The sequence below is a fragment of the Mariniphaga sp. genome (genome assembly GCF_041687215.1).
In the GTDB taxonomy this organism is placed as follows: domain Bacteria; phylum Bacteroidota; class Bacteroidia; order Bacteroidales; family Prolixibacteraceae; genus Mariniphaga.
The window spans coordinates 1-55,658 of the sequence record NZ_JAWLCI010000032.1 but is presented as its reverse complement, the minus strand read 5'-3'; the positions used below and the strand labels follow the sequence as shown (position 1 = coordinate 55,658).

The following is a 55,658-nucleotide window of genomic DNA, read 5'->3' as shown; positions in this document are numbered from 1 at the left end:
TCAAAAATATAAATAATGGAAAATCAATTCAATATCAAAGAAGATTTAAAGAAACTGGGAATCGAAAATGTGAACTCCGGCGTTTGCACCGGAACAATCTGGCGAGAAACTTCCGGGAAAGTGGTGGAATCTTTTTCGCCTTCGGATGGAGAGAAAATTGCGGAGGTGCGGCAGGCCGGGCTGGAAGATTACCATGAGGTAATTGAAACAGCTAAAAAAGCGTTTAAAAACTGGCGTATGTGGCCGGCGCCCAAACGGGGCGAAGTCGTTCGGCAAATCGGGCTGGAACTACGGAAGTACAAGGAACCGCTGGGCAAACTGGTATCGTACGAAATGGGAAAAATTTACCAGGAAGGCCTGGGCGAAGTGCAGGAAATGATTGATATCTGTGATTTTGCCGTGGGACAGTCAAGACAGTTGTATGGTTTTACCATGCACTCCGAACGCCCGAAACACCGCATGTACGACCAGTACCATCCGCTGGGAATTGTGGGTGTGGTTTCGGCGTTTAACTTTCCGGTGGCGGTTTGGGCATGGAATGCCATGCTGGCGCTGGTTTGCGGCGATGTGCTGGTGTGGAAACCGTCGTCGAAAGTGTATTTGTGCGCCGTAGCTGTTCACAAAATTGTTGCAAAGGTATTAAAGGAAAACCATGTTCCCGAAGGTGTGCTTAACCTGATGGCTGCCGATTCCAAAATGCTGGGCGACGAGATGTTCGCTGACAAAAACATTCCGCTGGTTTCGTTTACCGGCTCCACCCGAATTGGCAAAAAAGTAGGCCGTTTAGTAGGCGAGAGGCTTGGGAAATCCATCCTTGAACTGGGCGGAAACAACGCCATTATAATCACGCCCAACGCCGATTTGGAGATGGCGCTGCGGGCTGTGGTTTTTGGCGCCGTGGGCACCTGTGGTCAGCGCTGCACTTCTACGCGAAGGATAATCGTACACGATTCGGTGTACGACCAGTTCAAACAAAAATTGCTTTCGGTGTATGAACAACTTCCCATTGGACATGCCCTCGACCCGAAAACGCTGGTGGGGCCGCTGGTGGACAAATGGGCAGTACAGGATTTTGTGAACGCAATTGAAAAAATAAAAACTGAAGGCGGAAAAATCATTACCGGTGGCAAAGTGCTGGAAGGTGAAAAATACAAAACCGGAACCTTTGTTTCGCCCTGCATTGCCGAAGTGGAGAATCATTTCGAAATCGTTCAGGAAGAGACTTTTGCGCCTATTTTGTATATGATTCGCTATAAAGATTTGGAGGAAGCCATCCGGTTGCACAACGATGTGCCACAGGGGTTGTCGTCGGCCATGTTTTCGACCAACATGCTGGAAACCGAAAAATTTCTTTCGCACGAAGGGTCTGATTGCGGCATTGCCAACATCAACATTGGCACTTCGGGTGCAGAAATCAGCGGTGCTTTTGGCGGCGAAAAGGAAACCGGCGGTGGTCGTGAGTCGGGCTCCGATGCCTGGAAAGCCTACATGCGGAGGCAAACCAATACCATTAATTTTGGAACGGAACTGCCGCTGGCGCAGGGGATTGAGTTCACCCTGTGAAATAATGCGAAGCAGTAAATCGAAGATTTATTTCACAGGGTATAGTTTAAAGTTTCGGGTTTAAAGTTCAAGGTTTTGGAGTTGTTATGTTGATTTTTTCGCTTTTTGCACCGGACTTCAGTCCGGTGAATTAAAAAGAATCTCAAAATCAGGCTTTAGCATTTAACGAGTCGTTCGTATTTATTTTTTAGGAGAGGTTAAAATAGATGAAAAACATTTTAGTATTTGGTGCCGGCCGGTCAAGCTGCACGCTTATTCAATATCTTACAGAGCATGCCCGACAGTTTGGATGGAAAATTACGGTGGCCGATTCCGGTGAAAAATACGCAGGGGAGAATGCGAAAATGCATTACCGAAAGGTAGATGTTACCGACGAACCGGCGCGGGACAGGGAAGTCAGGATGGCCGACCTGGTGATTTCCATGCTTCCCGCCCGGTTTCATCCGCTGGTGGCGCAGTCGTGCGTAAAGTTTTCCAAAAACCTGTTTACCGCTTCCTATGAATCCAAAGAGCTAAAAGCGTTTGAGGATGAGGTGAACAAAAAAGGATTGTTTTTCCTGAATGAGTGTGGCCTCGACCCCGGCCTCGACCACATGTCGGCTATGAAACTGATTGATCGCATAAAAACCGAAGGTCACGACCTGCAAAGTTTTGAATCGTTTACCGGTGGGCTTGTTGCGCCTGAATCGGACAACAATCCGTGGCACTACAAATTTAGCTGGAACCCGCGTAATGTGGTGCTGGCCGGGCAGGACGGGCCGGCAAAATTCATCCAGAACGGCAAATACAAATACATTCCCTACAACCGGCTTTTTCGCCGAACGGAGCTCATTGAAATTGAAAACTACGGGCTTTTCGAGGGGTACGCCAACCGCGACTCGCTGAAGTACATCGAAAAATACAACCTGCAGGGAATTCCCACCATTTACCGCGGAACCTTTCGCCGGCCGGGGTTTTGCAGGGCGTGGAATGTATTCGTGCAACTGGGCGCCACCGACGATTCCTACATCATGGAAAACTCCGAAAACATGACAAACCGCGAGTTCATCAATTCGTTTTTGTACTACCATCCTACCGATTCAGTGGAGCTGAAATTGTATCACTACATGCACATCGACCAGGATTCGGACATCATTCAGAAACTGAAATGGCTGGGGATTTTCAGTAACACTAAAATCGGATTGAAACAGGCAACGCCTGCGCAAATTATGGAGCATATTCTGAAGCCGAAATGGCAGTTGCAACCCGGCGACAAGGACATGGTGGTGATGTGGCACAAGTTTGTTTACCGCGATAAAGATTCGGGAATTCCAATGAACCTGACCAGCTCTCTGGCAGTCACCGGCGATAACGACATCCATACAGCCATGGCCAAAACGGTGGGGTTGCCGCTGGCGGTCGCTGTTAAATTGTTCCTGACAGGAAAAATGAATTTGACAGGAATGCATATTCCCACCGACCGGCTGATTTACGAACCGGTATTGGCAGAACTGGAGAAGCACGGGATTGGGTTTAGGGAAAAGTTGGAGGAGGATGTGCCGGAGGAGTAATGGAATTACTTTGCAAGCTCCAATACCGACAACAACGCACAATGGTCTGATGCTATGGAGTCGCATATAACCTGATAATCCAGTACTTTCCATTGGTTCTCGGGCCGGAAGAGAATGTAGTCGATTCTGATTCGCGGATTATCTGACGGGTAGGTGAAAGCAGAATTGTCTCCTGCGCTGTCCTTCCAAAACCTTTTCAGAATGGAAATGGCTTCACTTTCGGGTGTGTCGTTTAGGTCGCCGGCCAGGATGGTTGGGTATTTGTTTGAAAGGAAAACCCGGTTGATTTCGTTTACCTGGTCGATACGGTCGGTGTTGTTCCGCTGATGTTCCAGGTGGGTGCCGATAAAGCAAATGGTATCTCCCGATTCCAGTTCAACCATCACTTCCAGGGCTGTACGCGGCTCATTTCCGGGTGAGTGGGGAAGAGGTACGTTCCGGCTGGTGATAATGGGCATTTTGGTAAGAATTCCTTCGCCGTATCCACCACCGTCGTAATCCATGGCTTTCCCGAAAAGCGGGGCCATTTTAGTACGCCAGCCCAGTTCGGTAGCCAAATCGTATTTTTTGGCACGGTTGGTTTTAAAATCTACCTCCTGAAGTGCTACCAAATCGGGATTGGTTTGTTGAATGACATCAGCAATTTTATCCAAATCGAAATCGCCCTGTGTGGTTGCGCCATGCAAAATGTTGATGGTGAGAATCCGGACATCAGGATTTTCTTTTTGGACTGGTTGTGCCTGAATATGAATTGAAATGATAAGGGTTAAACAAAATATAATCCGTTTATTATTCATTGATTTGTTGTTTCGTATTGTAAAAATATTCTTTATCGGTGTGTTCGACCTTTCAAATATTCATTAGGAGACAGTACCGGTATTTCAGCTATTTTAAAATCCTTTTCGTTTCTGGTAATTAAAATATTACAATTCGTTTGTATCGCACAAAAATATTGTAAAGCATCCTCAAAATCAGAAAACCCTGAATTAAGAGCTTTGTCTATCATTTTATCTGTTAAGTCTGATGTTTCAGCAACGACTTTGAATTTTCGTAGTTTTTCCCAAACTGCTTCTTGTTTTTCAAATTTTGAAAGCACGTAATATGCTGTTGAATAAGTCAATGCAGAAACAATCATTTGTATTTCCCCTTTGTCCGCAAGAGTTGCAATCTGCGCGGCATGATGGTAAAATGGTTCTCTTTCACCAAGTAAATCTATCACAACATTCGTGTCCAGAAACAATCTGTCCTTCATTTGTATTTCTCAGCTAAATAATCACTGTAATCTTTTTTGTAGTCATAGTCAGCCGGAATTTTTACACCAGTTTGCATGCTTTTCACAAAAGGTGAAATATCAGAATCAGCGTCAGAAGGTGATTTTTCATTATCAACTAAGGTCTTAAGATATGATTCAATCAATCGTGAAAGACTTTTTTTATGTGATGATGCATATTCTTTTGCCTTGTCAATCACATATTTATCCAGTTTTAATGTCAGTTTTACATCCATATCAATACCATTTTTAGTACGTGCAAATATAAATAAACAGTCCGTATATGGCAAATTAGTATTTGATGCAAAAAAATGCGAGTTATTTAAAGATGATTATATTTTCCCCAAAATATATCTTCCCCAGGCATTTACTAGCAATACAATTTTGGTGAAATCCGACACCCGGTAGCGTTTTTGCAGAATTTCACGGGGTGTGGTTTTGCGTATTTTTTCCAGCAGTTCCAGATAATAGGTGTAAGCTAAAAAAACTCCCAGACGAACATCAGGATTCAACTTCCTGATTCCTTTTTTGGCTTCGGCAAAGTCAAAAGTGATGTCGTTTTCAATGGCCTTTTTTTGTTCTTCGGTGAAATTTTCAAATTCTACTCCGGGGAAATAGATTCTGTTCTTACCAAAGTAATCGGCGCTGATGTCGCGCAGGAAATTGACCTTCTGGAAAGCCTCGCCCAGTTTCCGTGCCGGATAAACAAGTTCATCAAATTTTTTTTCGCTGCCTTTGTAAAAAACCCGGAGGCACATCAGTCCTACCACTTCGGCAGAACCGTAAATGTATTCCTTGATTTCTTCAGTATTGAAGGTCTTAAATGTCAGGTCCATTTCCATGCTGTGCAAAAAAGCTTCGATGTATTCGCGGTCGATGCGGTATTCATTTACCACTTTCTGAAAACTGTGCAAAATGGGATTTGAACTGAAACCCGTTTCAATGGCCTGCCAGGTGTCTTCGCGGAGTTTATCCAGCAACTTTTTTTTATTCTGGTCGTGAAAAGTGTCCACAATTTCGTCGGCAAAACGCACAAAACCGTAAATGGCATAAATGGCCGGCCGGTATTTCCGTTTAAACAACTTTATGCCAAACGAAAACGACGTGCTGTAGTTGTTGGCCGTAATCCGGCTGCAATCGAAAGCGTTATTGTCGTATAGTTTATCCATATTTTTCAATTCGTTCAACGGCAAGTTTTGAACTGATAATTACCATGGGCAACCCGGTTCCGGGCACGGTAGAGGCGCCGGCGTAAAAAACGTTTTTGAATTTCTCGTCGAAGTTTCTGGGCCTGAACCCGCCAATCTGGTTCATGTCGTGTGCCAGACCAAGCGCGCTGCCTTTGTGCAGATTAAACTGGTCGCGCCATTCTTCGGGCGTGTATATGGTTTTGGAAACAATTTTTTGCTGAACATCCATGCCCACGCGTTTGCTGAAATCGGCAATGATGCTGTTCACAATCTCCTCGCGGTCTTCCCAGTTGGGTTTATAGCGCAAATCGGGCACCGGGCAAACAAAAAAGAGGCTTTCGCAACCTTCGGGCGCACAGTCGGGATTGGAACGGGAAAGTACGTTTACGTAATAATACGGTTTTTCAAACGAATCCGGATTCGTGAAAATTTTGTTGGCATACTCCTTAAAATTGCTTCCCAGGTAATAATTGTGATGATGCACGTTGGGAATTTTTTCGCTCACCCCAAGGTAAAAGGTAAGCGTTCCCATCGTCCATTTCAGTTTGTCGAGCTTTTCTTCCGAGAATTCCGGGCGGTTGAAAATTTTTCCCCTGAACCAGGCCGCATCGGCATTGATGAGAAAAATATCGGCTTCCCATTTTTTTCCTTCTGCATCGGTCAGCGATTCCAGTTGTCCGTTTTTTTCAGTGAATCCGGTGATTTCGGTATTATAATGAATGTTGATGTTCTGTTTTTTCATTTCGTTACAAAGGCCTTCCACAATTTTATACATGCCGCCTTCCACGTTGAAATAACCGTTGTGCACAAATTCGGTATAGGAGAGGAGCGAGTAAACCGCCGGCGTGTCGAACGGTGTGCGGCCTACAAAAAATGCCACCAGCGAAAGGATTTGCCGCACTTCTTCCGAATCGAAATATTTGGAGACCTGCTGCCAGAAACTACGGAAAAGCACCGGCATCAGCGTTGGAGGAGCCTGCATGAGAGTGACAAAATAGTGCATCAGCGAGTTGTAATTCCTGCGCACCACCAAATCAACTGTTCCGTCGAAAATTTTTTTTCCGGTGTTCAGGTATTTTCTGATTTTTTCTTCGAGGTTGGGCTCCACATCTTTGAACTCTTCGGCCAGTTTCGAAAGGTCTTTGTACATGGTGTAAGTTTTACCTGTGGCCAGAAAATTCACGGTGTACAACGGGTCGAGCTCCACAAAATGGAAAGGCATTTTGATGCCGGCATCCTGAACAAACTCATCGAATTCGTAAGACATGCTGAAAAAACTTGGCCCTACATCAAAGGTGAAACCGTCTTTTTTCAACTGGTTTAACCGGCCACCGGCTTTGCTGTTTTTTTCAACCAGTTCCACTTCATATCCACGCTGCGACAAACGCAGTGCGGCTGCCAGTCCGGCCAGTCCGCTTCCCACTATCAGCACTTTTTTACTCATGTGCAAATGTTTTAATCTGTTTTTAAAGAAGGCAATAATTCCTCTTTTACCCAAACAAAATTGGGCTCAATTTTTAACGCTTGTTCAAAATATTTTTTAGCCTGATATGGGTTTCCCATTTCCTGTTGCATTTGCCCGACCAGCGTCAGTAGGTTCAGGTATATCCAGTTGTGTCGTTTAATTTCTTCTGATTTGGATTCCATTATTTTAAGCGCTTTTGAATAGTATGACAGCGCTTTTTCATCCGAGCCACCGAACATAGCCGGCATGTGATTCCAGATGTTGCCCATTTCCATGTTGGCCTGAAAATTAAGGCTGTCCTTTTTCATTGCTTTTTCGGCGTGATCCATACTTTTAGGGCCGAAAAACGGAGCGCGCCAGTTGCTCAACCCGATTTTAAAACCGTATGCTGCAGCAGTGTAGGAATGATATTCAGCCGATTCGCCAGAAAGTGATTTCAGTTTTTCCAGGTTATTATCCAAAAGTGAAAGGTAATGTTTGGCCTCATTTTTTTTGTCGTTGCCAAGGCACCAGGCCACGTATCCGTATTGGTAATTAATCAGTTCAAGTATATCGGTGGGTTGATTGCTTTTTTGTTTTTCCATGGCATCGATAGCGGTTTTCCAATTTTCCATTTTCCCGGAAATGTAGGCCTGATAGACTTGTTGTTTGAAGGGAGAATTGGATCTTTCTACTGAGATTTGTACAGAAAATGAGGAGTTAATTTGCCTGGATTCTTTTGCAGAATTTTCACCTGCCATTTGCTCAGGAAATGCGGAGTTAAAAACTCCACGTCCCAAAGAGGTAAGACTTAGCAGCACAAAAATGAGTATTAGCTGATATTTCGACCTTTCCATTTTGTTTTTTTCAATTTTTTATTTCTGAATGAAAGAAAAACAATAACTCCCAGCAAAAGTTGCCGGGGAATAGCCAGTAAAAGATTCTGCCAAAACGGTTGCCGGCTCGATACAGAAATAAACAGAATGATTCCGGTCATAAGTGCCAGAGTCACAAAAGTAAAAACCGTGGGTAACCCAAAAAGCATGGCAAAAACTCCAAAAGTGCCAAAAAGCCAGTAGAGAAAAGCCGCCAGATGACTTCCTCCAAAAAATTCGGCCACGCTGCGGGCGAAACCGTTTAGTGACTCATTCAGATTTTGGTACATGCGGCAGCGGATGGTTTCGTTGCCGGTCATGCACTGCATTTTTTGCTCCGATTTTTTGTAAAGCCGGGCAATGAGGATGTCTTCCACCAAAAGGGTTTTCACTTTTTCATGAGGTTGAAGTTTTTGGTATGTTTCTTTTTCAAACAGCATAAACTGACCATTGGCCGCAGCCAGCGATGGTCGGGAACTTTCGCGGGTAAGCACCATCGGAAGAAGCGAAAGCAGAATGGAGTTCATTACCGGAACCGTTATTTTTTCGGCTATGGTTATCATTTCCTGTTTCGGGAAAATGGAAAGAAGTTTTAATCCGTGATTTTGCATTTGGGCGAGTGCACTTTCAAACAATCCTGACTCCACGCGCACATCGGCATCAAGAAATAAAAAATATTCTCCCGTTGCCTTTGTTGCCAGTTGGAAACAGGCATTGCTTTTTCCCAGCCAACCTTCAGACAAACCCTTGGAATTTATCAGTTGAAAACGTTCGTCAGTTTTTGCAAATGCACCCACAATCTCAGTGGTTCGGTCGGTGGATTGGTCGTTGAAAACAATCACTTCAATGTGCTGATAACTTTGTTTTTGAAGGTCGTTGAGAATGTTGCCGATGTTGTGTTCTTCGTTTCGGGCCGGAATTAAAACCGAAACCAATGGTTCGCCATCCTGTTTTTGTGTTTTAAGCACCGGCGAAAACAACACATTGGAAAGCGCCACCAGAAAACGTATTCCAAAAAACACAAGGGTGATATAGGCGAGAATCATCAGCATTAAGTGTTTTTTAAATTGATGTTTTTCAATGAAGAAGTTCGGTAAAAAGAATTGAAATCATCTTCAATTTCCTGAAGATTTTTTCCCTTGAAATCGTAAGTTTCGAAATGTATAAAAAGATATGGGTTGGCTGATTCGAAATAATCTACCTGGTTGGCCACAAAAATCACCTCCACTTCGTTTTTCAGGTTTTTCAACAGCCATTCCACTCCTTTTTCAAATTGCAGTTTTTCCTGATTGATGGATTCAAACTGACCTTGCGGGAAATAGGTGACCAGATTGTCCGGATTCTGCAGCAATTCAGAAGCGTAAGTGAGCGATTGAATGATGCCTTTTGAGTTTTTTCGAACTGAAAATGCGCCGGTGTGCTGGAAAAACCAGTTCTTTTTCAACTGGTCTTCGAGCATCATCACATGAAATTTTTTATGAAAATTTTTGCGGTTCAGCGACGCAATGAAAAAGCCGTCCCACCAACTGAAATGGTTGGAAATGACCAAAATGGGTAATCCGGTTTCTGAAACCGTTCCTGACAGATGGATTTTTTTGAAATGCCGTTTCATCCGCATCCAGCCGTACCACACAAAAAACGGGTACAAAAACCAGTGGTGCCGGCCTTTAATCATGTTCTGAAAATTAAAAAGTAACCAACAATGACCACAAAAAACAGAAACTGGATGATGAAAACAGGTGTCGCCAGCTTATTGGAAAAACTGATTTTTGTTTTTTGCAGCAGCAAATGAAACAAAAAAGCCAGCAGATACCATGAAATGTAATTTTGCACCGGGATTTTTCCGCCGGCCCAGCTCCACATTCCCAGCAGCGGGGCGGCCTGTTCCAGAACCAAATCGTAAATAACCATCAGTAGCGGGGCAAAAAATAGCCTCACCGTTTGGTTACCGGAAATCCTTTCGGCCATAATTTTGGTGCAATACACCAGCATCAGCCAGTTGAGGCCAATCATTAACGGGGTTTCGAGAACCTTTAATCCGAGGCCTTTCCCGTAAATATATTCCCCGAAAATCACGCCGGTTTTTACCCCAATGGCTTCAACCAGAAAGGAAAAAATAAAAATGAAACCAAAAGCAAGCATCATTTTTAAACTGAATTTTGGCTGGTGAAACCAAACCAGAAAACCGGCACTCAGTAACAATGCAAGCGGCGTTAACCGGCTGAAAAACTCACGGGTTGAAGGATTTATAAATCCGGCAATTCCAACCAAATAAAATATGACCAGAAAGCCAAAAGCGTATGTATATTTTCGGTTTTTCAAATCTTCTTATTTTGGTTTAAAAATAAACCTTATTTTTAGCATTGAATGATTTTTACCGGAATTTTAAACCAAAAATTGACCATTATGACAACCAAAGTTGTTTTCGTTTTAAGTGTGATTTTTCTTTTTGCCGGTTGCACCGGTTCAGATAAAGCAGAAAACTGGACCCATTTCAGGGGTTCGCAAATGGACGGACATGCCCAAACGGAAACTGCACCATTGGAATGGAGTGAAAATTCCAACATTGTTTGGAAAACGGAGGTGAAAGGTAAGGGATATTCCTCGCCGGTTGTTTTTGGCAATCAAATCTGGATTACCTCGGCAACCGATGACGGCAAAGAATTTTATACGCTGTGCTTTGATTTTGAAACCGGTGAACTGCTCGACGAAAAAACGATTTTTACCAGTGACGACCCGCAACGGATTCACAGCACGAATTCGTATGCCACGCCAACGCCCTGCATTGAGGATGGATTCGTTTATGTTCATTTTGGAACATTCGGAACCGCCTGCATTGATACGCGCAATTTTGAAGTGGTATGGCAACGCGAGGATTTAAAAGCGGAACACATGCAGGGGCCGGCTTCGTCACCTGTCATTCATAAAAATATGCTGATTGTGCATTTGGAAGGAACCCATGACCCTTATGTGGTTGCGCTCAACAAAAAAACCGGCGAAATCATCTGGAAAAGCGTTCGGCCCAAAGAAATTTACGACCCATTGGAACCGGTTTACCGCAAGTCGTACCAAACACCCATTATTATTGAGGTTGACGAAAGGGAACTCATGATTAGCAACGCCGCCTACATGTGTTTTGCCCACGACGTGAATACAGGCGAAGTGGTGTGGACTATCGAATATGGTTACGATTCCACGGTCAGCCAGCCGCTTTACTGGAATGGTTTGGTGTTTGTCAACTCAGGCTGGATTTTCCTCGACAATATTCCTTTTTTTACCCGGCAATATGCCATTGATCCTGCCGGAAAAGGTGACGTAACCAAAACCCATGTGAAGTGGATGTACGAGGATGAAGTGCCGCAAATTCCAACGCCGATTATTGTGGATGGGAAAATGTACATGGTGCACGACCGCGGCATGGTGACCTGTTTGGATGCCATGACCGGCGAACCGGTGTGGAAAGAAAAACTGGTCGGGAATTTCAACTCTTCGCCAATTTACGCCGCCGGCAATATTTATTTTTTTAATGTAAAAGGCGACTGCACCATTATCAAACCTGGCGATTCCTTTCAAAAAATAGCCGAAAACAGCATCGGCGAAACGGTAAAGGCTGTTCCGGCATTTGTGCGTGGGAAAATGGTACTTAGGACTGAAAAAAATCTTTATTTGATAGAATAGTTGTTGAGAAAATACCAGCTGATATTCAACTTAAATTTTCAATCACGCGCTCCAGCCGGCGGGTAATCTCAGTGGCCACTTCTTGTACAACCGGATTGGAAACAGCCATCATTGATGCCAACGGATCTACCGCTGCTACTTCCACATCGCCGTTTTCATGTTCCTGAACCACCACACTGCAAGGCAACAAAACACCCAGGTTTTTTTCGCTTTCAACTGCTTTTCGGGCATATTCGGGGTTACAGGCTCCCAATATGTGATATTTTCTGAAATCGATACCCAGTTTCATTTTAAAGGTATTTTTCATATCTACTTCCGATGGGACTCCAAATCCCTCTTTGGAGAGTTCGGCCTTAACATCCTCAATTACTTCTTCGAAATTTTTGTTTTTCAACACGGTACTGAAAAAATAGCTCATATTTTTTTGTTTTTTTTGTTAAAGAATTATTTAAGGAACTATAACAAAGATAGTGGTATTTCGTTCAGAATATTTAACGAAATTATAAAAAATAGGTTATTATTTTTTTTGAATCAGGCAATGATGATTCATCGAATAGCATCTTTTTTTGACGAACAAAAGTTTTTCAGGGGGTAATATTTGGTGTACACAGGTTTTTAATGAATTTTAGCATAAAAATGAAGGTGACTGATAGAAATTATTGTGTATAAACTATTGTATAAATTTTCTATTTGTAAGATAAAAATTAAAAAATTTAGAATAATGTCAATAATTATTTTGATTTAATATCAAAATGTATATTTTTGGCGGTCAAAGACAGTATAAACTAAAAATGCAAAAAATATGTGTGGAATTGTATGTGCATTTGATTTAAAAACCGATAGCCAGCAACTACGGCCCCAGGTTTTGGAGATGTCGAAAAAGTTACGGCATCGCGGGCCGGATTGGTCAGGCATTTATTGTGGAGAAAAAGCGTTGATAGCGCATGAACGGCTTTCCATTGTTGACCCCGAATCGGGTGGTCAGCCGTTGTATAGCAAAGACCGGAAATTGATTCTGGGAGTGAATGGCGAAATTTATAATCATCGCGAAATCAGAAAACAGTTTGAAGGAAAATACGAGTTTTTAACCGGCTCAGATTGCGAAGTCATATTAGCATTATATCGTGAAAAGAAAGAAAAGTTTCTCGACGATATGAACGGTATTTTTGCTTTCGGTTTGTATGACGAGGAAGAAGATGCGTACCTGATTGCCCGCGACCACATCGGAATTATTCCGCTTTACCAGGGTTGGGATGAGTTTGGCAACTACTATGTGGCATCGGAATTGAAGGCACTGGAAGGCTTCTGCAAAAGAATTCAGGAATTTCCTCCCGGACATTATTTATACAGTAAAGATGGCGAATTGAAACGCTGGTATGAACGCGAATGGACAGAATTTGAAAATGTAAAGGACAATCCTGCCAATATTGAAGAATTGTCGCAGGCTTTGGAAGATGCCGTTCACCGTCAGTTGATGTCGGATGTACCTTACGGAGTGCTGCTTTCCGGCGGACTCGATTCTTCCATTACATCGGCTTTGGCTAAAAAATTTGCACCCAGACGCATCGAGGAAAACGACCAGAAAGACGCCTGGTGGCCGCAGTTGCATTCGTTTGTAATAGGTTTGGAAGGTTCACCCGATTTGGCTGCCGCCAGAAAAGTGGCCGACCACATTGGTACCATTCACCACGAAATTCATTACACCATACAAGAAGGACTGGATGCCATACGCGATGTGATTTACCACATCGAAACTTATGACGTTACAACAGTGCGTGCCTCAACGCCTATGTATATGATTGCGCGGGTTATAAAGTCGATGGGTATAAAAATGGTATTGACCGGCGAGGGTGCAGATGAAATTTTCGGTGGTTACCTTTATTTCCATAAAGCGCCCAATGCCGAAGAGTTCCACAAGGAAAGTGTGCGGAAAGTGAGCCGCCTCCATTTGTACGACTGCCTGCGTGCCAACAAGTCACTGGCCTCCTGGGGTGTAGAAGGTCGGGTTCCGTTCCTCGACAAGGAGTTCATAGATGTAGCTATGCGGTTCAATCCTGAAGAAAAAATGGCAAAAAACGGACGTATGGAGAAGTGGTGCCTGCGTAAAGGTTTTGAAAAATACCTTCCCGAAAGCGTGGCGTGGCGGCAAAAAGAACAATTTTCCGACGGCGTGGGCTACGGCTGGATTGACACTCTGAAACAGATTGCCCGCGAACAGGTAACCGACGAAATGATGGAAAATGCAAAATTTCGCTTCCCGGTAAATACGCCCATGAACAAAGAAGAGTACATGTACCGGACCATTTACAGCGAACATTTTCCATCGGATCAGGCGGCAGCATGTGTTCCTTCGGTGCCATCCATAGCATGTAGCACCGGCGAGGCATTGGCATGGGATGCATCGTTTCAGGGCAATGCCGATCCTTCTGGCAGGGCAGTAAATACAGTACATGAGAAAGGGGCTGTTTTTGAGGATATTAAGAGAAGTCATGCACAACCGTTAGTTGCAGGTTAAATTACTTTAAAATTATTTTTCAATCAATTTCTAAGGATTTGTGGATTACTATCTTCAAAAAATTCTGAATAAGCTTCTTATTATAAAATTCAGGATGAAACTGGCAGGAGTAAAGCGGTTTATTCCAGTGTTTCATAATTTGGTTGTGGCAGGTTTTTGAGGTGGCCAGCAGTTCGAACCCGGGCGGTAGCGAAATAGAATCGTTATGCATTTGTTTTACGGTAATTTTTTGTGGCAAGCCCGAAAACAGCGGATCATCTTCCAGAATTTTAACGGGAAAATCTCCCGATTCGGGTTCTTCACCGCGCAACAGTTCGGAACCGTAAAGGTAACCGGCAATATGATGCCCGGCACAAATTCCCAAAACCGGTTTTTCATAGGTTTTCAGCCATTGGAAGTATGGAAGATGGTGCTCCACAATATCATCCCCTTGTGGTGAGCCGGAAAGCAAAATGCCTTCTGTTTTTTCGAAATCAAAATGAAGGCAATCCCTGTAATCAATGGTTTCAGATGTGAACCCTGCATCTGAAACGATTTTTTCCAGTGATCTGGAAAATTCCGCAATGCCTTCCTCAGCATTGTTAACAATCAGAATATGAATTCTTTTTTCCGGTTTCATACTGTAAAATTAAGGTTTTTTGCTGAATAGTGAATCGCTGGTTTTTTCGTTGTTAAATGATTTTCTATCTTTCGGCCAAAATTCACAAACTGATTAATTTGAAGGAAATGAAGAAAGTATTGATTTTTATAGCAGCAGTTGCATTTTTTGCATGCAGCCAACAGGAAAAAGGATTTGAAATTACAGTTAACCTCGAAGGTGCTGAAGGACAAATATTATTGGAAAAAAGAGGAGCCTCAGAATGGATTCCCATTGACACAGCCGATATTGTGGATGGAGCAGCCGTTTTGAAAGGCGAAGTTGTTACACCGGAAGATCATTATTTATCTGTATTGGGACAACGGGCAAAAACCATCCTGTTTGTTGAAAACACGGAGATGACTGTTTCGGGAACTGCAGAAAATATGGAGCAGATTACAGTTACCGGTTCAAAAACCCACGATGAATACAATGAGGTAAACAGCCGGATTCAGGAAATAGGAGAAGAATACATGGCATTATATCAACAGGCACGCGAGGCGGCTGCAGCAGGTAATGAAGAACAAGCTGCACAATTGATGCAGCAGGTGGAAGCGATGTATGAAAATACCAACACCATGCAGGCCGATTTTGTCAGAAATAACCCTGGTTCGTTTGCAGCGCCTTATTTTCTTTCAAGAGTGCAATATGGAATGGAGGTGGATGAACTGGATAACCTTGTAAATGCACTCGATCCAAAATTAAAAGAAGTGCCTTCCATTGTAGCTTTAACGGAACGCATTGAAAAACTGAAAACCGTTGCGGTGGGCCAGATTGCTCCAGATTTTACCATGAATGATCAAGATGGAAACCCTGTGAAATTTTCTGATATTTACAAAAAAAACGAATACACACTGCTCGATTTCTGGGCTGCCTGGTGCGGACCCTGCCGTCAGGAAAACCCGAATATCGTAGCTGTTTACAACGATTATAAAGATAAAGGATTCAGCGTTTTTGGCGTTTCACTCGACCGCGACCGCGATGCCTGGCTGAAAGCCATTGACGACGATAAACTCACATGGCCCCATGTTTCCGATTTAGCTTACTGGAACAATTCAGCAGCACAATTGTATGCAGTGAATTCCATCCCATCCAGTTTAATCGTGGATAAAACCGGAAAAATCATAGCCAAAAACAAACGCGACGAAGAACTGCGTGAAACCGTTTCGGAGTTGTTGGATTAAAGCACTCTTCCTTCGTAATAAACCTCTTCCCGGGGCAGGGAATATTCTTTATAGGTGCTTTGGTTTGGAAAGATCATAAAATATTTATCGATTTCCATCCAGGGATCGTATTTGAATAACCCTGAAGCGCAAGGATAATAGCGCAGATAAATGGTTGAACCGGGACGAAAAATTTCTCTGTCCAAAAGTGAAAATTTGAATCTGATTATTGGATTGGGAATACCGGTTCTGCTAAAAGTGCCTGTTTGAACTGCCAGTTTATAATTTAAATCGTCAACTGGTTTACTGTCGTTAACAAATACGATGCAACCGAAATGGGGGGCATTTTCAACCTCCACTGCAATTTCAAAGTTTTCTCCAAATTTCCCCTGGTTGGGACCATAATCAATGGTGCCTTTGTAAGATGCTATAAATGGAGGTTTTATCATTTTGTAGTCTATTTGCTTAATTTCCATCAGGTAAACGGCTTTTGTTGCTCCGGTGTAGAAAAATTCAAGCGTGTCGGTTCCATTGTGCTGAATGTCATACAACTCATAAAAGGTGAATCCTTCCTTTTCAAAACGAATTTGGTATTCTCCTTCTTTCACATTATTTATTTCATATTCACCATTTTTGTCGGTTTCAACCGTTTTTCGGAATTTAGTCTTGTCATATAAAATAACTTTTATTTCACTGTGGTCGTCGTAACCTTCTGCTGGCCAACTGGATATATTCGTTGTGAGAAAAGCCGAACCTTTTATCACACCCGGTGAATCAAATTTATCTTTTGAACAGGAGTAACTAAATGAAACAATCAGAAAAAGTAAAATTGCACGGTTCATGATTTTTTTTCGCAAAATAACGAATCGTGTCTAAAAATAAAATGACTTGCATCAGTTTCATGTTTTTGAATTGCTACATTTGCGCCCTGAAAAATGCAAAATTACTTTGGCGAAATAGCAGGATTGCTCACTGCGGTTTTCTGGACTGTAACCAGCATGGCTTTTGAGTCGGCAGGAAAAAAAGTGGGCTCGCTGGCCGTAAATCTCATCCGGCTGGTTATGGCTTTCTTTTTTATTGGCGTTTACAGTTGGATTGCCCGCGGGTTTTTCTTTCCCACCGATGCCACTTTGTTTCAGTGGCAATGGCTGGCGCTTTCGGGTTTAGTGGGTTTTGTTATTGGCGACCTGCTTCTTTTTCAGGCGTTTGTGGTGATTGGCGCACGCATTTCAATGTTGATGATGGCGCTGGCCCCGCCGTTTGCTGCTTTTGTGGGATGGCTAATGTTGGGCGAGGTGCTTACTCCAATGAACTGGCTGGGCATGTCCATTACCATGGCCGGCATTATTATCGTTATTCTGAAACGGGAAAAAACCGAACTGAACGGTTCCATCGTCCGAAAGTTGAAGTCAAGTTACTCTGTTCCGGGAATTCTGATGGCACTTGGAGGGGCGCTGGGGCAGGCTGCCGGGCTGGTTCTCAGCAAAAAAGGAATGGGCAGTTACGATGCTTTTTCTGCATCGCAAATCAGGGTGCTGACCGGAATTGCAGGCTTTGCTATTCTTTTTATTTTTATGAAACGATGGCCACGGGTTTGGGCAGCACTTAAACACGGTTCTGCCATGAAACGAATTACACTTGGTGCTTTTTTTGGCCCGTTTTTAGGCGTTTCTTTTTCGCTGCTCGCGGTTCAACACACCGAAACAGGAATTGCCGCAACACTTATGGCTATTGTTCCGGTGCTTATTATTTTGCCGGCGGTAATTATTTTTAAAGAAAAAGTGAACTGGAAAGAAATTCTGGGTGCAATTGTAACTGTGGGCGGAGTTGCCATGTTTTTTCTTTAGAAATTGCGGAATTGTGAAATTGGTAAAATGCAAAACGGTTAAATTCATGGATTTTTTTTAACCTAAACGCATTCTCGCATTTATGCCATAATGCATTTCTTTCAGTTCAAATATTCCCGCAATTCTGCAAGTTTCATCTGCCGGTCCATGGAAAAGCTGGTGCTTTCGCGGTCAACTTTTTCCAGCAAAAAGAATGATTTTCTGAAAAAATCGAGTTTTTGTTCTGCCTTTTTAGCAAGTTCGCCCTGTTCCTTTAAAACAAATGCAATCATTTCGATATGGTTATTCGTGAACTTTTTTTCTGAAACCAGGAAATCAAGCAGTTCTTCAATGTTCTTATCCAGAATTTGTGTTTCAAGTTTCAGGAAATTATAAAAATAGCGAATCTGTTCTTCTGCTTCTTCTTTTTGTCCTTTCTTTCTGAAATTGAATATTTTCTGAATGACATCGAAAAGCATCATCAGTTGTCGCATTAAATAATCGCGTTCTATTCCCATCTTTTTCCAGTGTTTTTTGTTTAAATGTAATGTTAATTTGAGGAATTTCAATCCATGACCATATTTTCTAATTATTTTGACGATAATATTGATTTCAGCGATGACCTTTCGGAAGGAAAAGACTTTTATTTCGAAAATGGTTACCGGGTAATGACAGCAGATTATTTAATTCGCCGGGGATATTGTTGTGCCAACGGATGCAGGCACTGTCCTTACTGGCCAAAAGCACAAAAAGGGAATACCCGGCTTAAATAGAAGTTTAAAATTGGTTTGAGTTTTTTCAAAAAAGAGGTTTACCGCTGAAAAGCACTGTTAATTGCTGTGAATGTTTATTTTTGCTTCAAATTTATGGGAATGAGAGGAAAAGAGCTTCGGATTGTTTTTATGGGAACTCCCGGTTTTGCGGTGGCCAGTTTAAAAGCACTGGTTGAAAACGATTACAACGTGGTGGGCGTAATTACAGCGCCTGACAAACCCGCCGGAAGAGGTAAGAAATTAACCGAATCGGAAGTAAAAAAATATGCGGTTGAAAAAGGTTTGAAAGTTCTTCAACCTGAAAAGCTGAAAAATCCTGAATTTCAGGAAGAATTAAAATCACTTCAGGCCGATTTGCAGGTGGTGGTAGCTTTCAGAATGCTGCCCGAAACGGTTTGGAATATGCCCCGGCTTGGTACTTTCAATTTGCATGCTTCGCTGTTGCCACAATATCGGGGGGCAGCACCACTCAACTGGGCAATTATTAATGGTGAAACAAAAACCGGCGTAACCACCTTTTTGCTCGACCACGAAATTGATACCGGAAAAATTCTTTTTCGCAGGGAAGTTGAAATAAAAAATAACGACACGGTTGGCGATTTGCACGACCGGTTGATGGAAATTGGAGCAGAATTGGTGCGGGAAACGGTTGACGCATTAGCCAAAGGAAATGTAAAACCGGTACCACAATCTGAAATTCTGCCAGATAATAAAATAAAGCATGCTCCAAAAATTTTTAAGGAAGATTGCAAAATTGACTGGACCAAAAATGTGGAATCGGTTCGTAATTTGATTCGCGGATTGTCGCCCTACCCGGCAGCATGGGCAAATTTGGTGCATAAAGAAACCGGGCGAACGGTGCCGTGTAAAATATTTTTTGCACAACCTGTAATTGCTGTGGAAACTGCCCAGCCTGGAACGATTGATTCAGACGATGAGAATTACCTCAATGTTGCCTGCGCCAATGGTTGGCTTGAAATAACCAATTTGCAGCTTTCGGGGAAAAAACGTCTGAATACTTCTGATTTTTTGCGCGGATTCCGGCATATATTTGAATACCACTTCGAATAAATCCCGTTTTATTCTGTCAGCCTGTCAGAACATTTGACATTGGTTGTTTTCTTCTGATAATCAATTTGGTATTGACAGAATTCCTGACAATTCATTTCTTAAAAATGCAATTTTGTCCTTTTCTGTCTGAAAAAGTGAGCACATCTGCCTTTGGTACAGAATGTGCTTAGGCACTGTGTCGATTTTTGAAAAAAATGTTTAATAATAAAACGTAAAAAACAATGGCAGAGCTAAAAGGTAAAATTCTGGCAGGAAAAATCCTGGTTAAACCCATGGAAGCCGAAGAAAAAACACAAAGTGGGATTATCATTCCCGAATCAGCAAAAGAAAAACCACAGCAAGGAACAGTAGTTCTCGTTGGTGCAGACAAAAAAGACGAACCTATGGAAGTTAAAGTAGGTGACGTTGTTTCGTATGGTAAATACTCCGGCACAGAGTTGCATATCGATGGAGTAGATTATTTGCTCATGTCTCAAACCGACGTATTGTACATTGCTTAATTAAAAATTCAAAAAAAGTAAATAAAAATGGCAAAAGAGATTAAATTTAACATTGATGCCCGTGACAAACTGAAATCAGGAGTTGACCAACTGGCTGATACAGTTAAAGTTACATTAGGACCAAAAGGGCGTAATGTAGTTATCGAGAAAAAATTTGGTGCACCTCAAATTTCAAAAGATGGTGTAACAGTTGCAAAAGAAATTGAGCTTCCTAATGCTTACGAAAACCTGGGAGCACAAATGGTAAAAGAAGTGGCTTCAAAAACCGGCGACGATGCAGGTGACGGAACAACCACAGCTACCGTATTGGCACAGTCCATTATTGCTGTTGGATTGAAAAACGTTACTGCCGGTGCAAATCCAATGGATTTGAAACGCGGTATCGACAAAGCTGTTTTAAAAGTGGTTAGCAACCTGGCAGAACAGGCGCACACCATTGGTGATGACTACAAAAAAATTGAATCTGTAGCCAAAGTTTCTGCAAACAATGATGACACCATTGGTGCGTTAATTGCAGAAGCCATGCAGAAGGTTCACAAAGAAGGTGTTATTACCATTGAAGAATCAAAAGGTACCGAAACTTACGTTGACGTAGTGGAAGGTATGCAGTTCGACCGTGGTTACATTTCTCCCTACTTTGTAACCGACGCCGAAAAAATGGCTGCTGAACTTGAAAATCCTTACATTCTTATCCACGATAAGAAAATCAGCACCATGAAAGACCTGCTTCCTGTTTTGGAACAAACCGCACAGGCTGGTCGTCCGCTGATGATTATTTCTGAAGATGTGGATGGTGAAGCACTGGCAACTTTGGTAGTAAACCGTTTGCGTGGTTCTTTAAAAGTTTGCGCAGTAAAAGCTCCTGGCTTTGGCGACCGCAGAAAAGAAATGCTCGAAGACATAGCTGTTCTGACAGGTGGTTCAGTAATTACCGAAGAAAAAGGCATGAAGCTGGAACAAACTACCCTCGAAATGTTGGGTGAAGCTGAAAAAATTACTGTTGACAAAGAAAATACAACCATTGTTAATGGTTCAGGCGCACCAGATACCATTAAAGCACGCGTTTCCCAGATTAAAAAACAAATTGAAACCACTACATCTGATTACGACCGCGAAAAACTGCAGGAACGTTTGGCTAAACTGGCCGGTGGTGTTGCAGTAATTTATGTAGGTGCCGCTTCAGAAGTGGAAATGAAAGAGAAAAAAGACCGTGTTGACGACGCATTGAGTGCAACTCGTGCTGCCGTTGAAGAAGGAATTGTTCCTGGTGGAGGTGTTGCTTACCTGCGCGCTATTCCTGCACTGGAAGAATTAAAAGGTGAAAATGAAGACGAACAAACTGGTATCGAAATTGTAAAACGTGCCATTGAAGAACCATTGCGGCAGATTGTTGCAAATGCCGGCAAAGAAGGCGCTGTGGTAGTTCAGAAAGTTCGCGAAGGCAAGGGCGACTTTGGTTACAATGCCCGCACCGATAAATACGAAAATCTTTATGAAACAGGTGTTATTGATCCGGCTAAAGTGGCTCGTATTGCGCTGGAAAATGCATCATCCATTGCTGGTATGCTGCTTACTACTGAAGCAGTAATTGTTGAAGAAAAAGAAGACAATCCTCCAATGCCTGCCGGTGGACACGGTGGCATGGGCGGCATGGGCGGAATGATGTAAAAAACTGCTCAAAATATATTTTCAGAAAGCCTTTCCTCACGGGGAAAGGCTTTTTTTTGCCTTCCCAAATCCTGACGATTGTCAGACACTGTTATTTAACATCTTTTTTTTATAGATAAAATACTTAAAGTCAATGGTTTGAATTTTGACTGATTCTCTCAGGCACCCTTATTTTATACAGGTAAGTTGCCTAACTTTACTCAAACATTTTAATTCACTAATGAAATGAAAACAAGCATAAATGATTTTATTGCAGGTCTTGAACAAAGGACTCCCGGAGAAAAAGAATTTCACCAGGCAGTAGAGGAAGTAATAGGTTCAGTTTGGGATTTTTATCAGCAAAATCCACGCTACCAGAAAGCAAATATTCTGGAACGGATGGTAGAACCTGAAAGAGTGATCATGTTTCGGGTTCCCTGGGTTGATGACCAGGGAGAGGTTCGGGTTAACCGCGGTTACCGAATCGAATTCAATTCAGCACTTGGTCCCTACAAAGGAGGACTTCGGTTTCACGCCAGCGTAACCCTAAGTATTCTCAAATTTTTAGGGTTTGAACAAACTTTTAAAAACAGTCTGACAACCTTACCCATGGGTGGCGGAAAAGGCGGTTCTGATTTCAGTCCGAAAGGAAAATCAGACGGCGAAATTATGCGATTCTGCCAGTCGTTTATGAGTGAACTTTACCGGCATATTGGGCCAAATACCGATGTTCCTGCCGGTGATATTGGCGTGGGTGGCCGCGAAATCGGATATCTGTTTGGCCAGTACAAACGCCTGAAAAATGAGTTTACAGGTGTACTTACCGGCAAAGGTCTGGCTTGGGGAGGAAGTCTCATCAGACCCGAAGCAACCGGTTTTGGTGCTGTTTATTTTGCACAGCACATGCTTAAACGTTTGGGTTTGGACGTTGAAGGACTTACTTTCGGTGTTTCGGGTTTTGGAAACGTAGCATGGGGAGCAATAACTAAAATAAACGAACTTGGAGGAAAAGTAGTCACTCTTTCTGGTCCCGACGGCTATATTTACGATTCTGACGGGATAGCTGGCGAAAAAGTGGATTATCTTCTTGAATTGAGAGCAACCAACAATGATGTTGTTGAACCTTATGCACAGGAATTCAATGCTACATTCATTCCCGGAAAACACCCGTGGGAAGTGCCTGTAAATGTTGCCATGCCCTGTGCTACCGAAAATGAAGTGAATCTCAATGATGCCAAAGAATTGGTTAAAAATGGATGTTATTTGCTGACAGAGGCTTCAAATATGGGCTGTACCGCCGAGGCAGTGGATTATCTTGCCGAAAATATTGGGTATGCACCGGGTAAAGCAGTAAATGCCGGTGGGGTGGCAGTTTCCGGCCTCGAAATGTCTCAAAACAGCATGCGCATCAGTTGGCCCCGCGAGGAAGTGGATGCACGGCTCAAGTTAATTATGGAAAACATACATGAAGCCTGTGTTAATTATGGCAAAGTTTCCGGCGCCGGAAATAAAGTAAATTATGTGAAAGGTGCCAATATTGGCGGCTTTGTAAAAGTGGCAGATGCCATGCTGGCACAGGGAGTTGTTTAGTTTCGCGTTTCAGATAGCTGTTTTTCAAGTGTTTTATTCTGAAAAATTTAATCTATTGATAAAATAGAAAATTGTTTCAGGATGAAACACTTTTTTACATTTGTCGAAAATTGAATATTTTTACATGCTGATTGATACACATGCGCATATTTATTCGGAAGACTTTATACACGATGTTGATGAAGTTTTGCAAAGAGCATACGATAATGATGTTAAAAAGATAATTCTTCCGAATATAGACTCAGGATCGGTAAAGCGTTTACTTGACCTGACCGATGCTTATCCTCACTTGTGCTATCCGTTAATGGGATTGCATCCAACTTCTGTTGCGGCCGATTATCACGAAGAATTGGAGGCTGTGGAATACTGGCTTGAAAAACGTAAATTTTACGGTATTGGGGAAATTGGAATTGATTTGTATTGGGATCGGTCCTTTTTAAAGGAACAACAAGACGCTTTCAGGCACCAGATAAAACTGGCAAAATCTCGCCAATTGCCAATAGTTATTCACCTCCGCGATTCTTTCGATGAAACATATTCCATTGTAAAAGAGGAACAGGATGGAAATCTGAAGGGCATTTTTCATTGTTTTACAGGAAATGAAGAAGAGGCGCAAAAAATTACCGATTTGGGTTTTATGCTTGGAATTGGAGGAGTGGTTACCTTTAAAAACAGCAACCTGGCAGGGGTTCTGAAAAATATTCCCCTCAAAAATGTTGTTATAGAAACTGATGCACCTTATTTAACTCCCGTGCCAAAACGCGGAAAAAGAAACGAAAGTGCATACCTGGCTTATGTGGCACAAGCTGTAGCAAAAATTTATGATATTTCGGTAAATCAAGTTGCAGAAATTACAACTGAAAATGCAAGAAACTTATTCGGGATTTAGTTTTTAATACCCATTTTCTTATCAAAACCTATGATTAAAACAAACCAAGAAAAGGCCTCCATTTTAATTATTTATACCGGTGGAACCATTGGTATGGTTCAACGGCCGACTTCCGGAACATTGGCGCCTGTTAAATTTGATCAAATTAAAGAAGAGGTTCCTGAGCTAAATAAATTCAATTATAATATAAAAACCATAACTTTTACTCCGGCTCTTGATTCATCCAATGTTACGCCGGCTATATGGGTTAAAATTGCCAGAACCATCGAAAAAAATTACAATCAGTTCGATGGTTTTGTGGTATTGCATGGCACCGACACCATGGCTTATACCGCATCGGCACTGAGTTACATGTTTGAAAATCTTGATAAGCCAATAATTCTTACCGGGTCACAACTTCCCATTGGAACCCTGCGTACCGATGGTAAAGAAAACCTGATTACCTCTGTGGAAATTGCTGCCGCCAAAGAAAATGGGAAAAGTTTGGTGCCTGAAGTATGTGTTTATTTCGATTTTAAATTGTACCGTGGAAACCGCACAGTAAAACGCGATGCAGATCAGTTCAGTGCATTTCATTCGGTTAATTACCCTGAACTTGCTGTGGCAGGAGTAGATATCAGGTATCGCAAAGAATTTATTCATTACCCTGAAAACAAGGGTATTTTAAAAGTCAATACAAATTTCGATGATCATGTTGTCATTCTTAAAATGTTTCCGGGCATAAACCAAAAGGTATTTAATTCAATTTTATGTCTTTCCGGATTAAAAGGTATAGTGCTGGAAACTTTTGGAGCTGGCAATGTACCAACAACCCGCTGGCTGATAAATTGTGTGAAAAAGGCCATTAAAAACAACATTGTTATTTTAAACGTTACTCAATGCCAGGGAGGTCGCGTTTCCATGGGACAATACGAAACAAGTCTTGAACTGCTTAAAGCTGGTGTAGTTTCCGGTAAAGATTTAACAACCGAAGCAGCTATTACCAAACTAATGTTTTTGCTGGGCCAGGAGCTTCCACCAGAGCAGGTAAAATTCTATCTGAATAAAAATCTGCGCGGGGAAATAAGCGAATAGCCGCATTATTTTCGCAATTTTTTATTATTTTGCGGCACTTTAATTCTGGCATGCCGGAAAACCTGGAGAGATGCAGGAGTGGCTTAACTGGCACGCCTGGAAAGCGTGTGTACCGCAAAACGGTACCGGGGGTTCGAATCCCCCTCTCTCCGCTGAAGAAGAGAAAATGAGTTATTTCGCTTAGTTATATTGAAAAAAAGTTCTTAAAAATATTTGAACAACTAATTTTTTAAGTTATAATATTTGATTATTTCGAGGGAAAACGTGTTATTTGTTGTATAAAATAATGAAATTTACAAAAATTCAAATAAATCAAAAATTCAAGGAGATTATTAATTAAAAATTCAAATTAATTATGAAAAAACTATTCGCGTTAATGGCATTATCAGGAATGCTGTTTTTTATGGCTTCAAATGCTGTAGTTGCACAGGAAGAAGCAGCTGCACCAGCCCAGGAACAGGTTGATTTAACAGCCGACCCCGTTGAAGAAGCGGCAGCTGCTGCTGAAGCAGGACAATCTCTTCACAGCCAGTTGAAACAAAAATTTATTGAAGGTGGCCCCATGTTTATGTCATTTGTGTTAATTGCATTAATACTTGGTTTGGCATTTGCAATTGAAAGGGTTCTTTACCTGAATCTTGCAACAAGTAATACCAAAAAATTGCTTGCCAATGTTGAACAGGCTCTCGAAAGTGGTGGTGTTGAAGCTGCCAAAGATGTTTGCCGTAAAACTCGCGGTCCGGTTGCCAGTATTTTTTACCAGGGACTTGACCGTTTCGACCACGGAATTGAAGTTGTTGAGAAGTCAATTATTTCGTATGGCGGTGTTCAGGCAGGTTTGCTCGAAAAAGGATTAAGCTGGATTGCCCTGTTTATTGCTCTTGCACCTATGCTCGGGTTCTTGGGAACAGTAATTGGTATGATTGGCGCTTTCGACGCCATCGAAGTTGCAGGTGATATTTCTCCCTCACTGGTAGCCGGTGGTATTAAAGTGGCATTGATTACAACAGTTGGTGGTTTGATGGTGGCCATTATTCTGCAGTTTTTTTACAACTATTGTGTTGCCAAAATAGATAGTATCATCAATAATATGGAAGACGCATCTATTTCATTATTAGATTTATTGGTAAAACATCAGTTGAAAAAATAAGAAATTCATGGAAAAAGTAGGAAAAATTGTAACCATAACATTGTGGGGCCTGCTCATTGTTTCAGCGGTTCTTATTGTTTCAATGATGGTAAACATTAGTGAAAATGAGGCCGACCCAACAATGGGAAGTTGGATTAATTCCAACCTGGTATGGTCCTATGTGTTGCTTGGAATAGGTGCTGGAATCGCAGTTCTGGCTGGTTTGTTCCACATGGCAACCGATCTGAATGCAGCCAAAAAAGGGCTAATTTCCCTTGTTTTTTTGGCGGTAGTAGCAGTGGCTTCATACCTGCTTGCTTCGGATACAATTCCGCAGTTTGCAGGTGTGCAGAAATTTATTAATGACGGTACACTGACAACACAAGTGGCCAAAATGGTTGATACCGGATTGTATGCCACATACATTCTGCTGGCACTCGCCATTCTGTCTATTTTGTTCTCTTCAGTAACCCGGTTATTTAAGTAGTTAAAATTGTGGTAATAAAACAGGAAAATAATTATGTCTAGAAAAACACCTGAAGTACCGGCAGCATCTTTAGCTGACATTGCATTTATGCTGCTTATCTTTTTCCTGGTAACAACCACGATGGACGTTGACAGCGGTTTGGAAAGAAGGCTTCCGCAATGGGTTCCACCGGAACAAGTTGATGAAGATCAGCAAATCAAGGAACGAAATGTTTTTGTTGTGCTGGTTAACCGGAATAACGACCTTTTAGTAGAAGGAGAATATGCCAATATTGAAAACCTTCGTGAAAGGGCTAAGGAATTTATGGCAAACCCATACAATGATGAAACCTTGCCCGAGAAAGAGCCCAAACAGGTTCCTTATTTTGGTGAAATGATGATTACTAAGGGAGTAATTTCTTTGAGAAATGACCTGGATACCCAATATGGTACCTATATCGCTGTTCAAAACGAACTGGTTGCTGCCATTAATGAGCTGAGGGATGAATTGGCGCGACAGCAATTTGGAAAACCTTATAACGAATTGGATATGGATCAACAAAATGCTGTACGTGAAGTTTATCCGTCAAGAATCTCTGAAGCTGAACCCAAAAAGGTAGGAGGAAATTAATATGAGTAAATTCAGAAAAAAAGGAGAAAAAGAACTTCCACCCGTATCAACAGCTTCATTACCTGATATCGTTTTTATGTTGCTGTTCTTCTTCATGGTTAGTACAACCATGCGAGAAGTTACCTATATGGTAGATATTACCTTACCCACTGCTACAGAATTAAGCAAGCTGGAAAAGAAGTCACTCGTGAGTTACATTTATGTAGGAGAACCGAAACCCCAATATCAAAGAACTTTTGGGGTGGCTCCACGAATCCAGTTAAACGATCAGTTTGCGAATGTGGCTGATATTCAGGATTACATAATTGCTGAAAGAGAATCTCGTGCTGAGGAAGAAAGACCTCATATGATTACTTCTCTGAAAGTGGATGAAAATACCAAAATGGGTATTGTTAGCGATATTAAACAGGAATTACGCAAATCTGCTGCCTTGCATATTAACTATTCCTCGAGACAGAAGGTAGAAAGATAAAAAAAGTATTCAAAATTATATGAAAAGGGAGGCCATTTGCCTCCCTTTTTAATTTCGGTAATGTCTTACTTTAATTCTTTCTTTCCTCAATTCAGAAGAATTAATTTATTGAAATGCAGGTTGTAAATTAATTCCTTCGGTGAGTTCAAATTCTTTTTAAAACCATTAACCGAAAATCCATAACCTGCTTACCAGGAATTTCGGTTGCTTTCAGTGTTAAAATTCCTTTACCTTTTTTTAGGTGAATTGTACCTAATTTTAATGGTTTGAAATCTTTTACATACGATTCCATCCGCTCCACACGGTCGTTTTCCATCCCCTGCAACGTTGGATTGTGGGCTTCAGAAATTTGTCCTGTAAGTTTTTCGTCTGCAAAGTTCAATTCAAATAAAGCGCCCACATCTTCAGGCGGACAGGTATAATAAATTTCCACCTCGAAATCACCATCCGAAAGTACTTCGGCCTCCCAGGTAATGCTGTCGGAAGTACTTTCCCAGTTGGTGAAAAAGGAATCGTTTGGAAACCGGTTCGAACGCTGAATATTGCCGTGGGCAATTCCATCGCGGGCAGGAATGTGGGTAAACTTGAATTCCGGGTGTCCGATGGTAAAAGTGCGCTCATCGGTTTCAGGCAATTCGCTTAAAACCTCAGCTTCCCAATTTTTTTTAGCTTGCAAAAGTTGGGTTGTAATTTCGGGAAATTTTTCAGAAACATCCTCGTGTTGTCCGGAGTCGCTTTCCATATCAAAGAGTTTACCTTCGTTGTCGAGCCTGAATTGCTGATTGCGAACACTTGTCCTTCCGGCCCAGAAACTGTAAATTAACCGCTCATTCCAGGTTGGATTTGTTTCGGTTAGCAAAGGTTTCAGGCTAACGCCATCTAATGGTTTTTCAGGTTGAAAATCAATTCCGGCCAAATCGGCCAGGGTAGGTAATAAGTCGATGGCACCCGCAATTTCGTTTATTTTTTTTCCGGGCTGTAAAACGCCTTTCCATTTCATAAACATGGGTACCCGAACGCCCCCTTCGTCAGTTGAGCCTTTTCTGCCTTTCATGCCGCCATTCCAGCGCCAGCCATTGGGACCGTTATCTGAAAGGTAAATAATGATGGTATTTTCAGCCAGTTCCAGCTCCTCCACTTTTTCCATAATTCTGCCCACGTTCCAGTCGATGTTTTCGCACATGGCCAAAGCCGCACGGGTAAATGCAATATCTTCCTTTTCCGGTTCGCGGTGAAGCATTTCCAGATCCTTGTTTTCAAACTTGTTCCACCACCTTTCGGGCACCTGCATTGGGCTGTGCGGGGTATTATAAGGCAGATAAAGGAAGAACGGACGGTTTTTGTTTCCTTCAATAAAATCTATTCCCCGGTCGGTCAAATCGTCCACCAAAAATCCGTTTCCTTTTACTATTTCTCCGTTGTGCTCCAGCATCGGACTGAAATAATTTCCCCAGTGGCCGGAGCAAAATCCGTAAAAATCATCGAGTCCTCGGGAATTGGGGTGATAAGGTGGCTGCATTCCGTTATGCCATTTTCCGTAAGCTGCGGTAGCGTATCCTGCACTACTGAAATATTCGGCTATTGTGGATTCATCCAAATCCAACCGCTCGCCTCCGGCAGAAGTGGAGTAAACCCCGCCACGCGGATGGTATCTTCCTGTAAGCATTTCTGCACGCGTAGGAGAACAAACCGGGCTCACATAAAACCGGTCGAAAGTGATGCCTGTTTCTGCAAGACGATCGATGTTGGGCGTTTCGATGTTGGTGTTTCCCGAAATGCTTAAATCGCCCCATCCCTGGTCATCGGTGAGAATAAGGATGATGTTGGGATTCGCCGCTTTTTCAGATTGGTTGCAACTGCTGGTGATGGTTACTATACAAGCCAATAAAAAGAATAATCTTGTCATAATCATCAAAACTATTTTTCCAACTGATTCTCTACCGGTTCAATACCAGCCAGATGTTTCTCCAAAACTTTTCTGATTTCAGCAATTACCTCCGGATGTTCTTCGGCAATGTTGAATTTTTCTGAAGGATCGATATTCACATTATAAAGTAATGGCGTTTCATGAGCCGTTGGCGTATTTAAAATTTCTGTTGGCGGATTGGTAATCGGGTGGGCTGTTTGACTTCCGTATTCATTTTGCGTGATAAAATGAGCTTTGTAATCGCCTTTGCGAATGGCATATACTTTTTGACCCCGGTAATAGAAAATCACATCGCGTTCACTTTTTCCATTTCCAAACAACAGTGGAGAAACATCATAGCCATCGTAAACACGATCTTTAGGAAGTTCAGTGCCCGATAATTTACAGAAAGTGGGAAGCAAATCCATGGTTGTGGCCATGTCCATTACCACGCCCGGTTTTAATTTTCCCGGCCAACGGAAAACGGTGGGTTCGCGCATGCCACCCTCAAACGTTCCGCCTTTTGCACCACGAAGCAATCCGGCTGATCCGCCATGTGTTTTAAATGTGTGCCACGGACCGTTGTCGGAGGTAAAAACCACCAGCGTATTTTCATCAATCCCTTCCTCTTTTAATGTTTTCAGAATTTGACCCACTGACCAGTCGATTTCTTCAATCACATCTCCGTAAAAGCCTGCCAGTGAAACATCTTTGAATTCTTCGGAACGAAATAACGGAATATGTGGCAATGAGTGAGCCATGTAGATAAAGAACGGTTCGTCTTTCAGGTTCTTAATTTTGGCAACTGCTTCTTCGGTGTATCGTTTAGTAATTGTCCGCTGGTCTGCCGGTCGTTCAATGATTTCCTTGTTGCGCATCAGCGGCACATTGTAAGCCTGATAACGTTCATTTTCAGCCAGTGTGAAATGGTCGGTTTTTTCAACCTTATCCATATCGTTGGAGTAAGGAATTCCGAAATAACTGTCGAATCCGTGGTCGGTTGGAAGGTGCGGCGATTTATGCCCCAGGTGCCATTTTCCAATGGCGGCAGTCTGGTAACCGTTTCCTTTCAACGCCCGGGCAATGGTAATTTCGCTTTGCGGCAGCCCACCATTGGAATCGGGGAACAGCACCCGCCGTTTATCACTGCACATGCCCGAACGAATGGGTAACCGTCCTGTGAGTAATCCGGCACGGCTTGGTGTGCAAACCGGCGCTGCCACATAAAAACTGGTCCATTTTTGTCCTTCCACTGCCATTTTGTCCAGGTTGGGTGTTTTTATGGTAGGATGTCCGAAAATGCCCAAATCGCCGTAACCGAGGTCATCTGCAAAAATTACGATAAAGTTGGGTTTGGTAGCATTTTCATTTTTGATATCTGCTGCTGTTGCAGATTGCTGGCCTGCCAGCCCAAAAGAAAGCAGTCCGGCAAGTGCAATCGATTTGGTTTTGAATGATTTCATTTTATTTTAATTGTTAATTCAATTTTTCTCCGGTCCATCGGTCAAAAGTGTCGGGTGATGGATTTTCAGGGACTTTGTCGTCAAACTCAACAATCCAGTTATCGAGTAACTTACGCATTTCATCCAGAGCATTCGCATATTCCGGATTTCCGGCCAGGTTGCTATGTTGGAACGGATCGTTTACCAAATCAAACAATTCTTCCGCCTTACGTGGCGCTATAAAACAATCCAACTGGTTTTCGTTCAACTCACTGTCTTTGTGCATTTTAATCATTTCCTGGTAAGTGATGCTGCGCACTGCATCGGCAGGTGGCGAGGCATTCAATTCGGGAAATGCATTTCGTATGTAAAGATACTTGTGGTTTCTGATAGCCCTTTCGTGTGCCTGAAAATCATGCCAGTTGTGTTCAGCGGCGATGTAATCCCTGGTTTTGGCATCATTGTCTTCTAAAACAGGAACAAAAGAAAACCCCTGGAAAGTTTCTGAGATATCTGCTCGGGCCAGTTCGCAAAATGTTGGAGCAATGTCGATGGAGCTAACCAGTGCATCGGATGTTCCTTTTTTCAGTTTGTCCGGCCAGCGTACAATAAACGGCGTTTTAATCCCGCTGTCGTACATACGTGTTTTGGCCCGAGGAAAAGGTCGTCCATTATCGCTCATGTAAATGACCAGCGTGTTTTCGTCCACTCCCTGGTTTTTAAGCTCGGCCATTACTTCACCGATGTAGCTGTCCATCCGGGAGATTTCGTCGTAATAAAGCGCCAAATCTTTTCGTGTGGAATCATTGTCGGGCAAATAGGGCGGAACGATTACATCTTCCGGATGGTGCGGTTCTGGAATGGCGTTGGGGAAATAATTGCGGTGCGGATCGAGTGCCGCCAGCCATAAAAAGAAAGGTTTGTCTTTGGGCCTGTTTTGCAGCGCTTCTACCCAGTGTTCACAACCGCTGGGCGAACCGCCGTAAATGGAATCGAACTCCGCGCGTTTTGGACCGATGTGGTATTTACCGGCCACGGCGGTGAAATAACCTGCCTTTTGTAATTCGCCGGCAAATAAAAGCTGGTTGGCAGGCAACGGCATGTGCAGTTCGGGCGCTCCTGTACTGTGGGGGTATCTGCCTGTTAAGATACTGCATCTGCTTGGGCTGCATGAACTTGTGGTTAAAAATGCATTGTTGAAAACCACCCCTTCTTCTGCCAGTTTGTTGATATTCGGTGTTTTAATGTTATGATTTCCATAGGGACCGCAATCGTTCCAGGCGGCATCGTCTGCTATAAAAACGATGAAATTTGGTTGTTCGGGTTTTTCTTCTGCTTTTTGGCTGGAACAGGATGCAATCGTTAATAAACTTAATCCACTTATTAGAAGTTTGGTTTTGAATGCAGTCATGGTAATTTTTTTATTTTTTAATTATTTAAACCTTGAAGGTTTTCAAAACCTTCAAGGTTTAATCTGAAAAAATGGATTACCTGTTTGCCTGGTGATCCAGGTAGGCTTTCAGGAACTTATCATTCAACTCATCACTGTCGCCATAGTATTCACGTAATTCTCCCAGTCTTTTGTGCAGCATTTCACGAACATCAGCATACGCCGGATCGTCGTAGATATTTTGCATTTCCATGGGATCGGTTTCCAAATCGTACATTTCCCATTCGTCGATGTCGTAATAAAAATGCATCAGTTTGTAGCGATCGGTAGCTACTCCGTAGTGGCGTTTCACCATGTGCACCGACGGATATTCATAGTATGTGTAGTAAACTGCGTCGCGCCACTCACCGGTTTCACCTGCCACCAGTTTTCGAAATGATTCTCCCTGCATTTCTTCCGGCACATCAATTCCGGCATAATCGAGAAAAGTGGGTGCAAAATCGAGGTTTTGCACCAAATCAGCGATTACTGTTCCTGGTTTTATTTCTTTCGGAAAGCGCATTAAGAGGGGTGTTCTGAATGATTCCTCGTACATGAAACGTTTGTCGAACCAGCCGTGTTCACCCAAATAAAACCCCTGGTCGGAAGTATATACCACAATGGTATTTTCTGCTAACCCGGCTTCTTCGAGGTAATCGAGTACTTCTCCCACACCGTCATCAACTGATTTGATGGTGCGTAAGTAATCTTTAATATACCGGTTGAATTTCCATAGCGCAAGTTCCTTCCCTTCGGGCATATTATTTAAAAGCTCCTGATTTTCGCTCTCATAGGCAGCCATCCAGTTTGCGCGTTGTTCCTCGTTCATTCTTTTTATGTCGTTGTAGAAATTGGTGGTATCGCCATTGGGGTCAACAATCAGCTTAAAGTCGTGGCCCCACATGGCATGCCCGTCAATTTGCATCTCCTGCTCTTTGGCTGCTGTTCCGCGTCCTTCATAATCGTCGAAATAATTTGAAGGCGGATCAAAGGTCTTGTCGTCGTAAAGGTTCACATATTTTGGTGCCGGCAGCCAGTTTCTATGAGGCGCCTTCTGATGATAAAGCACACAAAAAGGTTTGTTAGGGTCACGTTTGTTTTTCAGCCAGTCCAGTGTAGTTTCCGTGATAATCTCGGTGCAATATCCTTCTTTTCTAACCCTTTCGCCATCAATTAAAAAATCAGGATTGTAGTATTGCCCCTGTCCAGGCAGTACCATAGAAAAATCGAATCCCTGCGGAATGCCGTCGAGGTGTATTTTTCCAATCATGGCGGTTTGATAACCATTGGCCTGCATCAGTTTCGGGAAGTTGTCCTGATCCCAGTTAAAGGGCTGCACGTTATCCACTTTTCCGTTTAAAAAACTGTGTTTGCCGGTAAGCAAAACCGCCCGGCTGGGTGCACAAATAGAATTGGTAACCGTGGCTCGTGTAAAAATGGCCCCCTCTTTGGCCAGCCGGTCAATTTGAGGCGTTTCGTTTAACCCGTGACCATAAGCGCTGACGGCCTGGTAGGCGTGGTCGTCGCTCATAATGAAAAGGATGTTCGGCTTTTGAGCTTCTTGTTTTTGAGGCGCACAACCAAAAATGCCGGCACCGACAGTTAACAAGGCAATTGAATTGGAAAAAAATCGGTTCATAATATTTATTATTTTGAAGATTGAATAACTACGTTAATTGCTGTACAAGTTTACAAAAAATGAAAGAGCTATAGAAAGCTGGCAGAAAAAGAATGGAGAATATTTTGTTTGAACGAATTAATTGTCACCTGTTTTTTCTTCAACTACATCTCCTTCAGGGTGGCCTTCTATTTGATTATTAATAAGTTCGGGTGCAAGGCCATTGGATTGGATGTAAATGGCTGCTTTTTGCGTTTTTTCACCTGAACTTCTGAATATATTCTCTTTCAGTATTAAATCGCGGGCAGGTGAGTTGATAGAAAATCCGTAACCTCCGTTTTTTGTGCCATTGTTTTCAATAACGTTTTTCACAAAAGTGTTGCGGTGCGGTGCATTCGATTCCCGCTCTCCGCGCAGATGAACGCCGTCACTTTCATTTTCGAAAATGTGGTTTCCGGTAAAAATGACATCAGAATCCTTATGTCCGGTGCAAATGCCAAACCGTCCGTTGTGGTGAAATTGGTTGTTGGTAACTGTACTTTGGTAAACCCGCCAGCAGATAAAAAGCCCGTCGTTATCGTTGTGGTGCACGTTGTTATTTTCGATTATGGTGAAGGGCGAACCCGTTCCCGGGTGCATCCCGGTGTTTCCACTTCCCGAAATCTCGCTGTTGCGGATGGTTACATTTTCAGTAATCTGCCAACTGATTCCTTCGCCATTAAAATCTTTCACATGCACATTATCCACGATTACTTTTTTCGATTTCAGGATAAGAATTCCCGCGCTGTTGCAGCCGTCGGCAAAAAAGTTTTCGGCCCGGTTGCCGTCGGCAGTGAGGTTGGAAATGAGCACATTTTCGGCTTCAATTACTTCAATGACTGACGAAGCATTGGAAACCAGTCCGTCGCGGTCGGAGCGGTAATCGCGAATGAGGTAGCTGTCAATGTAAATAGTATCATCCTGAATATCGGTGATGTATGCCGTGGAAACATTCCAGCAGGAACTGTTGTTCTGATCAGTTACCTGAATTTTCATACCCGGTTCGAAACCGTCGGAATTTTCCACAGTGAGTTTCAGTTCTGCGTAATCGGCATCCACCACAAATCGTGTTTGTATTCCTTTGCCGCGTTTCAGAATGGTTTCCCTTCCCGAACCAATCAATTTCACATTCGATTTCATTCTCACTGGAGCGGTAATTTCGAAAAGCCCTGGATTGAGTTTCACCGTTCCGCCGGTTTTGGAAACAGCGTCAATGGCATATTGAACAGACTGGTTATTGAAACCGCAAACATCGGCATCACGTCCGCCAACTGTTAATTCTTTTTCTGCCAATTTGGGAGAAACGAGTGCATCTACTTTTTTTTCAGTTGGTTGGGCAGATAAAAAATGAGTGCCTGCTAAAAGGAGGAAAATGAATATCAGATTTTTCATAATTAATGGTATTTGTTTTTCGAATGAATTATTCGTTGTCAAATCTTATAATGTAAACCTGCCGGCATCTGGTGTGGGTGGAGTTAAAACCAATCATGTCGCCGTTTGGGCTCCAACGGCAGTGAATGTCGCAGCGCCAGTGGCCGGTGAATTCCTCGGGCTGGGCAAACCGGCCCAAAGGAAGTACCGCTTCGGTTTCCATGTCCATCAGGTAGATTTTTTGTTCGCGCAATCCGCGGCTTGGATAGGTGTCGGTAATCATCCATTTTTCGTCAGGAGAAAAAGTTCCGTGGCCGTCGTAGTCGAGCAATCCGTTTCCGAGGCGTTTGTAATCCTGTTTTCCAACGGTAAAAAGCACATGCGCATATTGCTTGGCATCGTAGTTTGCTGTAACCATCAGTTCATTGTCATTCAACCAGTCGAAATGCGAGCCTTCCCATCCATCCGGAAAGCATCGTTGCAAATTAGTCCCGTCGCGGTTTACGGTCAGTGAAGTGGTATTTCGGTGTGGAATGGCCCGTGCCAGCCAGAAAATTTTACTTCCGCCCCGGCTGAACAAGGTGTGATTGAAGTATTCGATTCCCTCTTCCGGGATTTCAGGAACAAGATTTTTTACCTGTGCAATGGAAACAATCAATTTTGCTTCGCCGGTTTCCAGGTTAACAAGAAAAATACCGTCATCTTCAGGAAACTGAGCACCGGCTTTTGCATCCTGACCTTCTCCGCCGTAGCCGTAATCGGTGCGTGTGATTCGCAACCGCGCAAAGTTTATGCTTACTGCTTCCTTTCCGTTTGGTGAAACGGCGCTAACAGGGTAGGGGATTGTTTTAATTTCTTTTTTGGTGTGCACATTCAAAATTACCGAAACAAACCGGCCTTCGCGAAAATCGTTATAAATGATGAGTGAATCAGGCGAAGTGCCCAGCCAGTGGGCCATACAACCCTGCTGAAAGTTCCATGCCCGTGTTTGGGTAAGCGGAATGAATTCGTTTGTTTCCAAATCAACCAGACCGAGTGTTGCTGGATCGTTTTCATCCGGAAGGCGGTGTTTTACATCGGTTTGCAAAACAGCAATATACCGTTGGTTTGCACTCCACGAGTTGATGCCGTAATAGCTTGCGAGCAGGTGCTCTTTTCCGTTTTCGGTAATCTGAACCGGCTCCGAAGGTTTGGGAAATGCGACGGCGATTCCCGTTTCATCTGAATTTGTGCTGCAGGCGAAAAGTATGGTAAGCAGAAAAACAGAAATAGTTTTAAATACAAGTGAATGGTTTTGAAACAGTTTTAGGAAAATCTTCTTGGGAATAGTTTTGAAATTATTTGTCATCGCTGATTTTTTTTGTTGAATCAATCAAAGATAGTTTTTTCTTTATATTGCTCATGGACTTTTTCAAAGGATACAATTCAGAAACTCATTAAAAAGTAGATTCTTTTTTAGTTGATTAAATATTGCCGTTGTGCTTTAGCCAACGGTTAAAAAAAATGCAATGAAGATTGGCTTTAGCCGCATTGTTCGGAATATGCTAAAACCTGTTTTGCCTTGTTGTTATTCGGTCCGATGAATAAATCCAACGGCAAAATGAAAATTCTTAGCTTTCATCCAATTTCCCTGAAATATATGACCAACCATATTTTTTCATAAATTCTTCAACTTCTTCCGTAAAAGATTTTTTTCTATGATGTTGTTCTTGGTTTTCAATGTATTTTCTAACTGTTTGTACATGACTTTCACTTACACTAACAGCCCAGAAATCATCTTGCCATGCGAATTTTTGAGGTGTTGATTTATTTTTGTTTATCCAATAAGAAGACTCACCCTTGATTAGTTGTGAGATTTTACTGATAGTTTGTTCCCTTCCAAGAGAAATAAGGCAATGTATGTGTTCTTTGTGGCCGTTTACACTATCAAGCCAAATGCCTTTCTCTCTGGCGTTTTCACGAATGTGACTAAAAATTTCATTTCTTAATTCTTTTGTTGTTAAAAAGGGAGATTTGTTTTTTGTTGAAAATACCAGGTGTATCCAAATTCTGACCCAACTCATAGGATGCGTTTTAAGATAAAGTTGTATTGTTAAATGTGGCTAAAGCCGTCTCATTTTGTTATTAAACAGTCCGTTGGATAAATCCAACGGCAATAATGCTTCGTTGACTAAATTCAAAAGCAATTTAGCAATTTTTTTGTAATGGTTTTTAATATTGCCGTTGTGCTTCAGCCAACGGTTAAAAAAATGGTGGTGAGAACAGGCTTTAGCCGCATTGATATTTATGAAGCTAAAATCGGATTTAACTTGCTGTTATAGAATCTGCTGGATAAATCCACCGGCAATACATTTTTTTGAGTGAAATTGGTTTCACTTGTAATTAATTTTCCACTAAATATATCCTTCTATTCCAGCTTTTCCAATTCCACCCACAGCGGGAAAACAGTTCTTCCCTGGGTTGTGTAAAAAGGAATCAGGTCGCATTCCATTTCAGAAAAATAAACATCTTTCATTTCAATCTCGTCAGCCGGAGTGTTTTTGTTTTCCTGTCGGAATATCAGCGAATTTGTTTCCAGGAACATTGTCCCTTCAGATTCAAGAGGTTGAATAAATTTGAACCGGATGTTGTATTTTCCTTCCTGAATTTTCACCTTCCAGAAACCAAATACTTCCTCCTGAGTCCAGATTCCACGGGATCCACCGGCATCGTTTCGGTTCAGGTAAACCGGGTTTTCGTGTTCACTTCCAATAACAATCCGTAGTGAATTTTGCAGATGAGGGGAGTTGGAAATTTCCTGAATCATTTGGTCGAGTTCGGTTTTCATTTCCGAAGCGAGTTTTTTGTTTTCGGGTAAAATGTTTTTTAATTCAAATTCATCTTTTTGAATATTGAAGAGCTCAAAATTTTCCAAAGGTGCATCAAAATTAGTGTGTCCTACCAGCTTGTACGGGCCTTTTTGCAGGGCGATATTTTGGTACAACTCAGGCAGCCTGCGGGTCCAGTAAAAAAAGAGGGGTCGATTATCAAAATCAGCTATATTTTCTTCTTTGAGCAAAGGCAACAGGCTTTTTCCATCAATTTTTCTGTCAATTGGCATTTTGGCGTTACATATTTCTGCCAGCGTGGGAAGGATGTCAATATGTGCTGTGGTGGTTTCAATATCTCGGTTTCCATGAAACAACGCAGGAAATTTTAAAAAGAACGGTACCCGAACTCCGCCTCGATAAACACTGCCTTTCCGTCCTCTCATTCCTGCCACATAGCGGGGCTGTTGCGGTCCGTTGTCAGTCATGAAAATAACAAGTGTATTGTCTGCAATCTTTAGTTCTTCCAGCTTATTCAGGAGTTTGCCCACATTGTCATCGATGTTGGTGACCATGGCATATACTTTCCGGGCATCTTCCTTGTCTTTTTCGCTCATCTGTGGGAATGGCTTGCCATCATTGGGAAAACCTGATGTCGGATCGATGTTTTTGTACAAGTTGTAATATTCTTCCGGAACCTGCAGCGGCGTGTGCGGTGCATTAAACGCGAGGTAACAGAAAAACGGTTCTTCTTGGTTTTTTTCGATAAAAGCAACCGCCTCACTGGTAAAAATATCGGAGCAATAGCCTTTATACCCTTTTTGTTCACCGTTATACCAAAGTACCGGATCGAAATAGCTGCTGTCGCGTTTAAAAAAAGTTGTAAAGTCACCCGGTTGTCCCATGCCGCCGGAAAGGTGAATGAGCGACTCGTCGAAACCCTGGTCGTTGGGTCGGGAAGGATAATTATCGCCCAAGTGCCACTTGCCAAAAGCCCCGGTGGTATATCCGGTATTTTTCAACATTTCGGCAATGGTAACTTCCTCGGGTGCCATAATGGCTCCGCCGTTGTAGGTGTCACGAACGCCGGTGCGCAGCGAGAATCTGCCCGTCATGAGGCTGGCGCGGGTTGGTGCACATACCGGCGAAACATAAAACTGGTTAAACCGGATGCTTTCGCGTGCAAAGTTGTCGAGTACCGGCGTTTTTACGTGAGGGTTTCCAGTATAGCCCAAATCGCCGTAACCCTGGTCGTCGGTGATAATGAGCACTACGTTGGGCTGCCGGGTTTTCTGCGCTGAGGACAGCATTGACGCTGCAATTGTGAAGGCGGAGAGGGCAAGAATAGTTTTCATGGTTTGAAACATGGTAATTTGATTTATAGTAAAAACTGCACTTCAGATAATTCCCTGCCAATTTGCTGAACCCCGTTCAGAATTCGTTTGGTTTGAGATGCGGATGGTTTTTTGATCCCTTTGATATACTGGGAAAGAAGACTTTGATTCATCCCAATACGTTCAGAAAGTGCTTTTGCATTTATGACCTTGTAAAAATCAAAGAAACTCTCCAATTCAAATTCATACTGTATTTCATCTTCTGTATAAATAAATGATTGATCTTCAAATGTAAGATTGACAGCTTCCAAAATCATTTTTTTGAGTTCTTCAAATGTTTCTCCCTGCGTGGCAATCAAAATTTCACCCAATTGGCTGTATGCACTGTATCCGGTATCTTCTTTAATAATTTTTACTTTTATTTTTGGTTTCCTCATCTTTTTGTGATTTTAATTTTTGCCTGTTTTAGAATGGCAGATAATAATCCTTTTTTACTTCCCTACCTGAATGATAAGGAACTGTTAGCTGTTCCTTTTTCGTTGGATGTTGCATTATTACATGGCTACCCCGCTGCCTTACCTCAAACCAACCGTCATTTCTCAATATTTTGAATAGTTCATCGAACTTCACAATTCAAAAGTAATAAATTTATTACTCGTGGATACAAAATGTTGTTTAAAATTTTGTGATTGCCATGCAGGAATATGCCTGATTCCGTTTCGGTTTCCTAATGAAATATCATCCAGCGAAACGACTATTTTTTCGTAATTATCATTGATATTTTCAAGGTTCCCAATATACTTGAAAAGGGTATTGAAATTGGTGGCAACCTTTATATTTTTAAGATAGTCCACCAGATTGGGCATGGAAACCGGATTGGAAATATTTGGCATATTTATTCTCTGTTTTACCGGTGTCCATTGTCAATTATCTCCTTCAACAATGCAGACAATTCAGTCACTTTCTCCGGATATTGAAAGAACAGGTTGGTGCTTTCCAGAGCATCTTCCTTTAGGTTGTACAACTGACCTTTGGGGCCTTTTTTCCCTGGTGTAAGTTTCGTCGGATGCGAAAATCCGCCCGAGCCAAGCCCGTCAATGTATTTCAAGTCTCCCAAACGGATCGCATAATAACCGCCCGACGAATGGTGCACCATCGATTCGCGGACTATTTTACCGGTTTCACCAGTCAAAATGTGCCAGAAACTGAAACTGTCTTCAGCCTGGCCTGCTTTGGATTGTTGTCCGGTGAGGTCGCAAAAAGTGGCAAAAAAATCAGTGAGGCTGACAAGTTGGTTGCAGTTTTTAGCTGCTTTAATTTTTTCCGGCCACGAAATAACGAGCGGTACCCGGTGGCCTCCGTCCCACACATCGCCTTTTTGACCTTTGCGGTCCTGGTTGGAGTCGTGGGCAAAAAGTTCAATTTCTTCCTGCGGCCAGTAACCACCGTTGTCGCTTGAAAAAATGAGCATGGTGTTTTCATCGATTCCATTGCGTACCAGCGCATTTTTAATTTGCGCAACCGCATCGTCGATATCAAAAATAAAATCGCCATAAACTCCAACTGATGATTTCCCTTTAAACTTTTCAGTCGGCATCCAGGGTGTATGCGGACCGGTAAGCGGCAGATAGAGGAAAAACGGTTTCTCCCGGTTTTCATTGACTTGTTTTTCAATAAATGCTACACCTTCTTTTACAATTTCCGAATGGCAATTTTCCACCCTGAACGACCGCGACATTTCGCCCTGCCGCCACCAAACGCCTTTTTCCCAGTAAACAGCTTCGTCGTTGCTGTGTTTTTTGTCCCACGCAAATTCAGTGTTTTCCAGTCGGGCAGGGTAGTGGTCGGTGGTTAAAATCATATCCGCGTCAACAGCTTCGTGGTTCCGCAGAAACAGGTATGGCGGAATATCGAGCGAGGCCGGGTGGATAAATGAGTAATCGAATCCATAGTCGTTGGGGCCGCCGGTTACTTTTTTGCTGAAATCCACATTGGAATAACCTGCTTCTGCATCAAGAACCGGTTCATTTCCGTCTTTGGTTTGCCAGCCCACACCGAGGTGCCACTTGCCAATGCAGGCTGTGGTATAACCGGCATTTTTCAGCAGAGATGCCAGGGTTTCCCGTTCAGGTTCAATTACCGGTTTAGCAAACCCCCAGATGCCGCGGGCTGCAGCATCTGTTCGAAAAGCATACCTGCCGGTAAGCAGTCCGTAACGCGACGGCGTACAGACCGATGCACTGGCATGGGCTTCGGTAAACGTAATGCCTTTTCCAATCAGGTTATCGATATTTGGTGTTTGTGTCCGTGCCAACGGGTTGAGTCCGCTTACATCGCCATAACCCATGTCGTCGGCAAAGATGAAGACGATGTTGGGTAACGGGGGATTGCCGGAAGCAGTTGAATTATTTGAAAAAAACAAACATGCTATACCTGTGAAAAGTGAAAAAGCACCTCTGAATAACTTCATGATAATCGAGTTTAATTACGAGATGTTAAAGATATCACGTAATTCTTTATTGCTCAAATTTCCAACCCAGTTTTCACCGGTTGCCACCGTCATCTCAGCCAGGGCTTTTTTCTGCTGAATCATGGCATTGATTTTTTCCTCGAAAGTATTTTTGGTGATGAACCGGTGTACCATTACATTGTTTTTTTGTCCAATGCGGTAGGCACGGTCGGTAGCCTGGTTTTCAACTGCCGGGTTCCACCACAGGTCGTAATGAATGACATGGCTGGCTGCAGTTAGGTTCAATCCGGTACCGGCTGCCTTCAGCGACAAAAGAAAAACCTTGTCGGCATGATTATTCTGAAACCGGTGAATCATTTCCTGACGTTGTTTGATGCTGCTCCCCCCATGATAATAGAGTGGTTCCAAATTATAACGTTCTGAAATAAAGTGTTGAAGTAAACCGGCCATTTCGGTAAACTGGGTAAACAGCAACACCTTCTCCTGGCTCTCTATTATGCTGTCCAGTTTATCGAAAAGGAGTTCTGTTTTTCCGCTTAGCGAAGCATCCATTTTCCCATTTTTCAGGAATTGTGTGGGGTGGTTACAAATTTGTTTCAGGGCCAGAATCATTTGCAGCACCAATCCCTGCCTCACAAAAAGTGATTTCTGGTTGGCAGGCGTAATTCCCTCAATTTCATCCATCGCTTTTTCCAGTGTTTTTTCGTAAAGGCCAGCCTGCTCTTTGGTGAGGTTGGCAAAACTGTCAATTTCTATTTTTTCGGGAAGGTCGGAAATAATGGTTTTGTCCGATTTCAACCGGCGCATGAGAAAAGGCGCGGTTACCCGCTTCAGTTTATCCGCCGTTTCGAGGTCGTTCAACTGCTCGATGGGATTACCATAAGTTTCGGTAAATTCTTTCAGGCTGCCCAGAAAACCGCGATTGCTGTAATCCATGATGCTCCAAAGTTCGCTCAGCCTGTTTTCGACCGGTGTTCCGCTTAGTGCGATAAAATTGTCCGATTTAATGGATTTTACCGCCTTGGTTTGGGCTGTGTTTTGGTTTTTAATATTCTGCGCCTCGTCGATTACCACGGCGTGCCAGTTCCCTTTTTTCAGTATTGAAGCATCGCTTCGTGCAATTCCGTAAGAAGTAATCAGCACATCGTAATCGTTCAGTTTTTTGAAATCGCGCTGGGAACCATGATAAATTTCAACGTTAATGCCCGGGGCAAATTTTTGAAATTCGGCCTGCCAGTTGGTCAGCAAACCGGTTGGGGCAATTACCAGTATTTTTTGGTCGGCAAGTATTTTTTCCTCCTTGAATTTCAGCACAGCGGCAATAACCTGAATCGTTTTTCCCAAACCCATATCGTCGGCAAGAACTGACCCAAATCCGATGCTGGCATTGCGGTAAACCCATGAAAACCCACGGCGCTGGTAGGGACGGAGTTGTGCCACCAATCCTTTGGGAACAGGAATTTCTTTGAATTCAGTCAACTCCTTAATCAATTTTTGCACCTCTTCGTCGATGAATATTTTAGCGCCGCCGTATTCGCCTGAAAGGGCAGCCCGCAGCATCTGGGCCGACGAAAGCTCCTTCGACTGTGAAAAGTGTTTGTAAAGTTTCTCGAGGTCCTGCTTTTCCACATAAATGTACTGTGTTTTAAAACGAATTAACCCCTCCGATTTTTGCAGAAGCTTCCTGAATTCGGCTTCATCCATTATGGTGTCGCCAACGGCAACCTGCCACTCAAAGTCAAGAAGTTTGTCGAGCCGCAAATAAATTTTTCCGGAGGTTTTGCTTTTCAGTTTTACGCTGGGTTTTGGTTTCAGAATTTGTTGCAACGATTTGGGCAGTAAAACCGAAATATCGAGCAGTTGAATGGCCGGAATCATTTGCATCAGAAAAGGGGAAAAGGTTTGGGTGCCCATCACCAGTTCCCTCTTTCCACCGGAATTGATAAAGGCATCGAGCCCGGGAATAAAGCTGCTTAACTGGGTTAGCGATTGCAATATTTCAAATCGCCTGTGAGCGTATTTGTCCAGGTTCAAAATTTCGGTAAGCGGAACAGGCTCTTCCCACAATCCTGTTAAATCCTGAATGTTTATTAAAATTCTGAATTTATCTGCATTTGTTTCTTCTACAATCAACACCGGACGGTAGTTTCCCCGGGTGATGTAGAATTTTTGCAGCCACGACATGATGCCGCCTGCCAGCGCTTCCTCGCCGGGACTTGAAAATGAATAGCTTTCATTTTTGAAAAACAACTGCTGAAACAAGTCTCCATCGATGTTGTAACTTACGAGGCTGACGATTTCGGTGATAAACAGTGAAAGCAGATTTAAAGCCGCTTCCTTGTCCACCGGTTTTTGTTTGTTCCGGTAATTGCCGGTGAACACATCAGGCGGAAGTATCGTTTCCAGTTCGTCCACCAGCTTTTTTACTTCTTTACTGAGCATAGCAGGCAGCCAGCGCACAGCATACTGTTTATCGGGCAACTGAACAATTTGCGGCACAATGGCGCCATTGGCAACCAGTTGAAGCGCCAGATGCAGAACCGTATGCAACGAAGCCGTGGAAGGCTGGTAATCATACGTTTTAGTACTTTGAATATGGGAGAGTTGTTGTAAAAATTCGCTTACAGAATATTCTTTTTCGTTTACAGTAACTTTTGCCTTTAACGATTCATCGAGGCGCACATGGTTGGTGGAATGATAGTCGATATGCTGTTCTTCGGAATACGCATTTGCGAAAAAATCAGGCAGGGCGATTTTCCCTGTGGCAGCCCGCTGTGTATTTTTTACAATGCGGTTAAGCGTAGAAAGGTATTTGTCGCGGAAATCGCTCCCCGACGCCGTGTAAAATGCCGGATTTGGCGAAAGCAGCGAGGTTAACGGGCCATGAATGGGGTCCAGTTTTGCAAAGGATAGTTTCCGGTAGGCCTGTTCAGGGTCATATTCTTTTTCCAACTTTTTCTTACCAAAAAGAAGGTCTTGTATTTTGGGAATATCAATGTGTTGTTTATTGATGAAAATGCCAAGTTTCTCCAATTCCGAAAACAGATCGACATTGTGCAGTGAAAATACCAGGAAAGGATTGTTGTCGATTTCTGCTGAGACTTTGTAAATTACCGACGCAAGGTGTTTGCACGGCACAGCCCAGTCGGGACATGAACATTGCATTTTCAGGTCGTTCCACTGGCCGGGAAAAACTTTCAGTCCGTGTTGTTGGGCAAGTTCAAGCACATCGGGGTCGAGTTCGCGGTTCAGCAACCTGGAAATAATCACCGGACGTTTGGTCAAGTCACCGAGAAAATTACCCAGTTCAGGGTCGAAAAACGGCGGCAGAATAATGTCAACCTTGTAGGGAGAAGGGCGCCTTCCACGAACTTTTGCAGAAATATGGTTGCCGGTAACTTTTATTTTTTCAACCGCCCCTTTCCGGGCGTAGGAAGCGCCGCGCGGTAAGCGGTTACTGTAGTCGATGTTGTTCAGCGAATTCAGCCATTGCTCGCCCCACCATGTTTTTCCAAAAGCAGATGCCATAAAAATGGATTTTTTTTGAGTTAAAACCGTTCTTTGAATTGTTTTTCAAAAAAACGAAATGAAAGCTGCACTACGAATGAATTGGCGAAAAAATTATTAAAATTTCAGGAGGAGTTATGAACAGGGGAGAGAAGTTTCTCATGGATAACAGGTATTTGAAAATTTTCCGCCTTTACGTAATCCTCCTGCGAAACTAACTTTTTCCAACTCCAGAGTCTGAAAAGCATTTTTTCGGCTAAAAATTCTTTTCAAAAATGAACAGTGAAACGTTAATAAAGCATGACAGAATAAACTCATCCGATTTGTTTTCTTAGTTTTGTATGCTTAATTTTAATCGCGAAATGTTTTAGGTAATGACTCAAAACGCTTACATAAAGGAGATTGTCAGATATGGTCTGGAAAACGATCAGGAGAATCTTTTGGCAGTTCTTAATCAGTTAATTGAGCATTCGCGGAAATCGAAGCGGATAAATTTTGCCCTTCAATTGCAATCAATCCTGAAAGAAGGATTGAAACATCAGCAAACAAAGGGGCTGGCAAAAGTTGGTTCACAAAAATTTCTGTTAAAAGAAGAAGAACGAATTATTGATGAGCTGGTAATTGATAAACTTACTTCTGATTATACCCTTGAAAATCTGATAAGCAATAAAACAGTCCGTGAAGAATTACAATATTTTTTAAAGGAGCATCATAGCATTCATGTTTTAGAAGATTTCTCTTTGCCGGTGAGCAATAAAATTCTTTTTTACGGACCTTCCGGATGTGGAAAAACCCTTGCTTCCTATGTGGTTGCCGGCGAGCTCGAAAAACTCATTTACGTGATTAATTTGGGCGCAATTGTTTCATCCAAACTGGGAGAAACCAGTAAAAATATTTCTACCATTTTTAAAAAAGCAGCTACCGAAGACAGTATCATTTTTCTGGATGAATTTGATTCGTTGGGTAAAGTACGTGATTACAACCAGGATCACGGAGAAATGAAACGGGTGGTAAACACTATCCTGCAGTTGTTTGATTACCTTCCGCAGGAAACCATTGTAATCGCCGCAACTAATCAGGTAAACATGATTGACGAGGCCTTATTAAGGCGTTTTGATTTGAAACTGAAACTTGAATTGCCCAACAAAACCCAAATCCGTGAATTGATAAAACTGACGCTTCAAAATACTCCGTTTAAAATTGATGATAAAAAACGTCTTACCCGTATCGTTGGTTTACTGGAAGGACAATCTTATTATTTTGCTCAGAAAACGTTAATTAATGCCATAAAACGAACCCTGTTCAGCCTTGAACACAAAAAAGATGTAAGCCTGAATGTCGATCTCTGTATTTGGGAAGAAATAATCAAAACCTCAAATTAATCCGGATTAGATTTCTGCCTCAAGTTCTCCGATTTCAATAATTGGTTCAAGTGTATATACAGCTTCCAACTCTTCATGTAGATCATATAATTCTTCGTTTTTTAGCGGACTCTGTCTGATGTTCATTAATCCAGTTTCACTTTTTCACTTTTGTCCGTTTTTTCACCATTCATCTTTGGAGATAATATAAAATCTGTTGGTTGTACAACCGGTAGTATAATATTTCTGAGCAAAGTCCCATTCGTTTTCTCTATCAGTATTCCTCTACTCGTAGAAATCGCAATGGAAACAAGCGAGGTTTCCAATGGAATATTCATATCGAAATCATTATTTGATCTCACATCAAAATGTTTGTATAATTCTTCAACTTCATATTGAGTTATAATTGATGTTTTCAGAGCAGTGTGTTTTTTATTTTCTATTTCCATCAGGTAAAGTAAACTCACAACTACAGCAAATTGATTCTTTTCAACATCCCATCTGTAATCAATTTTAAATTTTACCTCAAATTCTTGTTCCGGATCTATCTTTAGTTTAAAATTTACAGGATTAACATAGGTATATTCCAATATATCGGCATTTATGAGTTTAAATTTCGCAGGTACATTCTTTTCCATGATGTTATGCATTATTTTCCAATAAAAAAGGTTGTTGTTCAAAGCTTCTTGCAGGAACTTCATAACCATCATCTGTTCCATTTAATATAGAATCTTCTTGTATTAAGGGAGTTTGTTTTAGTTTCCATGAAATTGTTTTGACTCCTGCAGCATCTTCTTCAATAAATTCATCTGCATTCACAAATTCAATTTTGGGAATTTTATCAATAGCCAGAGATAATTCAACTAATTTGGATATTTTATGATTGAAATCCCCATTTAATATTTGTGATATATATCCTTTCGAAACACCTAACTTTTTAGCAAATTGAGTTTTATTTAGGTTATTTTCATCTAAATAATTCAATAATTCATCATACAATTCAAATTGGATTTTTGATGTCCAGTAACCTGGATTTTTAAGTAATTCTTTACGTTTCATTCTTTACGGATTTTATAGTCTAAATATCTTGACTTTATGCTTCTAAATTTTCTAATATCTTTCTTTTGTCTGTTCTTATAGCCGCCTAAAACAATAATCTTACCATCTGTTTTTTTTATCAGATAAATTCTAAGATGTTTTGTTTTTACTTCATATTCTTTAACCAATTCCTTTTCAGGAGTAATATCCTTAAATTTTTCATTTGGCAAAGATTCACCATTTGAAAGTCTTTCCAGAATCTGCAACAAACTACCTAATTCATTATTATACTTTTGATGACGTTCTTTTATTTCATCTTCAAACTCCTCAAAATAACAAACATCATTTTCAATAAGAAGGTCAATTTCCTGCTTTCCAACAATAGAACTTAATGATTTTAACGCAAATTTAGTCATAATGTTTAGTTTGAGCTAAACTTTTGGATTTTTTTTAATTTTAAGAGTATCTACTATTGCTTAAAGGCAACAGAGTTTTATTAAAACAACTTTTCATTTTCACTTTAGTTTATACACTTCCCACTCAGCCAACTCCTCAATCCCCGCCTTTTCGTAATCCTCCCGCGAAATAATGCCGGGCAGTTCCGGGTCAACAATTAATGCCTCATCGTAAGTGAGTTCGTAGAGCTTGTAAACCATGAGGTCGATTTGTCTCTGAATAATTTGAGTATCTTCTTTTAGATGCAATTTATCATGAATGCTGGTAACCTTCTCAATAAAAAAGGATTGGCTTTGGCTGTCGGCAGGAACTATCGGTAGAACTGACAAATATGTTGGTTTCACATTAACATCAGTATAATAAGCACGATAATATTTATTAAGCAAATTCGAATTTAATAATGCTAAAAGAAAATATAATTTGAATGAATCAGTTTTTTTATAAAAATAAGTAAGTGAGTTTAATGGAATATAATTGCCTCTTACAAACGCTGCTTCTATCCATCTGGCAGACAAATTCAAACTATTGGTTCTGACATATTGTACAATTATTTTTTCAAATACAAAATATTCTTTGAAATAGCTTTGTGGCAATCCTTCATTAGTTGTTAAATATTTTGGTGTCCAGTTTATTTCATACAATGCTGCAATATCGGAACCTGCAATAACAGGGTACTTTGTTTCTTGTGTTGTTATGTACTTTGAATTATTTCCAGTTCGCAAACCATATTTCAAATTATATAGGTCTTCAAGCGGTTCAGAAATTTTTTCCATTTTCGAAAATAAATCTCTTTCCTTATTTGTCAGATATAGTTTCCATTCTTTCTGCCTAAAACCTTCAATTATTTTAAAAGGCACTCTGTATTTTCTGTAAATAATTGACGGATCGGAAGGAAAAACTTGTTTAATAGTTATATTTTCATTTGAATTTTTATGGGAGATAGATACTGTATGAACTCTTGTATCTTTTGCACCTGAAAAAGGTTTATAACAATCAAACACATCATTGATTTGGTAATTTGATACTAACCAATCTCTAAATAGTGATGCACCTCTATTGGTCAGCCAACTATCAGGTGTAATAAAACATAAAACGCCTTTATCACTGAGTAGGGAAAGCCCTCGAAAGTAAAAGAATAGATAAGATTCTATCTCACCCTCTAAAACCTTTTTATAATAATCAACATCTTTTAGTGAAAATTTTATTCCATAAGGTGGATTGCCGATAACAATGTCGAATTTATTTTTTACATCAGGAAAAAAATACTTTGTTTCAAAAAAATCTACCAACTCACCACGGAAAATATTTTTAAAACTTGCCCATCTATTTAAAAGTGTGATAAATTTCTCTCGTTCAGATTCTAATTTTTTTATTCTCGAATTGGATGCTGAGTTTCGTTCTTTTCTGATTTGCTCCAAGTATTGACTAATAGCTCTTTGATTCCAATGAATAATATCGTTAATATTTGCTATTATCTTTTTTCTAATAACTGCCTTCTGATTTCTGCTTGATTCATTGAAATAATCGGAAATGTTAGTTTCAAGTTCTTTTAAACTATCTTTTGACATAGTATCTACATAGTCGTTCTTTGGGATAGAAATAAGAGAGTTTGCACAAACGAACTTAAATTCGAGGTTAGGAAGAGGATCAATATTTCTGTTTTCCTTTTCATCGATTACTACTTCATCAACAATTATTGAAAGGAAGAATCTTAATCTTGCAATCTCGGTGGCAACTGGCTGGTTGTCAATCCCGTAAATAGACCGCCTGATTAAATTAAGTTTCCTTGCATAATCATTCAAACTTGTATTATCCAGTATTTCTGCTTCTTTTAATTTTGCAGATACAATTTTTCTATAAACGGGATCTTTAATATCATTGAGAACTTGTTCTATGGAGTTTTTTGCATCATGGTCAACTTTTTGAAGGATAAGCAGCATTTTTTGCAATACGCCCATAGGAAATGCACCTGAGCCAACAGCGGGATCAATAACTTTTATATCTTTAATGGCCTCAAATATCTGATTCTCCTCTTCTTTGGTTAATCCTGATTCTTCTTTGCTAAAGTCTAAAAGAGTATCTAATTTTTCAAAATCTATTTTGGTTTTTAAGGAAAGATGTCTTTTTAAACTTTCATCCACCATGTATTCCACAATGGGGCGCGGTGTGTAGTAACTGCCGGTGGATTTACGGGCTGTTTCTCCGGTTTCGGGGTTGATTTCAGCCAGCAGGTTTTCAAAAATACGTCCCAGCATTTCGGGGTCAACCGATAAATCGATGTCGATGCTCGTATTTTCATCGATGGTAAAATTGTAGGTTTCCAGTATTTCAATAAAATCTTTCCACCACTCATCGGGTATTTTCAGGGCATAGTTGGGCCGGTTTTGTGCATAAAAGTCATCGGGTTGGGGCTCAAACAAACCTCCGTTCAGGAACGGGATTTTATCGTAAGGTTTTTCTTTAAACTCGCCCGTTCTTTCATTTACCGGCGTGTTTAATACGTTAAAAAACAGCGGCTCCACCCGGCTGTGGTAATAATTCGGATTAAAGGATATCGCAAAGGTTGACAATACATCTTCCGGGATAAGCGGAATATTATTTGCCGATTTTTTCTTTTTCAGGAACCAGCAGAATACCGTTCTTCCGATTAACCGAACGGCAAATTCCTTGTATTTCTGCTCCTGTCCGTCGTATGGTGTTGAAGGCAATTCCAAAACGTGTTCAAAATCTTGTGTGCGCGAACCCTGTTTTCGTTTTCCTCCCACCAACCGCGAGAACATTACTGCAATCTGGTTGTAAAACTCTTTGTTCACCACTTCCACCGAAAAACGTTGCAGCAAATCATCAAAATCGGTTACCCTGCCCTGTGAAATAAGAAACCGCTGCGGGGTGTGCAGTTTGGCATCTTCGCCCAAAATAAACGAATAGCGTTTCGGGTTGGAATACTCGCGGATAGGGTTATCATTTTCATCCAGTTTCAGGTCGATGGTAACCAGTGAAAACCGATACGTATTTCCGCTTTGTGGCACCAGTACCACCAAAGAACGCCTTTTCCCGAAAGCGGCCATTAAACGGAACATTTCGCGGGTCAGACCCACACGGGCATCGTGTTCCGAGGTGTGACGCACTTCATAAACTGAAAGGTTTAATTTTTTTGATTCACCGAGATAAGTGGCTTGTTCAAAATATTTTGACTGGAAAGGAATATTGATTTCTTCTTCCTGATTGCTGTAATCTTCAGGTAAAAATCCTTCAAGGAATGAATTGAAATCCGGTTTGGAATAGGGCAGGCTAAAGTCAATCATAACAGCGTTTCAGATTTATCGGGTTTATTCGTTTGATTTATAAATTCTTCGGATAAAATTAACAATTCTTCGCCTTCGTCCACACTCCGGGCGCTTTTTAAAATGGTGGAAATGTAGTGAGGCGAAATTTTTTGCGGAATGGTTTCGGCAGCATCTGTTTTAACCTGGTTTAAAAATTTTAGGTAGTGCCGGGGCAACCCGTCGAGATTGATAACATCCGTTAAATCGCCTAAATAATCTTTTAAACCTCCGTTTTGGTTTTGTTGAATTACCTCAAGACGATCGAGCACATCGCGCTTCAGTTTTTCGTTTGGAACCTGGGAGTTTCGTTTAAACAGGTCGGCTTTTAATTTTTCGTACATTGCCTCGAACTGTTCCGATGTTTTTACCGCCTGTTCGCTCAGGCCGGCTTCAAATAACATCAATGCTTCCTCCGGCGACAGCGGATGCGATTCTTTGGGTGATTGTGCCAGGCGGAATACAAAATCGTTTCCTTTTTTGCCGAAAACGATTACACCGTTTTCAGTAGTTGATAATCTTCCGATGCGCGTTCGTTTTGGAATTTCAAGGGCATATTTCAGCAGGTCGGAGTTGGTATCTTTCAGGTTCAGGTAGTAATCTTTGTATTTTACATCCCACGAGCGTTCTTCACTTTTTTCGATTTCCTTTTTATATACTTCATTAAAAAATGATTTCAGTTCTTCTTCGCTGGTCAGCACTTTGGTGTCGTCGCCCAGTAAAGCCTGTATCATGGCAATTTTAAGCGTGGAAATTTGTTTGGTCCGGGTTTCGTTTTCGCCCACCGATGAGGGAAAATAGTTGTAGATAAACAGTTTGTCGAATACTTTTTTATTGATGCGGTTGATGCGCCCGATGCGCTGAATTACACGGGTGGGATTAAACGGAATGTCGTAATTGATAATCATTCCGGCCCGGTGCAGGTTGTACCCTTCAGAAATGGCATCGGTAGCCAGTAAGATTTTGTAGTTGTTTTTCTGTTTGGGGTTCGGAATTCCGGCATCAAATTCGGCGCTGATAATTTCTTTGTTCCTGGCCGATGCATCGCCCGAAGTGTATTTAAAAACCGGCAGTTTCGTTTTCAGGTTTTCATATAAATAATTCACGGTGTCGGCATATTCCGAAAACACAATGATTTTCCGGTGGGATTCCAGTTTAAGATGTTCAGCCAGAATTTTTCCGATTTGATCCAGCTTCGGGTCTTCCTGAATGCCGTTTTCGAACCATTTTTTATACAACGATTTCAGTATTTCAATATCCGATTCCAGGTCTGAGAAGAAACCCTTTCTGATATCCTCAACGGGAATTTCGAACAATCCCCGTTTTTTCAGTTTGGTCAGGTCTTCTTCCAGGTTCATTCCCTTTATCTCGCTCATAAATTCGTCGGAGCTGATGTCGTAATATTTTTCAATATCGGGCAGGTTCCCTTTTTTAAATATGGGCACGGTTTTTCTCACCTGAATCCAGTGCTGGATGTTTTGGGAAGATTGAATCATGTATCCTAAAGTTGATTTAAATGCTTCAACTGAACTTTCGAACCGCTGCACCAACAAGCGCCGCATGAATTTTGAAATTTGTTTCTGCGAGTTTCTGAACAGGTTGAAATTTCCAAACTCTTCTTCAATCCTTTTTTTGTACTTGTCAATGTTTTTCAGATAAGTTACCGGACGGTAGCGTGTGCCTTTGAAGCAGTTTTTGCCGTCATCGGAGGCAATGCGTAATAAAGTGTAAATGTATAGTTCTTCGAGATTGCCCAGGTGATATTCCAATTCTTTCGGTGGATTGACTTCGGGGAATTCAATTTTTTGTTTTTTAATATCCTTTTTATAGGCCGATATTTCTTCCAGGTCTAACCGCGAACGGCGGATAACCAGCGGAGAAATGATCAACCGGATTTGCCGGGCAATTTCTTCCAGTTTCATTTTTATCTCTTCCGGCGATTCCGACTGTTCTTTCTGAATTTTTTCCAGCTTTTTGTATTCCAAAATTAACCGGTAAAATTCTTCGGCCAGGTTGCCCACGGTTTTCAGGGTTGACTTTGCCGGAATCTGAAACAGCTTAATCATGGAAAAAATATCCTGCGGACGGTTGTTGAACGGCGTGGCTGTGAGCAAAATCACTTTATTCCCCTGGCAAAGATTATGAAGAAGGCCGTAATCCGTTGTTTCTTCATTGCGGTATTTATGCGCCTCGTCGATAATAATCAGCCGTTCTTCGCCGTCGGTGTTGCTGTTCAGGTATTCCAAGGCACTGCCGATTTTTCCGCTGCTGAACACTTTGGCGTTAAAGTCGAAATAGTCGCGGTATTCATCATCCCATTGTTTTACCAGATGGGGTGGGGCAATGATAAGCGTTTTCAGGTTTAAATTATGTGCCACCGCTGAGGCAATGATACTTTTTCCCAGACCTACCACGTCGGCAACAATCACCCCATTGTGTTTTTCAATGGTTTTTAGCGCCATTTGTATGGCATCCATCTGGTAGCGCAGGTTCAGGAAACGTTCTTTTGTAATTTCATGCGGATACTTAACTTTCCTGTCCAGATCGATACTGAAATATTCGTGCAGTACCCGGATATAGAGCAGAACAGGTTTGTACAACTTCTCGAACCAGATTTTTTCAATGACATCGTTTTCAAATATTTTGATGTTTTCTTTGTCGGCAATAACAACGGCATCCTTCCACAAAATATCAAAAATCTCTTTTCCTTTTTCGTAGTCGGAATTATCCCGCAAAACAACATTCAGTTCAAACCGTCCGCGCAGCCCCGAACGGGTTAAGTTGGACGAACCAGTGATTACCCTTCCCAAATCTTCTCCGCTGTGCGAGCTGGCTTCATTAAACTCAAACAGGTACATTTTGGAATGGTTGGGGTCTTTGGTTTTGCGGATTTCGAGCGTACCCTTTTTTATTTTTGTATAGAAGCGTTTAAATGCTTCTATATTTTTTACCGAATCGAAAAAATTGGTGTCGTTAAATAACTGCACCAGGCTTTGGTTGTAATTGTCGCGGATTTCGGCACGGGATAAATTTTGTTCGGTAAGTGTTTCCACCTCTTTCACCCGGTTCATCAGTCCTTTTTCGGCTTCGAGGCCAACCAGTACTTTCAGCTTTTTATCGCCAATATTTTCCACAATCTCCTCAAAGCCGGAGAAATAAAAAAAACCAACCAAAAAATACAGGTTATCCGAATCTTTTAAATAGTTGTTTACTACGTCTGAAAGCAGTTTCTCCTGGTTGGTTATGAATTCCTTACTCATTGAAGATGGAGTGGTTTAAAGTAAAGTTTCGAAAATACGAATAATTTTATAGATACAAACCGGATGGGGGCAAAGATAATTGAGATTCAGATTCCATCCTTTTTTAACCTGCTATATAACATATTGCATATTAAAAACAGATTTTTTAATTTGCAGACCATAAAAATCCCCGGCTTATGTTGCCGGCCCAAATAAAGAAAAAGAAAATGATAGAAACCACCAGTAAAACGTTCTCACCGGAAAAAGTTTTCCGGCAAACCGGTCGTTACGGGCAATTCGCTCATTTAATGTATTCGTTTTTATTATCAGGATAAAATAGTAACCAAAGAAAAACCGGCAGGTTTT

At 41.8% G+C, this 55,658-nt stretch carries 49 protein-coding genes and 1 tRNA gene; 19 read left to right on the top strand and 31 right to left on the bottom strand.

Annotated features, from left to right (window positions below; genetic code table 11):
• The first annotated feature begins 15 nt into the window (after nucleotides 1–15).
• Together ACESMA_RS12415 and ACESMA_RS12410 are read left to right on the top strand one after the other, a co-directional pair.
• Nucleotides 16–1,563: an aldehyde dehydrogenase family protein gene (locus ACESMA_RS12415; protein WP_372949149.1), complete on the top strand. Its 1,548-nt coding sequence runs from the start codon at nucleotides 16–18 to the stop codon at nucleotides 1,561–1,563.
• Between the two features lie 206 nt (nucleotides 1,564–1,769).
• Nucleotides 1,770–3,113, top strand: a complete 1,344-nt coding sequence (locus ACESMA_RS12410) for a saccharopine dehydrogenase family protein (protein WP_372949148.1) — start codon at nucleotides 1,770–1,772, stop codon at nucleotides 3,111–3,113.
• 5 nt (nucleotides 3,114–3,118) lie between these two features.
• On the opposite strand, the gene ACESMA_RS12405 is transcribed toward ACESMA_RS12410, so the two are convergent.
• The 9 genes from ACESMA_RS12405 to ACESMA_RS12365 form a co-directional block, all read right to left on the bottom strand.
• Nucleotides 3,119–3,910 carry an endonuclease/exonuclease/phosphatase family protein gene (locus ACESMA_RS12405; protein ID WP_372949147.1) on the bottom strand — a complete coding sequence of 264 codons (792 nt, stop codon included), beginning with the start codon at nucleotides 3,908–3,910 and terminating at the stop codon, nucleotides 3,119–3,121.
• A gap of 32 nt (nucleotides 3,911–3,942) precedes the next feature.
• The gene (locus tag ACESMA_RS12400; RefSeq protein WP_372949146.1) at nucleotides 3,943–4,365 is read right to left on the bottom strand and encodes a type II toxin-antitoxin system VapC family toxin; all 423 of its coding nucleotides are present in this window, start codon (nucleotides 4,363–4,365) and stop codon (nucleotides 3,943–3,945) included.
• On the bottom strand, nucleotides 4,362–4,619 hold the full coding sequence (locus ACESMA_RS12395; protein ID WP_372949145.1) for a DUF6364 family protein: 258 nt from the start codon (nucleotides 4,617–4,619) through the stop codon (nucleotides 4,362–4,364). The genes ACESMA_RS12400 and ACESMA_RS12395 overlap by 4 nt, the downstream gene beginning before the upstream one ends.
• 96 nt (nucleotides 4,620–4,715) lie before the next feature.
• Entirely contained in the window at nucleotides 4,716–5,552 is an 837-nt protein-coding gene (locus tag ACESMA_RS12390; protein ID WP_372949144.1) for a phytoene/squalene synthase family protein, read from the bottom strand.
• On the bottom strand, nucleotides 5,545–7,017 hold the full coding sequence (locus ACESMA_RS12385; protein ID WP_372949143.1) for a phytoene desaturase family protein: 1,473 nt from the start codon (nucleotides 7,015–7,017) through the stop codon (nucleotides 5,545–5,547). Before ACESMA_RS12385 ends, ACESMA_RS12390 begins: the two co-directional genes overlap by 8 nt.
• Nucleotides 7,018–7,028: 11 nt before the next feature.
• Nucleotides 7,029–7,874, bottom strand: coding sequence for a hypothetical protein (locus tag ACESMA_RS12380; RefSeq protein ID WP_372949142.1), 846 nt, complete (start codon nucleotides 7,872–7,874; stop codon nucleotides 7,029–7,031).
• Nucleotides 7,850–8,944 carry a glycosyltransferase gene (locus ACESMA_RS12375; RefSeq protein WP_372949141.1) on the bottom strand — a complete coding sequence of 365 codons (1,095 nt, stop codon included), beginning with the start codon at nucleotides 8,942–8,944 and terminating at the stop codon, nucleotides 7,850–7,852. The genes ACESMA_RS12380 and ACESMA_RS12375 overlap by 25 nt, the downstream gene beginning before the upstream one ends.
• On the bottom strand, nucleotides 8,944–9,567 hold the full coding sequence (locus ACESMA_RS12370) for a lysophospholipid acyltransferase family protein (RefSeq protein ID WP_372949140.1): 624 nt from the start codon (nucleotides 9,565–9,567) through the stop codon (nucleotides 8,944–8,946). Before ACESMA_RS12370 ends, ACESMA_RS12375 begins: the two co-directional genes overlap by 1 nt.
• The gene (locus ACESMA_RS12365; RefSeq protein WP_372949139.1) at nucleotides 9,564–10,214 is read right to left on the bottom strand and encodes a carotenoid biosynthesis protein; all 651 of its coding nucleotides are present in this window, start codon (nucleotides 10,212–10,214) and stop codon (nucleotides 9,564–9,566) included. Before ACESMA_RS12365 ends, ACESMA_RS12370 begins: the two co-directional genes overlap by 4 nt.
• 84 nt (nucleotides 10,215–10,298) lie before the next feature.
• Between ACESMA_RS12365 and ACESMA_RS12360 the strand changes: the two genes are divergently transcribed.
• Nucleotides 10,299–11,570 carry a PQQ-binding-like beta-propeller repeat protein gene (locus ACESMA_RS12360; protein ID WP_372949138.1) on the top strand — a complete coding sequence of 424 codons (1,272 nt, stop codon included), beginning with the start codon at nucleotides 10,299–10,301 and terminating at the stop codon, nucleotides 11,568–11,570.
• Nucleotides 11,571–11,595: 25 nt separating this feature from the next.
• Here the strand turns inward: ACESMA_RS12360 and ACESMA_RS12355 are convergent, their stop codons facing one another.
• Nucleotides 11,596–11,988 carry a DUF302 domain-containing protein gene (locus ACESMA_RS12355; protein ID WP_372949137.1) on the bottom strand — a complete coding sequence of 131 codons (393 nt, stop codon included), beginning with the start codon at nucleotides 11,986–11,988 and terminating at the stop codon, nucleotides 11,596–11,598.
• A 384-nt stretch (nucleotides 11,989–12,372) separates the two neighbouring features.
• Between ACESMA_RS12355 and asnB the strand changes: the two genes are divergently transcribed.
• The gene (asnB, locus tag ACESMA_RS12350; RefSeq protein ID WP_372949136.1) at nucleotides 12,373–14,085 is read left to right on the top strand and encodes an asparagine synthase B; all 1,713 of its coding nucleotides are present in this window, start codon (nucleotides 12,373–12,375) and stop codon (nucleotides 14,083–14,085) included.
• Nucleotides 14,086–14,104: 19 nt separating this feature from the next.
• On the opposite strand, the gene ACESMA_RS12345 is transcribed toward asnB, so the two are convergent.
• A complete protein-coding gene (locus ACESMA_RS12345; RefSeq protein WP_372949135.1) occupies nucleotides 14,105–14,704 on the bottom strand; it encodes a type 1 glutamine amidotransferase in 600 nt (199 codons plus the stop codon).
• Nucleotides 14,705–14,811: 107 nt separating this feature from the next.
• Here ACESMA_RS12345 and ACESMA_RS12340 point away from each other — a divergent pair, with 107 nt between their 5' ends.
• A complete protein-coding gene (locus ACESMA_RS12340; protein WP_372949134.1) occupies nucleotides 14,812–15,906 on the top strand; it encodes a redoxin domain-containing protein in 1,095 nt (364 codons plus the stop codon).
• On the opposite strand, the gene ACESMA_RS12335 is transcribed toward ACESMA_RS12340, so the two are convergent.
• Nucleotides 15,903–16,727 carry a carboxypeptidase-like regulatory domain-containing protein gene (locus ACESMA_RS12335; protein WP_372949133.1) on the bottom strand — a complete coding sequence of 275 codons (825 nt, stop codon included), beginning with the start codon at nucleotides 16,725–16,727 and terminating at the stop codon, nucleotides 15,903–15,905. The two genes, ACESMA_RS12340 and ACESMA_RS12335, sit on opposite strands and share 4 nt — an antisense overlap.
• Before the next feature lie 93 nt (nucleotides 16,728–16,820).
• Between ACESMA_RS12335 and ACESMA_RS12330 the strand changes: the two genes are divergently transcribed.
• Nucleotides 16,821–17,732 carry a DMT family transporter gene (locus tag ACESMA_RS12330; protein WP_372949132.1) on the top strand — a complete coding sequence of 304 codons (912 nt, stop codon included), beginning with the start codon at nucleotides 16,821–16,823 and terminating at the stop codon, nucleotides 17,730–17,732.
• Nucleotides 17,733–17,833: 101 nt separating this feature from the next.
• Here ACESMA_RS12330 and ACESMA_RS12325 read toward each other — a convergent pair whose 3' ends face one another.
• Nucleotides 17,834–18,229: a hypothetical protein gene (locus tag ACESMA_RS12325; protein WP_372949131.1), complete on the bottom strand. Its 396-nt coding sequence runs from the start codon at nucleotides 18,227–18,229 to the stop codon at nucleotides 17,834–17,836.
• 54 nt (nucleotides 18,230–18,283) lie between these two features.
• On the opposite strand from ACESMA_RS12325, the gene ACESMA_RS12320 reads away from it, so the two are divergent.
• The 12 genes from ACESMA_RS12320 to ACESMA_RS12265 all read left to right on the top strand — a co-directional run bounded on the left by ACESMA_RS12320 (nucleotide 18,284) and on the right by ACESMA_RS12265 (nucleotide 27,952).
• The gene (locus tag ACESMA_RS12320) at nucleotides 18,284–18,484 is read left to right on the top strand and encodes a DUF5522 domain-containing protein (protein WP_372949130.1); all 201 of its coding nucleotides are present in this window, start codon (nucleotides 18,284–18,286) and stop codon (nucleotides 18,482–18,484) included.
• Between the two features lie 99 nt (nucleotides 18,485–18,583).
• A complete protein-coding gene (gene fmt, locus ACESMA_RS12315) occupies nucleotides 18,584–19,555 on the top strand; it encodes a methionyl-tRNA formyltransferase (RefSeq protein WP_372949129.1) in 972 nt (323 codons plus the stop codon).
• Nucleotides 19,556–19,776: 221 nt separating this feature from the next.
• Nucleotides 19,777–20,055 carry a co-chaperone GroES gene (gene groES, locus ACESMA_RS12310; RefSeq protein WP_372949128.1) on the top strand — a complete coding sequence of 93 codons (279 nt, stop codon included), beginning with the start codon at nucleotides 19,777–19,779 and terminating at the stop codon, nucleotides 20,053–20,055.
• A gap of 27 nt (nucleotides 20,056–20,082) precedes the next feature.
• A complete protein-coding gene (gene groL / locus ACESMA_RS12305) occupies nucleotides 20,083–21,723 on the top strand; it encodes a chaperonin GroEL (RefSeq protein WP_372949126.1) in 1,641 nt (546 codons plus the stop codon).
• A gap of 225 nt (nucleotides 21,724–21,948) precedes the next feature.
• Nucleotides 21,949–23,292: an NADP-specific glutamate dehydrogenase gene (gdhA, locus tag ACESMA_RS12300; protein ID WP_372949125.1), complete on the top strand. Its 1,344-nt coding sequence runs from the start codon at nucleotides 21,949–21,951 to the stop codon at nucleotides 23,290–23,292.
• Nucleotides 23,293–23,416: 124 nt separating this feature from the next.
• On the top strand, nucleotides 23,417–24,181 hold the full coding sequence (locus tag ACESMA_RS12295) for a TatD family hydrolase (RefSeq protein WP_372949124.1): 765 nt from the start codon (nucleotides 23,417–23,419) through the stop codon (nucleotides 24,179–24,181).
• 30 nt (nucleotides 24,182–24,211) lie between these two features.
• Entirely contained in the window at nucleotides 24,212–25,255 is a 1,044-nt protein-coding gene (locus ACESMA_RS12290) for an asparaginase (protein WP_372949123.1), read from the top strand.
• Between the two features lie 64 nt (nucleotides 25,256–25,319).
• Nucleotides 25,320–25,407: transfer RNA gene (locus tag ACESMA_RS12285), tRNA-Ser, on the top strand.
• A gap of 203 nt (nucleotides 25,408–25,610) precedes the next feature.
• Nucleotides 25,611–26,405: a MotA/TolQ/ExbB proton channel family protein gene (locus ACESMA_RS12280; RefSeq protein ID WP_372949122.1), complete on the top strand. Its 795-nt coding sequence runs from the start codon at nucleotides 25,611–25,613 to the stop codon at nucleotides 26,403–26,405.
• 7 nt (nucleotides 26,406–26,412) lie between these two features.
• Nucleotides 26,413–26,871 carry a hypothetical protein gene (locus ACESMA_RS12275; protein ID WP_372949121.1) on the top strand — a complete coding sequence of 153 codons (459 nt, stop codon included), beginning with the start codon at nucleotides 26,413–26,415 and terminating at the stop codon, nucleotides 26,869–26,871.
• 33 nt (nucleotides 26,872–26,904) lie between these two features.
• On the top strand, nucleotides 26,905–27,480 hold the full coding sequence (locus ACESMA_RS12270) for a biopolymer transporter ExbD (protein WP_372949120.1): 576 nt from the start codon (nucleotides 26,905–26,907) through the stop codon (nucleotides 27,478–27,480).
• Nucleotide 27,481: 1 nt separating this feature from the next.
• The gene (locus tag ACESMA_RS12265) at nucleotides 27,482–27,952 is read left to right on the top strand and encodes an ExbD/TolR family protein (protein WP_372949119.1); all 471 of its coding nucleotides are present in this window, start codon (nucleotides 27,482–27,484) and stop codon (nucleotides 27,950–27,952) included.
• Between the two features lie 145 nt (nucleotides 27,953–28,097).
• Here the strand turns inward: ACESMA_RS12265 and ACESMA_RS12260 are convergent, their stop codons facing one another.
• The 13 genes from ACESMA_RS12260 to ACESMA_RS12200 form a co-directional block, all read right to left on the bottom strand.
• Entirely contained in the window at nucleotides 28,098–29,864 is a 1,767-nt protein-coding gene (locus tag ACESMA_RS12260) for an arylsulfatase (protein WP_372949118.1), read from the bottom strand.
• 5 nt (nucleotides 29,865–29,869) lie between these two features.
• A complete protein-coding gene (locus ACESMA_RS12255; protein WP_372949117.1) occupies nucleotides 29,870–31,321 on the bottom strand; it encodes a sulfatase in 1,452 nt (483 codons plus the stop codon).
• A gap of 13 nt (nucleotides 31,322–31,334) precedes the next feature.
• On the bottom strand, nucleotides 31,335–32,711 hold the full coding sequence (locus ACESMA_RS12250; RefSeq protein ID WP_372949116.1) for a sulfatase: 1,377 nt from the start codon (nucleotides 32,709–32,711) through the stop codon (nucleotides 31,335–31,337).
• A 76-nt stretch (nucleotides 32,712–32,787) separates the two neighbouring features.
• Nucleotides 32,788–34,368 carry a sulfatase gene (locus ACESMA_RS12245; RefSeq protein WP_372949115.1) on the bottom strand — a complete coding sequence of 527 codons (1,581 nt, stop codon included), beginning with the start codon at nucleotides 34,366–34,368 and terminating at the stop codon, nucleotides 32,788–32,790.
• Between the two features lie 117 nt (nucleotides 34,369–34,485).
• A complete protein-coding gene (locus tag ACESMA_RS12240; RefSeq protein WP_372949114.1) occupies nucleotides 34,486–35,778 on the bottom strand; it encodes a right-handed parallel beta-helix repeat-containing protein in 1,293 nt (430 codons plus the stop codon).
• 28 nt (nucleotides 35,779–35,806) lie between these two features.
• Nucleotides 35,807–37,105, bottom strand: coding sequence for a hypothetical protein (locus ACESMA_RS12235; RefSeq protein ID WP_372949113.1), 1,299 nt, complete (start codon nucleotides 37,103–37,105; stop codon nucleotides 35,807–35,809).
• A 262-nt stretch (nucleotides 37,106–37,367) separates the two neighbouring features.
• Complete coding sequence (tnpA, locus tag ACESMA_RS12230) at nucleotides 37,368–37,820, bottom strand: IS200/IS605 family transposase (RefSeq protein WP_372949112.1); 453 nt, start codon at nucleotides 37,818–37,820, stop codon at nucleotides 37,368–37,370.
• Between the two features lie 344 nt (nucleotides 37,821–38,164).
• Nucleotides 38,165–39,919 (bottom strand): arylsulfatase, encoded by a 1,755-nt coding sequence (locus tag ACESMA_RS12225; protein ID WP_372949111.1) that lies wholly within the window; start codon nucleotides 39,917–39,919, stop codon nucleotides 38,165–38,167.
• Nucleotides 39,920–39,942: 23 nt separating this feature from the next.
• Nucleotides 39,943–40,335 carry a type II toxin-antitoxin system HicB family antitoxin gene (locus tag ACESMA_RS12220; protein ID WP_372949110.1) on the bottom strand — a complete coding sequence of 131 codons (393 nt, stop codon included), beginning with the start codon at nucleotides 40,333–40,335 and terminating at the stop codon, nucleotides 39,943–39,945.
• A gap of 28 nt (nucleotides 40,336–40,363) precedes the next feature.
• Entirely contained in the window at nucleotides 40,364–40,528 is a 165-nt protein-coding gene (locus ACESMA_RS12215; RefSeq protein ID WP_372949109.1) for a type II toxin-antitoxin system HicA family toxin, read from the bottom strand.
• Complete coding sequence (locus ACESMA_RS12210; protein WP_372949108.1) at nucleotides 40,525–40,791, bottom strand: hypothetical protein; 267 nt, start codon at nucleotides 40,789–40,791, stop codon at nucleotides 40,525–40,527. Before ACESMA_RS12210 ends, ACESMA_RS12215 begins: the two co-directional genes overlap by 4 nt.
• Nucleotides 40,792–40,805: 14 nt before the next feature.
• Nucleotides 40,806–42,368, bottom strand: a complete 1,563-nt coding sequence (locus ACESMA_RS12205) for a sulfatase family protein (protein WP_372949107.1) — start codon at nucleotides 42,366–42,368, stop codon at nucleotides 40,806–40,808.
• 15 nt (nucleotides 42,369–42,383) lie between these two features.
• On the bottom strand, nucleotides 42,384–45,896 hold the full coding sequence (locus ACESMA_RS12200) for an SNF2-related protein (protein ID WP_372949106.1): 3,513 nt from the start codon (nucleotides 45,894–45,896) through the stop codon (nucleotides 42,384–42,386).
• A 353-nt stretch (nucleotides 45,897–46,249) separates the two neighbouring features.
• On the opposite strand from ACESMA_RS12200, the gene ACESMA_RS12195 reads away from it, so the two are divergent.
• Nucleotides 46,250–47,257: an AAA family ATPase gene (locus ACESMA_RS12195; RefSeq protein WP_372949105.1), complete on the top strand. Its 1,008-nt coding sequence runs from the start codon at nucleotides 46,250–46,252 to the stop codon at nucleotides 47,255–47,257.
• Nucleotides 47,258–47,382: 125 nt separating this feature from the next.
• Here ACESMA_RS12195 and ACESMA_RS12190 read toward each other — a convergent pair whose 3' ends face one another.
• From ACESMA_RS12190 to ACESMA_RS12170, 5 genes are all read right to left on the bottom strand, one after another.
• The gene (locus ACESMA_RS12190; RefSeq protein ID WP_372949104.1) at nucleotides 47,383–47,874 is read right to left on the bottom strand and encodes a hypothetical protein; all 492 of its coding nucleotides are present in this window, start codon (nucleotides 47,872–47,874) and stop codon (nucleotides 47,383–47,385) included.
• A gap of 4 nt (nucleotides 47,875–47,878) precedes the next feature.
• A complete protein-coding gene (locus ACESMA_RS12185) occupies nucleotides 47,879–48,295 on the bottom strand; it encodes a helix-turn-helix domain-containing protein (protein ID WP_372949103.1) in 417 nt (138 codons plus the stop codon).
• A complete protein-coding gene (locus tag ACESMA_RS12180) occupies nucleotides 48,292–48,690 on the bottom strand; it encodes a hypothetical protein (protein ID WP_372949102.1) in 399 nt (132 codons plus the stop codon). The genes ACESMA_RS12185 and ACESMA_RS12180 overlap by 4 nt, the downstream gene beginning before the upstream one ends.
• A gap of 99 nt (nucleotides 48,691–48,789) precedes the next feature.
• The gene (locus ACESMA_RS12175) at nucleotides 48,790–52,035 is read right to left on the bottom strand and encodes an Eco57I restriction-modification methylase domain-containing protein (protein WP_372949101.1); all 3,246 of its coding nucleotides are present in this window, start codon (nucleotides 52,033–52,035) and stop codon (nucleotides 48,790–48,792) included.
• Nucleotides 52,032–55,313 (bottom strand): helicase-related protein, encoded by a 3,282-nt coding sequence (locus ACESMA_RS12170; protein ID WP_372949100.1) that lies wholly within the window; start codon nucleotides 55,311–55,313, stop codon nucleotides 52,032–52,034. The genes ACESMA_RS12175 and ACESMA_RS12170 overlap by 4 nt, the downstream gene beginning before the upstream one ends.
• Between the last annotated feature and the right edge of the window lie 345 nt (nucleotides 55,314–55,658).

Excerpts from the sequence above, each read along its gene's own strand:
- ACESMA_RS12415 (WP_372949149.1), top strand. The coding sequence starts at position 16 with ATGGAAAATCAATTCAATATCAAAGAAGATTTAAAGAAACTGGGAATC.
- ACESMA_RS12410 (WP_372949148.1), top strand. The coding sequence starts at position 1,770 with ATGAAAAACATTTTAGTATTTGGTGCCGGCCGGTCAAGCTGCACGCTT.
- ACESMA_RS12405 (WP_372949147.1), bottom strand. The coding sequence starts at position 3,910 with ATGAATAATAAACGGATTATATTTTGTTTAACCCTTATCATTTCAATT.
- ACESMA_RS12400 (WP_372949146.1), bottom strand. The coding sequence starts at position 4,365 with ATGAAGGACAGATTGTTTCTGGACACGAATGTTGTGATAGATTTACTT.
- ACESMA_RS12395 (WP_372949145.1), bottom strand. The coding sequence starts at position 4,619 with ATGGATGTAAAACTGACATTAAAACTGGATAAATATGTGATTGACAAG.
- ACESMA_RS12390 (WP_372949144.1), bottom strand. The coding sequence starts at position 5,552 with ATGGATAAACTATACGACAATAACGCTTTCGATTGCAGCCGGATTACG.
- ACESMA_RS12385 (WP_372949143.1), bottom strand. The coding sequence starts at position 7,017 with ATGAGTAAAAAAGTGCTGATAGTGGGAAGCGGACTGGCCGGACTGGCA.
- ACESMA_RS12380 (WP_372949142.1), bottom strand. The coding sequence starts at position 7,874 with ATGGAAAGGTCGAAATATCAGCTAATACTCATTTTTGTGCTGCTAAGT.
- ACESMA_RS12375 (WP_372949141.1), bottom strand. The coding sequence starts at position 8,944 with ATGCTGATGATTCTCGCCTATATCACCCTTGTGTTTTTTGGAATACGT.
- ACESMA_RS12370 (WP_372949140.1), bottom strand. The coding sequence starts at position 9,567 with ATGATTAAAGGCCGGCACCACTGGTTTTTGTACCCGTTTTTTGTGTGG.
- ACESMA_RS12360 (WP_372949138.1), top strand. The coding sequence starts at position 10,299 with ATGACAACCAAAGTTGTTTTCGTTTTAAGTGTGATTTTTCTTTTTGCC.
- ACESMA_RS12355 (WP_372949137.1), bottom strand. The coding sequence starts at position 11,988 with ATGAGCTATTTTTTCAGTACCGTGTTGAAAAACAAAAATTTCGAAGAA.
- asnB (WP_372949136.1), top strand. The coding sequence starts at position 12,373 with ATGTGTGGAATTGTATGTGCATTTGATTTAAAAACCGATAGCCAGCAA.
- ACESMA_RS12345 (WP_372949135.1), bottom strand. The coding sequence starts at position 14,704 with ATGAAACCGGAAAAAAGAATTCATATTCTGATTGTTAACAATGCTGAG.
- ACESMA_RS12340 (WP_372949134.1), top strand. The coding sequence starts at position 14,812 with ATGAAGAAAGTATTGATTTTTATAGCAGCAGTTGCATTTTTTGCATGC.
- ACESMA_RS12335 (WP_372949133.1), bottom strand. The coding sequence starts at position 16,727 with ATGAACCGTGCAATTTTACTTTTTCTGATTGTTTCATTTAGTTACTCC.
- ACESMA_RS12330 (WP_372949132.1), top strand. The coding sequence starts at position 16,821 with ATGCAAAATTACTTTGGCGAAATAGCAGGATTGCTCACTGCGGTTTTC.
- ACESMA_RS12325 (WP_372949131.1), bottom strand. The coding sequence starts at position 18,229 with ATGGGAATAGAACGCGATTATTTAATGCGACAACTGATGATGCTTTTC.
- ACESMA_RS12320 (WP_372949130.1), top strand. The coding sequence starts at position 18,284 with ATGACCATATTTTCTAATTATTTTGACGATAATATTGATTTCAGCGAT.
- fmt (WP_372949129.1), top strand. The coding sequence starts at position 18,584 with ATGAGAGGAAAAGAGCTTCGGATTGTTTTTATGGGAACTCCCGGTTTT.
- groES (WP_372949128.1), top strand. The coding sequence starts at position 19,777 with ATGGCAGAGCTAAAAGGTAAAATTCTGGCAGGAAAAATCCTGGTTAAA.
- groL (WP_372949126.1), top strand. The coding sequence starts at position 20,083 with ATGGCAAAAGAGATTAAATTTAACATTGATGCCCGTGACAAACTGAAA.
- gdhA (WP_372949125.1), top strand. The coding sequence starts at position 21,949 with ATGAAAACAAGCATAAATGATTTTATTGCAGGTCTTGAACAAAGGACT.
- ACESMA_RS12295 (WP_372949124.1), top strand. The coding sequence starts at position 23,417 with ATGCTGATTGATACACATGCGCATATTTATTCGGAAGACTTTATACAC.
- ACESMA_RS12290 (WP_372949123.1), top strand. The coding sequence starts at position 24,212 with ATGATTAAAACAAACCAAGAAAAGGCCTCCATTTTAATTATTTATACC.
- ACESMA_RS12280 (WP_372949122.1), top strand. The coding sequence starts at position 25,611 with ATGAAAAAACTATTCGCGTTAATGGCATTATCAGGAATGCTGTTTTTT.
- ACESMA_RS12275 (WP_372949121.1), top strand. The coding sequence starts at position 26,413 with ATGGAAAAAGTAGGAAAAATTGTAACCATAACATTGTGGGGCCTGCTC.
- ACESMA_RS12270 (WP_372949120.1), top strand. The coding sequence starts at position 26,905 with ATGTCTAGAAAAACACCTGAAGTACCGGCAGCATCTTTAGCTGACATT.
- ACESMA_RS12265 (WP_372949119.1), top strand. The coding sequence starts at position 27,482 with ATGAGTAAATTCAGAAAAAAAGGAGAAAAAGAACTTCCACCCGTATCA.
- ACESMA_RS12260 (WP_372949118.1), bottom strand. The coding sequence starts at position 29,864 with ATGATTATGACAAGATTATTCTTTTTATTGGCTTGTATAGTAACCATC.
- ACESMA_RS12255 (WP_372949117.1), bottom strand. The coding sequence starts at position 31,321 with ATGAAATCATTCAAAACCAAATCGATTGCACTTGCCGGACTGCTTTCT.
- ACESMA_RS12250 (WP_372949116.1), bottom strand. The coding sequence starts at position 32,711 with ATGACTGCATTCAAAACCAAACTTCTAATAAGTGGATTAAGTTTATTA.
- ACESMA_RS12245 (WP_372949115.1), bottom strand. The coding sequence starts at position 34,368 with ATGAACCGATTTTTTTCCAATTCAATTGCCTTGTTAACTGTCGGTGCC.
- ACESMA_RS12240 (WP_372949114.1), bottom strand. The coding sequence starts at position 35,778 with ATGAAAAATCTGATATTCATTTTCCTCCTTTTAGCAGGCACTCATTTT.
- ACESMA_RS12235 (WP_372949113.1), bottom strand. The coding sequence starts at position 37,105 with ATGACAAATAATTTCAAAACTATTCCCAAGAAGATTTTCCTAAAACTG.
- tnpA (WP_372949112.1), bottom strand. The coding sequence starts at position 37,820 with ATGAGTTGGGTCAGAATTTGGATACACCTGGTATTTTCAACAAAAAAC.
- ACESMA_RS12225 (WP_372949111.1), bottom strand. The coding sequence starts at position 39,919 with ATGAAAACTATTCTTGCCCTCTCCGCCTTCACAATTGCAGCGTCAATG.
- ACESMA_RS12220 (WP_372949110.1), bottom strand. The coding sequence starts at position 40,335 with ATGAGGAAACCAAAAATAAAAGTAAAAATTATTAAAGAAGATACCGGA.
- ACESMA_RS12210 (WP_372949108.1), bottom strand. The coding sequence starts at position 40,791 with ATGCCAAATATTTCCAATCCGGTTTCCATGCCCAATCTGGTGGACTAT.
- ACESMA_RS12205 (WP_372949107.1), bottom strand. The coding sequence starts at position 42,368 with ATGAAGTTATTCAGAGGTGCTTTTTCACTTTTCACAGGTATAGCATGT.
- ACESMA_RS12200 (WP_372949106.1), bottom strand. The coding sequence starts at position 45,896 with ATGGCATCTGCTTTTGGAAAAACATGGTGGGGCGAGCAATGGCTGAAT.
- ACESMA_RS12195 (WP_372949105.1), top strand. The coding sequence starts at position 46,250 with ATGACTCAAAACGCTTACATAAAGGAGATTGTCAGATATGGTCTGGAA.
- ACESMA_RS12190 (WP_372949104.1), bottom strand. The coding sequence starts at position 47,874 with ATGGAAAAGAATGTACCTGCGAAATTTAAACTCATAAATGCCGATATA.
- ACESMA_RS12185 (WP_372949103.1), bottom strand. The coding sequence starts at position 48,295 with ATGAAACGTAAAGAATTACTTAAAAATCCAGGTTACTGGACATCAAAA.
- ACESMA_RS12180 (WP_372949102.1), bottom strand. The coding sequence starts at position 48,690 with ATGACTAAATTTGCGTTAAAATCATTAAGTTCTATTGTTGGAAAGCAG.
- ACESMA_RS12175 (WP_372949101.1), bottom strand. The coding sequence starts at position 52,035 with ATGATTGACTTTAGCCTGCCCTATTCCAAACCGGATTTCAATTCATTC.
- ACESMA_RS12170 (WP_372949100.1), bottom strand. The coding sequence starts at position 55,313 with ATGAGTAAGGAATTCATAACCAACCAGGAGAAACTGCTTTCAGACGTA.